The organism is Syntrophus buswellii, from assembly GCF_046097065.1.
Taxonomy (GTDB): Bacteria; Desulfobacterota; Syntrophia; order Syntrophales; family Syntrophaceae; genus Syntrophus; species Syntrophus buswellii.
Genome location: NZ_CP175563.1, coordinates 1,954,827 through 2,011,927, shown reverse-complemented (window position 1 = coordinate 2,011,927; position 57,101 = coordinate 1,954,827). Strand labels below are relative to the sequence as shown.

The following is a 57,101-nucleotide window of genomic DNA, read 5'->3' as shown; positions in this document are numbered from 1 at the left end:
GTTCCCGAGTCGGTTGAGCGGTTCGAATGGCCCCGGTTTCCGACTCCCGTCCGGCGCGACGACGGTCTTCCCTATGTCGCCTATGTCTGCATGCTTCTGAGCCAGGGACTGCTCCACGACACCTACCTGTACGGGCGCGATGTAAAGAGCCTTCTGCCCACGCTCCTGCTGCCCACCGAGTCCATGGACGGGGCCATCGTGAGCGGAAACTGCGTTTCCGCCTGTGATAAGAACACCACCTATCACCATCAGAACAACCCGGTCATCTCGGAACTGCTGCGGCGGGATGGAACCGATCTGCGCTTCCTGGGAACGGTTGTGACCGATGCCAACGTGACGCTTCGCGATAAGGTCCGATCGGCTGAATATGCCGTCAAGCTCGTGGAGATGCTGGGCGCCCGGGGGGCCGTCGTCTCCAAGGAGGGCTTCGGAAATCCCGATGCCGATGCCATGATGATCTGCGCCGGCCTGGAGGAGAGGGGAATCCGGACCGTTCTGATATCCGACGAATTTGCTGGCAGCGACGGAGCCTCTCAGTCCCTGGCGGATGTGACGCCCCACGCGGATGCCATTGTGAGTGTGGGCAATGCCAATGAGCGGATTACTCTTCCGCCCATGGAGCGGGTGCTCGGCGATATCCGGGTGGCGGAAAAACTGGCGGGAGGGCAGTCCGGCAGCCTTGCCCGGGCGGGGGGGCTCGGGGTCGAACTGCAGGCGCTCCTGGGCGCCACGAATGAACTGGGTTTCGAAGTTCTGTACGCACGTGGAGGATAGGGGCGCCATGGGACCATGGAAAGCGGTTGTCTATCTCAATCAATTTTTCGGCGGCATCGGCGGGGAAGAAAAGGCCGGCATGGAACCCGTCGTCAGAAGCGGCCCCGTGGGGCCCGGGAATCTCTTTGCCGAGCTTTTCGGGCCGGAGGTCGAGATGGTGGCGACGGTCATCTGCGGGGATAATTACTTCAGCGAGCACCTCGAGGAGGCGACGGAAAGGGTTCTGGCCCTGATGGAGGGCTTTCGGCCGGATCTGGTCCTGGCTGGCCCGGCATTCAATGCGGGACGCTATGGGATCGCCTGCGGCTCGGTCTGCAACGCCGTCGTCGACAGGCTGGGAATTCCCGCCGTGACCGGGATGTATCCCGAAAACCCCGGGGCGGAATTGTCCCGCAGGTCGGTTTTTATCGTGGAGACCCGGGGTACCACGGCCGGTATGAGAGAGGCGGCCGAGAAAATGAGCCGCCTGGCGGGAAAACTCCTCCGGGGCGAGCCCGTCGGGTTTCCGGAAGAGGAGGGGTACCTTCCCCGGGGCATCCGCCGGAACACCTTTTCAGCAGAAACCGGAGCCGTCCGGGCCGTGAAGATGCTCCTGCAGAAAATGAAAGGGGAGCCTTTCGCAACAGAATACCCCCTTCCCGCATTCGACCGGGTGCCGCTTCTGCCGCCGGTCGACAGGATGAGCCGGGTCACCCTGGCTTTGGTCACCAGCGGCGGGATCGTTCCCAGGGGGAATCCGGACTGCATTGAAGCCTCCAGTGCGACCCGGTACGGAAAATACGACATCGGCGCGCTTTCCGAAATGACGCCGGAATCCCATGAAACCGCCCACGGCGGATACGATCCCACCTATGCCAACGCTGATCCGAACCGGGTGCTGCCCCTCGATGCGGCAAGAGACCTTGAGAGGGAAGGGCGGATCGGGAAACTCCATCCCTTTTACTATGCCACCGTGGGGAACGGCACGTCCGTAGCCAGGTGCGGACAGTTTGCCCGGGAGATCGCCCGGGATCTGATCCGGAGTGGCGTTGGGGCCGTTCTGATTACCTCCACCTGAGGAACCTGCACGCGTTGCGGGGCAACGATGGCAAAGGAGATGGAGAGAGCGGGGATACCGGCCGTCCATATCTGCACCATCGTTCCCATTTCCCGGACGGTGGGGGCAAACCGGATCGTTCCCGCCGTCGCCATTCCCCACCCCCTCGGCGACCCCTGCAAATCGAAAACCGAGGAAAAGAGCCTCCGAAGGGCGCTTGTGGAGAAGGCCCTGCAGGCGCTGGAAACGAAAATCGAAGGCCAGACCGTGTTCTGAACAGGAGGGCCACGATGCCCGATCCCGTCATTGACGCCTTTTCCTGCATTCTGGCACACGCGCCGGGCTTCGTCCGCTACGGATCGAAACCCAGCCGCGAAATCGCCGACCGTCCGGCGCTTGTGTTGTCCGCCATCGAAGGGCATCTGCGCGGTTTTGAGGAGGTCGTGGCCTATCCCCCCAACCAGGTCTTCATCGGAAATCTCAAGCCCGATGACCTGCACGGCATCGGGCAGCCCTGGTACGACCATCCCGTGTTCCCAGCCCCGCGACGGGGCCCCTATGGCGAGATTTACCCGGAAGAGCTGCTTCTGGGAATGATAAAGCTCGCTGACGACTTCGGCCTGGTGGAGATCGAGAAGGATTCTGCACCTGTGCTGCAAGGGCTCCTCGAATCCCATCCTTTCTGGAGGGGCGCGGATCCGGGCAGAATCGGCCAGGGGGTTGATCCGGGGAGGGTGGATGGGCTGATCGAGCATTCCGGGTCGCTTCCCCTCTTCCATGGCGGACGGAGGGTCGGATGCGTCAACCGGCATCACGACCGGGACGACAACCTCAAGGCCCACGTTTTGATGGAAAACCTTCTGGCCAAGGCTTCCGGTGCTCTCGCTCTGAAGAATCTCCTGCGAAGTGCGGACATCGGGGGGGACGGGATCGATCTTCTCCTCAACTGTTCCGAAGAAGCCGTAGGGGACCGGTACAACCGGGGAGGCGGTGGGCTGGCCAAGGCCATCGGCGAGATGTGCGGCTGCGTGGCGTCTACCGGCTGCGATGTCAAGGCCTTCTGTACCGGTCCTCTCTATGCCCTGCTGTTCGCCTCCGGCCTGGTGAAGGCCGGCCTCTATGAGAGGGTGGCGGTTGTGGGAGGCGGTTCCTTAGCCAAGCTGGGCATGAAATTTCAGGGGCATGTCGCGAGGGGAATGCCCATCCTGGAGGATGTGCTCGGGGGGATAGCCTTTCTGGTGACCGGAGATGACGGGCAGAGTCCGGTGGTCCGCCTGGATGCCGTCGGCAAACATGATATCGGCTCCGGTTCGTCCCAGCAGAATATCCTGGAATCCCTGGTTCTGAAGCCCCTGGACCGGGTGGGATTGAAGGTCACCGATATCGACAAGTACGCCGTAGAGCTGCAGAACCCCGAAGTCACCGTTTCCGGGGGAAGCGGTAACGTCCCTCTGGCCAATTACCGGATGATCGGCGCCCTGGCGGTCCTGAGGAAGGAAATCGCCCGGCAGGAGATCGACCGGTTCGTTCGTGAGCATGGCATGCCGGGATTCGCCCCCACGCAGGGGCACATTCCGGCGGCGGTCCCCTTTCTGGGGCATGCCATGGACGGCATCCGGAGGGGGGAACTGAACAACGCCATGTTTATCGCCCGGGGGAGCCTCTTCCTGGGAAGGATGACCCAGCTTTCTGACGGACTTTCCTTTCTTCTGGAGAGGAACCCTGGGAGAAGGAAGTGATGTTGCCTCGGGCAGGAAAGGATCAAGGCATGTTTAAAGGAAAAAAGGCCATTATTTTCGGGGACAGGGACGGAGTGCCGGGCCCTGCCATCGCGGCATGCATGAAGGCGGCCGGGGCGGAGATCGTTCTGACCGCGACGGAGTGCTTCGTCTGAACATCGGCAGGCGCAGTGGACATGGAGAAGCAGTCTACGATCAAGAAACTCGTGGACGATCTGGGAGCGCAGGATCTGGTGGTGGTCATCGGGGCCGCCGATCCGGAAGTGGCTTCCGTTACGGCGGAAACCGTAACCTTCGGAGATCCGAGCTTCGCAGGTCCGCTGGCCGGAGTCTCGTTGAGGCTCCCCGTGTATCACATCCTCGAACCGGAAGTAAAATCGGCCATCCCTGCGGAAATCTACGAAGAGCAGGCGGGATTTCTGGAGCTGGTGGCCGATACGGAGGAAATCGGCAGAATCTTCCGGGAAATCAGGGGAAGGCTGGAAACGGCCTGAGAGGTGGCCCCGGAGAACGCGGATTTTTCTGGTCAGCATCTTAACAGGATCGCGTTGAAGAAAGGAGAAAAACGATGGGTACGTACATCATGATGACCAGGCTGTCGCCTGAGGCCGTCGCCAGGCCGCAGTCCTTGACGGAGCTCAATGACCGGGTGGCAGCCCGCATCAAAGCCGAATGCCCGGACGTGAAGTGGGTTGCCAATTACGCCGTTCTCGGCTCATGCGACTACCTGGACATCTTCGAAGCGCCCGATGCCGATGCGGCAACCAAGGTGGCCCTGATTGTCCGCTCCTTCGGCCATGCGACAACAGAGACGTGGATCGCCACGCAGTGGGACCGTTTTGAGTCCCTGGTCGCAAACCTGAAAACGTAAGGGCCGCTCCCTGGCAGGGAGCAGGTTTTTTGTTGCCCGGAAACGCTCCCCTGTGGTAAAGGGGGCCATGCTGAATGTCGGGTTGACGGGCGGAATCGCCTGCGGAAAATCCACGGTGGGCCGCATGCTCGAGGAAAAGGGGGCCTTCCTCATTGACTTCGACCGCCTTGCCCACGAGGTTGAAGAGCCGGATCAGCCGGCGTGGCGTAACATTGTCGACTGTTTCGGACCGGAGGTCCTGAGGGCCGATCGAACCCTGGACCGGGCTCGACTGGGAGCCATCGTTTTTGCGGACCGTCGTAAACTGGACAAACTCAACGAACTCGTGCATCCGGCCGTATTCGATGCGTGGCAGAGCAGGATGGCGGCCATCAGGGCGAACCGTCCCGATGCCATCGTCATTGCCGACATCCCCCTGCTCGTCGAATTGGGGATGCAGGGTCGGGTGGATCTGGTGATGCTGGTCTATATCCCGCGGGATGAGCAGATTCGCCGTCTCATCCTGAGAAACGGGTATTCCCGCGAGGAGGCGCTTCAGCGGGTCCGTTCACAGATGCCCATTGAGGATAAGATCCCCTTTGCCGACATCCTCGTGGACAATTCGGGAACGATGGAACAGACCAGGACATTCATTGATGACATCTGGCCCCGGCTTCTGGAGAAGGAGCGGCGGAAGAGGAAACCGGCTTGACATTCCTGGTGCGGGGGAAAGAATTTCATAAAAAATCTGGAGGTAGAGTAATGATAGGGAAAAACGTGGTTACGGACTTTTCCGCCAGGGCCGTCGAACCGGTGATCGGTTCCTCCGCCTTTGTTCATCCCCTTGCGGCTGTGATCGGGAATGTCATCATCGGAGACAATGTCATGGTATCCCCCGGGGCGTCCGTCCGCGGCGATGAAGGCCAGCCTCTTCACGTGGGCAACGATTCAAACGTCCAGGACGGGGTCATCATCCATGCCCTGGAAACAGAGCTGGACGGCAAGCCCGTCGAAAAGAATCTCGTTGAAGTGAACGGGAAAAAGTATGCCGTCTATGTAGGGCATCGCGTATCCCTGGCTCACCAGGTTCATGTTCACGGACCGGCGGTGATTATGGATGACACGTTCGTTGGAATGAAGTCGCTTGTCTTCAAATCTTACGTCGGCAGCCGTTGCGTCATTGAACCGGGAGTCCTGCTCATGGGGGTCCGCGTGGCTGATGGGCGATATGTGCCTGCGGGGTCCGTCGTCAAGACGCAGGAAGAGGCCGACGCCCTTCCCGTCATTACGGACGACTATCCCATGAAGGATATGAATGCGGGGGTTCTGCACGTGAACAAAGCGCTGGCCAAGGGGTACCTGAAGCAGGAGAGGTCATGACCGCGCCTTAACCCCCGCCTTTGAAACGTACTTCAGGGGGGAGTCTCAAGCCCCCCTGAAACCATCCCGCCGCACACATCGATAATCTGGCGTCAAGCATCCAAGAGGGCTTCACAAATTCTGATCTCCCTGTCAGTGGGGCGGGCAGGCGCTCACCGCATCCTGATAGCCGGGGCGAGGAGCCGCGAAAGCCATGGACACGGGCAGATCCACCCGGGCAAGAAGGGGAAAGTGATCGGAAGGATAGCAATTCTCCCAGCGCCGGGAGATGATTTCCGCGTCTATGACCCGCGCGGAAGCCGGGACGAAGATGTAATCCAGTTTGAGGCGGATGAAATACCGGTTATATCCGTGGTATGTTCCGGCATTGCGGATTTTCGGATGCCGCTGCCGGAAGGTATCCATCAAGGGGACCGGATTGGTCTTCTTGACGCTCAGGTTAATTCGTAACGGCTTGTTGCCCTTTAAATACTGGATGGGCATGCTCATCTCTCCGGCATTGAAATCCCCTGTCAGCACAATCGGGTCCGGCAAGCTCCGCATGGAGATGCGCTGGGTGAGCAGAAGAACGCTTTTCTTCCGCGAGCGCAGGGAAAGATGATCCAGGTGCGTGTTATAGAAATAGAAAGCCTGCTGAGAGGTGTTTTCAATCAGCCTGACCCAGGTGCAGATGCGGGGAATAATGTTTCCCCACCCCCGGGAGCCCGGAAGATCGGGGGTGCCGGATAACCAGAAGGTCCCCTCCTCGGAGAGGGAAAACCGTTCGGAATCATAGAAAACGGCATTATGGAGACCCCGGCTGCCTCCCAGGTTGCCGATGCCGATCGATTTGTATCCGGGAAGCATGGCATGGACTTCCGCCATCTGAAAATCCAATGCCTCCTGGAGGCCGAGAACATCGGGACGATAGCCCTGCAGGATTTCATGGACGAGCCTGCGGCGGTGAATCCAGGAGTTTCTTCCGTCTCTCCTGGTTCCGCGGCGGATGTTGAAGCTCATGACGTTGAGGCCCAGACCGGCGCCCGGCGCCGGGACTTCAACGGAAGACTCCTGCCGATCAGGGCCGGAAGCGGCGGGCTTCGGGGACAAGCCGAAAAACCGTGTCACGGGCTGTCGGGTCTGCTGGATGAAATCGGCGGCGAATTTAAATTTCTCCATGGTGTTTGTCTACCTTCCATGACCATTTCGATTGGATATATTATCTGCAGCAGATAATTTGCCTATAATAATCATTAAAAGAAAAAAAGCAAGGCCGTTCAGGGCATTCTGGGCTTTCGAGGCCTTCGTTCCAGATGACATTCATGGGAACTTTGTCCTGGAAAGCCGATGCACGCTCTGTGCCCGGAGATTCGGGTTGCCGGGGCCCTAAATGCTCACGGGATAGCCCTGGCGCCTGATTCCGGACAATGAGGGGATTCCCCTTCTGCCTCCCATTTCGAGGCTCACCTGCGCCGCCGCCCAGGCGGCGAAATCGAGGCACAGACCATAGTCCCACGACTGAACCAGCCCAAAGATGAATCCGGCGTGAAAGACGTCGCCGCAGCCTGTGGTGTCCAAGGCGTTGACGGGATAGGCGGGCTTGCGGATCACCTCCCCGTCGCAGAGGGCGGCATACCCGGCGGCCCCCAGGGTGACGGCGGCCAGGCGGGGTCCCTGGTCCAGAAGAAGGGCGCAGGCGTCCAGGGGGTCCCGATTTCCCACCAGCTGGCGGGCGAAGGTTTCCGAGGCGATGAAGTAATCGCTCGACCGGGCGAGTTCCAGCATCCCGTCCCGGAGGGTGCCGGCATCGACGACCACGGGAACTCCTGCCTGGCGTGCGGTGCGGCAGGCCAGGAGGGAGGCGTCGATGAAGAGGCCGTCGGTATGGAGCACGGCGGCCTGGCGGATCTTGTCCAGGGGGACCTCCTCCGGCTGAAGGGGCCGGCCCGTGGGGCGCTGCCAGAAGATGGTCCGCCGTCCGGCATCGGGTTCCACGGCGATGAAGGCGAATTGGGATGCGCCGTTCCGCCGAACCACCATTTCGGACGTATCGATGCCCTCTTCCCGGAGGGAGGCCTCGATGGTCTGCCCGAAGGCGTCGTCGCCGATCATCCCGGAAAAGACGCAACGCAGCCCCCAGCGGGAAAGGGCTGCCAGGGCCGTGGCCACCGGTCCGCCACCCTGGATGACCAGCCCGGAAAATTCGCATTTGGCATCGGGAACTGGATACTCATGGATGCGACCGAGATAGTCCAGGGAGCACTGCCCGAGTCCTAGGACCATGGGGCCTGAAGGGAATACTTCCCGTTCCGCGGTCATGAAAAAAAGCCTTAACCCTCCCTTGTTTTCCGTCTTGAATTCCCCTGAAATCGAAACAGGATAGAATTTCTGGATTGCCGGGAACTTTACATCAGATCCTGAGAAATCTCAATTCTGGGAAACAGGGGTTTCCCCCCGTGGAATCAGGCGCTCCACCAGTTAGGTCTTGACTCTGAAAAGGTGAACTGGTACAGGTTTCACTCCGGAGGACGCGTGAAATAATGAAATGTTTTTGAGCTTCTGGAGAATTTTGACCGAGGGATCCATCATCAGGGAATCCCGCCGACGTCACGGCGATATCCATTTGAAGGAGCTGAAATGGCGGCAAAAATCATTCGCGGCAGTGAGATCGCCCAGCAGATCCGGGTGGATTTGAAGAGGGAGACCGCCCTCTTAAAGGAAAGGGGGGTCGTGCCCGGGCTGGTCACTATCCTTGTGGGCCAGAACCCCGCCTCCATGAGTTATGTGGCGGGAAAACAGAGAACGGCCCATGAACTCGGCTTTCATTCCGTCCAGGACAATCAGCCTGAAACCATATCGGAAGCCCTGCTGCTTGAGAGGATCCTTCAGTACAACAGGGATCCCCGGATTCATGGGATCCTGGTGCAGCTGCCGCTGCCTCCCCACATCAGCGAACAGAACATCCTTTACGCCATCGATCCGGGCAAGGATGTTGACGGGTTCCATCCCTTCAACGTCGGCAAGCTCATGATCGGACAGGCGGATTTTCTCCCCTGCACGCCGGCGGGGATTCAGCAGCTCCTTCTTCGTTCGGGCGTCCCGATCGACGGAGCGGAGGTCGTTGTTGTGGGTCGGTCGAATATTGTCGGCAAACCCATTGCCAATATGCTTCTTCAGAAGGGGGACGGGGCAAATGCCACGGTGACGGTCTGCCACACCGGAACACGCGACATCGGTTTCCACACCCGCCGGGCGGATATTCTCATCGCGGCCGTGGGAAGGCCGATGGCCATTACCGTCGACATGGTCAAGCAGGGTGCCGTCGTCATCGACGTGGGTGTGAACCGGCAGGGCTTTACGCCGGAAGGTAAGGCGAAGCTTTGCGGTGATGTGGATTATGAAGCGGTGCGGCAGAAGGCGGGAGCGATCACTCCTGTTCCCGGCGGGGTCGGCCCGATGACGATCACGATGCTGATGGCCAATACGGTCAAAGCGGCCAGGATGGCGGCCGGTCTTTAAAAAAAGGGCGGCGGGAGGCGTGATTTGGAGACTCTTTTTGAGGCATCCCTGAAGGATCCGGCGGTCATGACGGTCACCTGGGAACTCGTGCCGGGCCGGGGAGCCAGGGAAAAGGCCCAGGACTCCGTCCTTCTGGAAGCAGAGAAGGCGGCTCGGGGAGGAAAGATCCACGCCGTTTCCTTAACGGACAACCCGGGCGGGCAGCCGGCCCTGATGGCGGATGCCCTTGCCGTTGAAATCAAGGCGCTGGGTATCGAACCCCTTGTTCATTTTACATGCAAGGACAAAAACCGCAGCCAGATCGAAAGCCAGCTGTACGCGCTGGAACGGTGGGGGATCCGCAATCTCATCGTGATGTCCGGCGATTACCCTGTATCCGGATTTCAGGGACGCCCTCAACCGGTCTTCGATCTTGACCCCACCCATGTCCTGGAGCTGATCCGGGAACTCAACGGCGGGCTGAAATTTCCCCTGCCGAAGGGAACGGGAGAGCTTCAACCCGGCCATTTCTTTGCCGGGGCTGCCGTGTCCCCCTTCAAGCACACCGAAGCGGAGCTTCTCTGCCAGTATTACAAGCTGAAAAAAAAGATCGACAGCGGCGCCTCCTTTATCGTGACTCAACTGGGCTATGATGTCCGCAAGTATCATGAGCTTCTGCTCTATATGAAAAGGCGGGAGATTGATGTTCCCGTTCTGGGAAACATCTTCCTGCTGTCCTATCCCGTTGCCCGGCTGATGATGGAAAACCGGCTGCCCGGGTGCGTCGTTCCGGACGATCTGCTGGCACAGCTGGATCGGGAACGGTCCCTGCCTGACAAGGGTCTGGAGGCGCGGCTGTCCAGGGGCGCAAAAATGTATGCCCTGCTCAAGGGGCTGGGGTTCAGCGGAGTCCATGTCGGGGGCCATCTGGTCACCTGTGAGCAGGTGGAGGCGGTCATTGAAAAAGGGGAAGAGCTCAGCGCCTCGTGGGAAAGTCTGATTCCTGAATTTCAGTACTCAACACCCGGCGCCTTTTACTATTTCAGGAAAGACCCCTACGGCCGGCTCAATGAGCTCATCCCGGAGAGCCGGCAGGGCAGCCGCTCCAGCCTTTCGGAAAGAAGGTTGTACGGCATCTCACGATTCTTTCACAACCTGATCTTCGAACCGGGAACAAAAGGCTTTGCCCTGATGCGCAGCCTGGCCGCGAAGCTGAAAGGCTCCCGGCTGGAAGGCCTTCTGCACAAGCTGGAGCATCTGCTGAAAACCCTTCTGTACGATTGCCGTGACTGCGGAGACTGCGCCCTGGTGGATGTGGCTTTTCTCTGCCCCATGTCCCAGTGCCCGAAACAGCAGCGCAACGGCCCCTGCGGGGGAAGCTTCCAGGGCTGGTGCGAAGTCTATCCAGGCCGGCGTCGCTGTGTTTATGTGCGGGCCTATGACCGGTTGAGAGGCAGCCAGCAGGAAAGCCGGCTTGAGGAAATTCCGGTGCCGCCCTGCAACTGGGACCTCAATTCCTCTTCTGGCTGGCTGAATTTCTTTCTGGGGAAGGACCACACGGCGAAGCGCCTGGGCATTGAAGAGCCTTCCGACCAATCCCGCTGACGCCGGTGTTCTGGCCGGAGGATGAGGATTCGCCGGGGGCGGAACATCTCAGGGCAGCGCCCCCCGGCGGAGGTCATCCTAGGGGGCGGGGGCGGTTTTGTCTGAAATCGGCCATTCCCCGCGTTCCTTCAGAACTTCCCGGAAGACGTTGAGGGCTTCGTTGACAGCGGGCATTCCCGCGTAGGGGGCCATCTGAAAGAAGATCTCCGTCAGCTTTCGCGGGTCGCAGCCTACATTCAGGGCGGCGTTGACATGAAGCTTCAGCTCGTCCGTCGCCCGGATGGCTCCCAGAATGGCGCAGGCCGCCATCTGGCGCTCCGGGAGGGTCAGTACGGTCCGTGAATAGAGATTTCCCGTGATAAACATGGAAAAATCGTTGGCCAGGTCGCGGTCAAAAGCCTTCCAGGTGAGGTAGGGCGGATCCATCTTGGCCCCCTTGCCAAAGAGCTTTTTTGCCGTTTCCTGTGTTCTGTTCCTGATTGCGTCCTCGTCCAATGTCGTTCTTATCTCCTTTCCTGCGGTTTCTTTTCTGATTCGGTTCGGCCCCTTCTCCTATTTGACAAGGAAGAGATCTTTGTCCTTGTCCTGGAGATAAATATACTGGAACCCGTCCTTCCTGGCGGCTTTGTCGTAAGCGTCCTCGCCCTCCCGGCGGCATTGCGGGCAGGCTTTCCAGGGAATCAGGACGGCAAAGATGCGATGGCCCAGGTCGGAACGGGAATCGATCATGACAAGACCGCCGCAATCGTGGCATACCCGGACGACCACTTCCTGCTGCTCTCGAATCCCGTCGGTGTCATAGTAGATGCTTTTGTTGTTTCTTATATATTTCTTGTCACCGACCACCTTCTCCCGGATTTCTTCGCGACGCGACCAGAGTTCATAGATCGCATCCGCCTCCTGGGCGATGTAGCGGGAGATGTCTTCCGACTGCCGAAGGCTGGACGAGCGGTATTCCGGCTCCCGCACGTAGCTGTAATCGAGGCCGGCCATGGCCAGGATGATGCCCACATTGACGTAGGGGAGCGCTTTTTCGATGGAATAACCGCCCTCCAGAACGGCGATGTCGGGAGACAGCATCTCGTTCAAAGTGGCGTAGCCATGCGCGCTGAAGCGCATGTCCGTGATGGGGTCGGAAAAATGGTTGTCCTGACCGGCGGAATTGATCACCAGATCCGGTTTGAATTCGGATAGGATGGGCAGAATGGCCTCTTTCATGATGTAAAGAAACCCTTCATCGGAGGTTCGCGGCGGCAGGGGAATGTTCAGCGTGGTTCCCAGGGCGTTGGGGCCGCCGAATTCTTCGTGAAAGCCCGACCCGGGATAAAGGGTCCGGCCATCCTGGTGGATGGAGATGCACAGCGTGTCCGGATCATTCCAGTAGATGTTCTGGGTGCCGTCGCCATGATGGCAGTCGGTATCTACCACCGCGATCCTTCGATGGCCGTAATGGTGACGGATGTATTCAATCATGATGGCTTCGATGTTGACGTTGCAGAAACCTCTCGCCCCGTGAACGACCAGCATGGCGTGATGTCCCGGTGGACGGACCAGGGCGAAGGCGTTGTCCACCTCCTTCTGCATGACCTTCTGGGCCGCGGTAATCGCCCCGCCCGCGGAAATCAGGTGGGATTCCGTGGTCACGGCGCTGGCATCGGGAACGCAGAAGTGAACCCGGTTGATATCCTCGTAGGAGGCGATGGACGGCTTGTACTCGACAATGTTCTCCAGATCGAGGAGGCCTTCTTCAAAAACCTGATCCTGGGTGTAAAGCAGGCGTTCCTCCCTTTCGGGGTGGGTTGGCGAGATGGCCCAGTCAAAGGCCGGGAAAAAGATCAGCCCCGTTTTACGTGCTGGTTTCATGAGAGTTCTCCTGTGCTGAATCCCGCAATGAGGCCCGGTTTAACCTGCAGCTTGACGCGGATGTTTTTCCCGGCCAGATAAAAATCCCTGACCATGTTGAACTCCTGATCTTCTATGACCTCAATCTCCAGGTCCTCCTCCCGGGCACCCATTCTCAGGGCCCGCTCCTTCAAAAGCTCCCTGCCCGCTTCGATGGCATCTCCTTTGGAAAAGCGAGGTGGAAGCTTTTTCGAGATCCCTTCCTCGCCGATCGTCATGGTTCCCCGCTCGGTGTCGGCCAGAATCGTAAGCTCCGCGGTTGTCCGGGCAAGGGCGGCACCGACGGCATTGGCAATTTCCGGATGCGGCGGGATATGGACGGGACATTCGAGCAGCTGCCCAAGGCGGGTGGACATGGGCTTGGCCGGTCCGCCGATGATGTAAAGGATTTTTGGCGAAATCCGCTTTCCCTCCAGGAGTTCATGAATGGTATAAACCGGTTTGTTGTTGATCTCCTCGATGACGGCGCGGACATGGCGCGCGATGATCTGGCAGGATCCCTCGAAAATGGCTTCGGCGGCCTTCTGTACGGTGCATCCCATGGCATCGGCGACGCCCTGCAGCGCCTTTTCGGCTTTGGACGGGTCACCGATGTCGGTAAGTCCGAGATGGATCATCGCGTCCGTCGGGGTGGGGCAGGGACCGCCAAAGGCAGCAGCGGGACCTTCGCGCTGCGGCCCGATGAGGAGCTGACCGCCTTCGTAACGCACCCTGCTGTCGCCGCCGATTCCCAGGGGCTTCGAACGCAGGCCCCGGATCAGGGTCTTGTGGCCTTCCATGGTGACCCCGAAGGGCTCCAGGAGCGGAACGCCATCGGCAAAAAGGGCGATGTCCGTCGTTGTGCCGCCGATGTCCAGGGCGATGGCGTCCTCTCCGCTGTTCTCGGTCATGCTCAGAATCCCCATGATGCTTGCCGCCGGTCCGGAAAGGATGGTGTAAACTGGAAATTCAACGGACTGCTCGATGTTGAAGGTGCCGCCGTCGGCCTTCAGAATATAGATGGGGACGGAAACCCCCATGGTTCTGAAAAAGTCAACGACCTGCTTGACAAAGGACGAATAAAGCTCCCAGATGGCCTCGTTCAGGTACGTTGTGGCAACCCGCCTTGGAAAATTGAGGTGACCGGACATGCGATGGCCAAGAGAGACGTGTTTCATGCCGCTGGAGACGATCTTTTCGATTTGAAGTTCCTGGATCGGGTTGCGGGTTGAAAATTTGCCGATGATCCCCGCATGATTCAGCCCCCTCTTCCGGAAATCGTCTGAGATGCGGGTGACGGCAACGGGATCGATGGGCGCCGTTTCAATGCCCCGGTGATTGACATAGCCTGAGAGGAAGTGGGTGTTCTCCGCGGTTGAAATGTAGGAGGGCGGAAGGCCGGGGCCGCTGATGACCATGAGTCCCACGGGATCCACTTTGTTCTGCACGATGGCATTGGTGGAAAGGGTCGTGCTGAGCACGATGCGCTGAAGGTTCTCCAGGGGTTCACCCTTGAGCACCTCTGAGGCGATTCCGGAAAGGGACTCCACAACATGTCCGGGATTAGTTGCCACTTTTGCCGTTTTTCTGATTCGGCCGGAATCAATCAGAGCGGCGTCCGTGTGCGTGCCACCCACGTCAATGCCAAGAATCATAAGGGTACCTCGCTCATGTATTCTGAAAAACTGCAGAATTTATATACTGATAATTTTTTGTCTTGACAAGGTAAAAAAAAGGCGTATGTTTCGCTCTCACATGCATTTGAAGGATTTAAAAAAAAGTGAGTGTAAATGATTGAAAGGAGGTGACATTCGATGAAGAAGGTCTTAGCATTCGTTATTTCGGCGGTTTTCTTTGCGACGTTGTCCTTTGCAGTCGTAGGTTGCAAGAAGGCAGAGGAGCAGAAGCCTGCGGAAGAGGTGAAGAAGGAAGAACCTGCACCGGCCCCGGCAGCGCCTGCAGCGCCAGCACCGGCCCCTGAAGCAGCCAAAGCTCCTGAAGCAGCTCCTGCCCCGGCACCCGCCCCTGAAGCGGCTCCGGCACCTGCCCCGGCGAAGTAGCATCATTGAAAGATATATGGCGTGACCAATTTTAGTGAAAAGGAGGTGATATCGAAGATGAAGAGGATTTTATCCGTTCTGTTTTCAGTACTTTTCTTTGCGACGTTGTCCTTTGCAGTCGTAGGTTGCAAGAAGGCAGAGGAGCAGAAGCCTGCGGAAGAGGTGAAGAAGGAAGAACCTGCACCGGCCCCGGCAGCGCCTGCAGCGCCAGCACCGGCCCCTGAAGCAGCCAAGGCCCCTGAAGCAGCGCCTGCACCCGCACCGGCCCCTGAAGCGGCTCCCGCACCGGCCCCGGCAAAGTAATTTTATAAGAAGTCATGAAGTAAAAAACCAACCGGTTATTTGTCTTGATTCAAATATCCGGTTGGTTTTTTTGTTTTTTTTCAAAACGAAACGCCCCGCTTTTCCGCCGGCCCTGGTTGACCGCATTTACCGATCCGTCGGGAGATTCGGTCCCTCTCATGGATGAAGGCCGTTCTCTGTATTGAAATCATTTGTAAATTTATTTGATATGGACAACTGTTTCATGTTAGAAATATAAACAAGACCATCTAGGTGGTGGAGCCGGTTCCTGAAAAACACCTATGGCGGGAACCGTTGACAAAACAGAGCGGATTACGAAATGAGGGAAAGGAGGAAATGTCATGGTCGAGAGAAATAGTGATTTCATAACAGGACTGCTCATCGGGGGGCTGGCGGGTGTGCTCATTGGTATTCTCTATGCGCCGAAAAGCGGCCGTGAGACGAGGGATGATATCGGAAGGAAGACGGATGAGCTCATGGTGAAGGCTAAGGATGAGTACGATCAGGCCCTGGAAAAAAGCAGAAAAACCTATGAAACGGCCGTTAAGGCTATTGGAGAGATTCGGAAGAAGGCGGAGGAAAGGGTAGGGGAGGTTGAAAAAACCGCTGCCGAGCTGAAAGAGCGTGGAAAGGAATCCCTGGAGGAGGGTGCAGGCCGTTTTAAAAGGGCTGTTGATGCGGGGCTCGAGGCCTACCGCAGCGAGAAGGAAACACCGGCGGAATAACACAGGCTGTTGGGCTAGAAATGGAGCGGTTGCATGAATCAGGAGACCTTACTGTATGTGTTAGTCGGATTTCTGGTGCTGGCAGGGATATTGGTTCTGCCTTTGCTTTATCAGCTCTGGAGGACGGCTGAACAGCTGACTATCGCCCTTCGAACCTTGAATTCAAGGTTGCCGTTCATTTTAAAGAATGTCGAAGACATCACGGGGAATCTGAACGAGACAACGACGAATGTCAATGCCCGCGTTGCCGAAGTTTCTTCCGCACTTCAGAGGGTTCATGGTTTTTTAAGCTCCTTCCAGAGTGTAAATCACGTTGTGGGTTCGAAGCAGGGGAAGCCCCTCCGGTTCCTGAAAAATGCCCTTCCCGCCCTGAAAGGCGTCAAGACGTTCTTTCGCGTGTTAAACACCAGCACCAGGAATCCTGTGCAGTGAACAGCGGGCTCTGTTCCGCGGGAGCATATACAACGCCGGGACGGGGGGCCGCCGGGGGGCGGATCTTTTGAGGCGCCGGCACCGGGTCGACCAGGCCGGCTAAACGATGCGAAAGGGCAGGAGACGGGCGGGTATGCGTTTTTTTTCAGAAATGCCCGTCCGTCCCTGAACAGACGCTTCCTGTCAGGAAAGCTTCCATTCAGAAACATCATACCGTTAAAGAAGCTCAGGATCAGTCGGGTAGGGAGTACATTGCATGGCCAAGGTCACCTTCGGCAGTAAATGGGGGCGCGTACGTAGCAAAAGCAGCAGCGGCAAAGGAAGTCCCTCCAGACCGCCGGAAGATGTCGTTCGTGAATTGAAAAGAGAGGCGGACAGGCCGCCCGGTGAAGACTACCGCGAACGATCGCTGGCCCTCCATGGGCTCATCTGCGCGCGATGCGGAAGGGAATTCGATCAGGCGAACCGTCATCTGCTGACCGTCCATCACAAGGACGGAAATCATCACAACAACCCGCCCGATGGGAGCAACTGGGAGAATCTCTGCGCTTATTGCCATGAAGATGTTCACAGCAGAGAGCTCTTGGGAGAGTACCTCCAGGGAGGATCCGGGGAAAAGGAAACAAGCCTGGTTTATTCAAACGACAAAAACGCCAGGAAGGGGGATGCCGACCTCGGCACCTTTGGGCAGCAGCTCCTCAGTGCGATGGGAAAAAAACGAAAATCGTCACCCTGAAAAAAAAACGGGCGGCATCCCACAGGGGCATCGAAAAAGGAGATGGCGCTATCCCGTCCGGCGGGTGGTGGTCTTTTCCCCTACCGAAGTCCCGCAATAGATGCAGGTATAATCGTATATTTCCCCGCTGCTCAGGATAAGGAGAAGCCTTTTTCTGACCGGGACCGCCTGCCTGCAGCGGGGGCAATAGAGTTCCGTGGCCTCAAAATCCTGATAGGCATCTTCCTGCCTGCCGGTCCTGTTCGGGATCCTGTTGTGCATGGCGCTCACCGTGACGACGTTCTTCTGGCCCGTTGACGATTCTTCATTCGTGCAGCATGGCCGTGGGTGCATTCCGCCATCCTTTTCCCCAATCCGGAGCCGAGATCAATCGTCATGCTCTGGAATCCGCTCCGCGTTTTTCAGCCACACCGTTGCCTCGCTATCGCTCGGCGCCCTGTAATCCCCGCGGGGGGAAAGGGATCCTCCGGAGCCCACCTTCGGGCCGTTGGGAATGCAGGAGCGCTTGTACTGGCTCAGCTTGAAAAATCGAAGGAGGTAAATCTGAAGCCAGTGCTTGATCTCTGCGATTGAGTATTCATGCCTTTTTTCTTCCGGAAGATCGGGCCACAGCCCGGTTCTTTTATCCCTCCAGATGCAGTATGCCAGAAAGGCGATTTTGGTCGGCAGATAGCCAAAACGCGTCGTATAAAAAATGTTGAAATCCTGAAGTTCGTAGGGGCCGATGATCTCCTCCGTCTTCTGGGCCGGCTGCTGGTCTTCTTCGCCGGGAACGAGTTCCGGGCTGATTTCCGTCGCCAGGATGTCGAGAAGAACCTCGGAAGTTTCTGCCGAAAATTGATCCGACTGGGCCACCCACCGAATAAGATGCTGAATCAAGGTTTTTGGTAAACTCGCATTGACATTGTAGTGAGACATGTGGTCGCCGACGCCGTAGGTGCACCAGCCGAGGGCCAGTTCACTGAGGTCCCCCGTGCCGACCACTAGGGCATTCCTCATGTTGGCAATTCGAAAGAGATGGGAGGTCCGCTCACCCGCCTGAATATTTTCAAAGGTGATGTCGTAAAGCCGTTCTCCCTCGGCAAAAGGATGGCCGATGTCCTTAAGCATCTGTATGCAGCTGGGGCGGATGTCCAGTTCGTTGGCCTCCACGCCGAGCGCCTTCATCAGCCGGATTGAATTGGTGTAGGTTTTATCCGTCGTGGCAAATCCGGGCATGGTATAGGCCTTGATGGAAGAGCGCGGATAGGCGAGAAGATCCATCGTCTTGGCGGCCACGATGAGGGCTTGAGTCGAATCCAGCCCGCCGGAGATGCCGATCACGACGTTTTCTATTCCCGCGGATTCAAGGCGCTTGGCCAATCCCTGCACCTGGATGTTGTAGGCCTCGTAGCAGCGCTGATCCCGCTTTTCAGGGTCGGCCGGGATGTAGGGGAAGCGGGGATACTGCCTCTCCAGGAGGAGTTTTCCCTTGAGTGGGGCAACTTCAAAAGAGATCCGGCGGAATCTGCCGAGCATTTCCTTGTGCGCCCTGGCGTTCTGCCCAAAGCTGGTCAGGCGCATCCGGTCCTGCGCCAGCCGGCCGAGATCGATGTCTGCAAAAAGAATCTGAGGCTGGCGGGAGAAGCGATGCGATTCCGACAGAAGGTTGCCGTTTTCGTAGATCATGGCATGGCCGTCCCAGGCGAGGTCCGTTGTGGATTCACCGGGTCCGGCGGCGGCATAGAGATAAGCTGCAACACACCGGGCGGATTGATTGGACGCAAGGCTCTGGCGATACTCGGCTTTTCCGATCGTAATGTTGGACGCCGACAGGTTGGCGATCACCGTTGCACCCGCCATAGCCGCAAAACTGGACGGCGGAATGGGAACCCACACGTCTTCGCACAGTTCGATGAAAAATTTGAAATCCGGGATGTTCCTGACCTCAAAGACCAGGTCGGCGCCGAAAGGGATGTCCTTCTGATCGCCTAAATCAATGGCCGTGGAGATGGCCTGTTCCGCCGGGCTGAACTGTCGAACCTCGTAGAATTCACGATAATTGGGGAGGTAGGATTTTACGGCGATCCCGAGGATCCGCCCCTGGTAAAGAACAACCCCGCAGTTGTAAAGGCGGCAGTCCACCCGGATGGGAGCGCCGACCACGAGAATAAGGTTCAGAGAGGCCGTTTCGCGGGCGACCTTGAAGAGGGCTTCGTAAACGCTTTCCTGGAGGGTGTCCTGGTGGAAGAGGTCTTCATTGGAGTAAGCCGACAGGTTCAGTTCCGGAAACAGCGCGAAGATGGCCTTGCCGGCCGCCGCCTTCCCGGCCATTGAAATCGTCTCTTCCGCATTGAAACAGGTGTCGGCCACACGGACTTCGGGGATGCAGATCGCCGCCTTGATGAAGCCGTGGGAATAGAGGTTGAAGAAATCGATCGCTTGAGGCGGCATGGGGTTATTCTTTTTCCACATAGGCATAGGCGTTGTGATTGTGAATGCTTTCGAAATTTTCCGCTTCCACGCTGTACCAGGTCAGGTTTGTGTTGCCGTTTAGCCGTTCAGCGACGTTTCTGACGACATCTTCGACAAACATGGGGTTTTCATAGCCGTGCTCCGTAACATACTTTTCATCCACGCGTTTGAGCAGGGAATACACCTCTCCGCTGGCGGATGTCTCGACGAGCCTGATGAGATCCTCCAGCCAGAAAAACCTGCGAAACCGGACTTTCACCGTCACGAAGCTCCTTTGATTGTGAGCCCCCATGCTGCTGATTTCTTTGGAGCATGGACAGACGGTCGTCACGGGGACGACGATTCCCACGAGAAAGTCCTTCTGGCTCTCGGCGTTGCATCCGCTGAAGAGACATCGGTATTCCATCAGGCTTTTCGCTCCGGACACGGGGGCCGTCTTCTCGATGAAATAGGGGAACTCGATCTCCATGTGCGCCGATTCCGCGTGGAGCTTTTCCCTGACTTTTTCCAGGATCGTATGAAAAGTCCGGATGTTGATCTCTCCGCGAAATTCATTCAGAACTTCAATGAAGCGGCTCATGTGCGTCCCCTTGAAGGAATGGGGGAGGTTGACGTACATGTTGATGGACGCGTTGACGGGTTGGGTGCCCGCCTCCTTGTCCAGGACGATGATGGGGTACTTGATGCCCTTGACCCCGACCTTCTGGATATTGATTTTTCTGTGGTCCTTCTGACTTTGAATATCGATCATGACACATTCTTGCCGGGGATGTCGGGGCATTGCCCCGGAAATGGCATTTATCCCCATATGGCTGCATTTCGTTATGGGTTCATCTGTCGTGGATATACGGGAGAAGCCAGCACCTTAGAACAAATGATCGGATATTACAACGGGAAATCGAGCTCTTTTGCCCCGCCCTCTGTTGAAAAAAAAAAGCTTTGAACCCCGGGAATGACCCTGTTCGACCCATGTGTCCCTGACGTTATCGGCGGCGTGAACCTCCCAGTATGCCGCCCAGCACCCCGCGCAGGATCTGGCGGCCGATCTGGCTGCCGACGGTCCGGGCTGCCTGTTTGGCCAGTGTTTCCACCATGCCCTGGCGGCGCTTGGTGCCGAACAGAAAATCTCTGATCACCCCACCGCTTTCAGAAGACTCGTCGGCCTGAGCCTGGGCCGGCTCCGACACGGCTTCTTCCTTTTCCGCTGTTCGCTGTTTGAGGATTTCATAGGCAGACTCGCGGTTCACCGGTGAATCGTACTTGCCGCCAATCGGGCTGCGCGCCAACACGGCTGCCCGCTCCTCCGGGGTGGCAGCGCCTATCCGGCACCGCGGGGGGCAGATCATCGTCCTTTCAACCGGCATCGGCACGCCCTTCTCCTGGAGCGTCGAAACCAGGGCCTCGCCAACGCCCAATTGTGAGATCACCGCGACGATGTCCAGTTTCGGGTTCGCAACGAAGGTTTCCGCGGCGGTTTTCACGGCCTTCTGGTCACGGGGCGTATAAGCCCGCAGGGCATGCTGAATGCGGTTCCCGAGCTGGCCCAGAATTTCGTTGGGCACGTCATCGGGGAATTGCGAACAGAAGTAAACGCCCACGCCCCTGGAGCGGATGAGCCGAACGACCTGCTCCACCCGCTGGCGCAGCATCGGCGGCGCGTCGTCAAACAGGAGATGAGCCTCATCGAAGAAAAACACCAGCTTCGGCTTCTCAAGGTCGCCCACCTCGGGCAGGTTTTCGAAAAGCTCCGACAGCAGCCAGAGGAGGAAGCTTGCGTACAACCGAGGCTTGAGAATGAGCTTGTCTGCAGCCAGGATGTTGATGATGCCGCGGCCGCTGAGGTCGGTACGGAGCAGGTCGTTGAGATCCAGTGCGGGCTCGCCGAAGAAAAGTTCGCCCCCTTCCCGCTCCAGGGACAGAAGCGAGCGCTGAATGGCCGAGACGGACTGGGTGCTTACGAGGCCATATTGCGTCGATATCTCCTTTCGATTGTCTGCGACAAAGCCGAGCAGGGCACGCAGGTCGTCGAGGTCAAGCAGCAGGAGCCCACGGTCGTCCGCCAGCTTGAAGGCGATCTCAAGCATTCCGGCCTGGGTATCATTGAGTTCGAGGATCCGGCTTAACAGGTTCGGGCCGATTTCGCTGATCGTGGTGCGGACGGGATGGCCGGCCTTGCCGAATACGTCCCAGAACAGGACCGGGCTTCCTTCATGGGTGTAGCCCTCCATGCCGATCTGGGCCACGCGCTGACGGACCTTGTCATTGGCGGCACCCGCCAGCGCCAAGCCGGAGACATCGCCTTTGACGTCAGCCATAAACACGGGAACGCCCAGACGCGAGAAGCCTTCTGCCAGTACCTGGAGAGAAATGGTCTTTCCGGTGCCGGTGGCTCCCGCGACGAGGCCATGGCGGTTGCCGTACTCGGCGAGCAGGTAGACTGGCTTTTCGCCCTTGCCGATAAGTATCTGGTTCATGCATTACCTCCTCTTTAAAGGTGAGAATGAGATGATCCTGCCAGTGTGATGCCACGTTGTGCACTCGATGCAGAGCGGAGAACTTCGGCAATGTGCGCACCGGCAGGCGGAAAGATCGCCCGGGTTCTGCGAAGGCCTGCCCTCTGTTCTTCATCAGGTCATTGCTTGCGGACTTGACCGGCCACTCGCTTCCCGATATAAGCCCCCCCGCGCACGTCCTTTCCCGTGTAGACCTCCACGACGTTCAATCCGGCGTCGATCATGGCCGCTGCATATTCTTCCCGCGAAAAAAGGCCGATTTCCATGGATTGTTTATGGTAGGTTACGTCATTGTTGTTTCCAAGAAGATGGTGGAACGTAACCTCCACCATGTTTGGCTCCTTGAGGCGCACATGCTCCATGCGGGCGATTTTCAAATCCGGCCGGTCGGCGGCATCGACCACGATGAGGTCCCGGAAATCCTCCGCCGTGCTCCAGGGGGTGATCAGGGCAAGGCCTCCGGGCCGCAGGTGGGAGGCAATACGGTTCATGGCGGCGCGCAAATTCTCCACGGTTTTGACGAACCCAATGGATCCGTACAGGCAGACCACGGCGTCAAAATCCGTCTCCAATTCAAAATTGATCATGTCACCGAGATGGAATCCGACCTCGGGAAACTTTTTCCTGGCCAGATCAAGCATATCCTCGCTGAGATCCAGCCCGGAAACCGTATACTCGTCCCTGAAGTAGGGGATGTGACCTCCCGTGCCGCAGGCCAGCACGAGAAGATCTGCCCGCGGCGGAGCGCCATGCCTGGTCAGCAGATCTTTCACCCTGCCCGCTTCCGCCCCGTATTCCCGGTCGTTTACATACAAGGTGTCATAATAGGTGGAAATGATTTTAAAATCAGAATACATGGCGTTCCTTCCCGCCGGGTGGAACCCTCAACGCCTCCGGATTGAAGACCATACGCGTCCTGTTCCGTTTCCCTATTTTTCCGGCCGTTCGGATTTCCTCACAAAAACGTCCCTCGTGCGGGTCTGAGTATAGGAAAAGGGGGCCGTGTGTGTCAAGGGACTTCCCGGCGCAGGATGGGGTAAGCAAATGACAGTCGGTATGGAAATGAATTGTGGCAGCCGGGGGAGATATGGCCTGGCCGTCTTTTAGGGGATACCGTCACACAACATGTTACCCGGGAAAGGAACTGGTCATGTCTCTGATGAGGCAGGAAAAGAGATGTATTATTTTAAAATCCATCGTATCCGTGATATGAAAACAGGAGTGTTTTTCCATTCCATGCCAGTGGGTTTCACGAGGTGCCGTATGATTCTTTTCCCTGGAACAATCTGCCTGGTCCTGGTTGCGGCGGCCATGATGCTTCCTGTTTTATCATCTCCACACGCTGAAGGTGCAGGACACGTGGCCATTGGCAGCGGTGTGGACGCTTCGGCTCTTGAAGCCGGTCCAGCCCGGGTGACAGCGGATCAATTCCTTGAAGCTGTTCAGAATGGTTTTCTGGACAACGTGAAAGAATGCCTGGACCGGGGGATCGACATGAACGTGCGCAACGAAAAGGGCGAATCCGCCCTTCATCTGGTGAAAGATGCCGCTACGGCTGAATACCTGATTTCACGGGGCGCAGACGTCAACCTGCCCGACAGGCAGTCCGGCATGACGCCGCTGTTTTTCCAGGAGGTGCCGATTGCCCGTCTCCTGGTCGCAGCAGGCGCGAACGTGAATGCGCGAAGCCTGAAGGGAAACACGCCCCTTATCTGGTTCGCTTACAGTAGCTATCTGGAAGGCATTGAATACCTGCTGTCCGTCAACGCCGATCTTCATGCGGTCAATGATGACGGCAAGACGGTTCTGGATGTCGCCGAGGACTTTGGCAGCCCGGAATTGGTCGAATATTTACGTGAGGCAGGCGCGAAGAAGGGGAGCCAGAACAAGCCTTCCGAAATCCCGGAAGATGCCGGCCGGTCTCATGAGGGCAGGCCATAAACCAGGGGAGTGAATGCCGGCGTTGCCCGCGTTATTCTCAGTATTTGATTCCCTGCTGTGTTTGTTCCTCGGATTCAACTCCGAGCAATCCCCTTTGGCCACCCGTGTCGGGTGTCCTCTCCGGCGTTTTCGGGGGCTCTTCCGTCGTCCAGCGGTATCCGCAACACTGCGCCAGGAAAAGCCAGTTTCGCTGACGATCTTTCTGAAGCTGTGCCATTTTATTCTTGATCATCGGTTTCAAGGTCTGGGTGTTCTTCCTGACATGTTCCATCTGCTGTGCCACCTCTTGCCGGCTTTGAAAGGCGCGGCTCAAGACGCCTTCCGCCTCCTGATAGGTCAGCGGAATAAAGGCTGTCCCGTTTCTTGTGAATCTTCCACGGACCGGATAATTCAACCCACGGTAATAAAATGCTTTCATTGAACTTACCCGGCTGGCATACTGATTTGGGCTTTCCCCCTTCATCCTGGTGATCATGTACATCATCATAGTGCTGTTGTTGACCATGGGCTCCCAGCGATTGATGGTTTCATCAATCGCTTTATTCTCCTCTTTGGCCTGCTGGCACTTTTTTTCGCGCTCCTTGGCGTCCGTTGGGCAATAGATGGTGTCATCAGCCAGACAGGGGACAGCAAAACACACTAACAGAAGGAGGAGAAACATTTTTTTCATGTGCAATTCCCTTTCTTGAAACAAGAGATCGACCGAGTCGAGCACAGCTTGCGTGCGGCGAGCATCCGGTCGGCCAATGTAATATAGAAAGCGTGGATTTCTGTGTCAAGAAGTTTTGGCGCCACGACTTTATCCAGTCAACAAGTGAGCCGTGGGATAAGGGGCTTGCGGTTTTCGGATTCCTTCCTGTTGGAGTCAGGAGCCATCCCTTTGGCGAATAATTCCAGTTTTTAACTGGGATACAATCCGTAGTTGTCCAGTAGTGAAAAAGTTGCATCCTTCCTATATAGTCCCTGGAGAAAGATCCTTAAGGCCCTGCCGGACATGTGCACCTGTTCAACAAGGCCTGGGCCGGATTCAAATCCACTTTTGATTGGATTTTTTTACCAGAAACGGATCGGGGCAGAAAGGAAGGCCGTATGAAGGCAATTCAACCGCTGATGACTGAGTACGAAGATATCAAGGGCATATGTGATGTCCTGGGAACGGTGTATCAACAGTCGGAGGCCAGCGGAGACATGAAGAGAGATCACCTGGATGCAATTACGGAATACCTGAAGGTGTTTCTGGATAAATACCAGCAGCCGGGAATGTCGATGAATGACCGCACCGCAGCAGACAGGCTGCCTCACTGAGAAACCGCTTCCCGGTTCCGCCTCGCCGGCTTTGGCGGCGCTGCCGCTGCTCACCGTGTTGCCCTGCGGGAAGTGCTTATGCCTCCGTCATCAATCCTGCTCAGGCCATTTCGCTCTGGCCTCGCCTCGTTTCCCCGGCCGATCAGCCTGCCGCAAACCATGTTAAAATCCTTCATGAAAGGAGCCGAAAGGGTTGGCCGATACCCCCCCACTGCCACGTCGGGAAAAAGCCTCGTTTCTGCGGCTTTTTTCCTGCTCTTTCCGCAATGCCGTTGACTTCCCGTGGAAACGATCCCAGTTCAACATGGCCGGGTTTCCGGGGGCAGGGTCCATCGTGAAGCCCTTCAAGTTTCTGGAGGGATCTTAGCCGGCGGCGCATACCATTGCTCCCGCGGGACGACTTTGGGTTCCAGCGTGTCAGACCGGTAAGCAGGAGTCATGATCTGGACGCCGAACTCATTGAAGACGTCCAGGACCTGCCGATGCAGTTCCGTGTAGAGCCTGGTCATCTCCAGGGGATTATCGGTATAGACATTGAGTTCATAGAACACGGCAAAGTCTCCCAGCTCCTTCTGCAGAATAAACGGAGGAGGGGCTTTCAGCAATCCCGGGGTGCGATCTGCCACCATGAGCAGCATGGCCTCCACCTGTCTCCAGGGGGTTTCGTAACCGATCCCGACCGTGGTATGCAGGATCAGCCCCTGTGTGTGGGCAAGAGAACTGTAGTTCACCACATTGCCGTTGAGAATCTGCGAATTGGGAATGCTCACTTCTTCGTTCTTCAGGGTGCGCAGATGGGTGACCTGCAGACGTGTCAGCGTCACGTCCCCCGTCACGTCCCCGATCTTCACCCGGTCTCCGATTTTGAACGCCCGGCGGTAGGTCAACATGTAACCGGCAATGATGTTCGAAACCAGAGAGGTGGAGCCCAGCGAGAACACGACACCGAGGAAGATCGAAATTCCCTTGAAGGCGGCAGACCCGGAACCGGGGATGTAAGGATAGGCTACAATCAGGGCGAAGGTAACTAGAGCGAAGCGGATGATCTTGTAGGTTGAGGGCGCCCAGTCCGGATCGAACCCGGCAAGCGTGACTCGCTCCTTGGATAGGGCATCAAAGAAGAGGCGTAGAAGCCTCAGGACAAAACGAAAGAAATAATAAAGAATTACAAGGATAAGGAGATTGGGGATCGCATCCAAAAACGCTTTTCCCATCTGGGTCAGCGGGCCGGTGATGAGATCGAGAAGGCGGTTGGCAAGGCCGCGCGTCCAGGGGAAGAGGGCGAGAACAAAATCCAGGTAGGCAAAGAACGCTGCCAGAATAACGACGAGGCGGATGGCATAAAGCATCCCCTGAATGGCCAGCCAGATCTGCTCCGCTCGGACGACCTTGAAGGACTGAATCTCGAGAGAACGAATCCGGCTCTTGACACGCCGGTCGAGAAATTCGGTGAGTTGCCGGCCAACCCGAAGCAGAAGAAAAATTCCAAGCAGCAGAAGGACCGTGGCTGCCAGGGCATAGAGGCATCCCTGCAGCAGCACGTCACGGCTGCGCATGTAACGGTAGTCGTTGATTGCCTGGCGGATCCTCGTTAAATGAACCTTGGCGAGATAGCTGCGATTCAAATGCTCCAGGAGGGCGTCCGAATCGGTGATGTTCATCAGCAGCCGGTTGCCGGCGAAGAGAGTGGTGATGTTGTCGGATTCGACGGAGCGCAACATGTCACTGCGGATGGATGTGTCGGCGGCAGTGGCCTCGATGCGGTTTTTGATTGCCTGAGCGCGCTGTCCGGCAGGAAACGACGACGCCCCGCGCACACGAAACAGCACCTCGCCGTCAATCTCGACCGGAGCCGTGACGGGTTCAGCTTCCGAAGCAGCGACATCGGCCATGCCTCTTCCATCAACGGCGGCGTCTGCAAAAAAAGCCGAAATCGCAAACAGGAGCAATAGGACCGGCAGAACGACGATCGTGCGGATCATTGCCATTCCCTCCCTATCGGGCGATATGATGCTTCATGCTTTCAGATAGCGATATTATAGCAAATGACGGCTCATTGATGAAATTGTTAAAAGGATCGTTCCGGCGTTTTTTAATGAACCGACCACAGGGGCCTGTCGCCTCGGGGAGGGGGTTGCATCCGTACCGTCTGACGTTTACCGTAACTCACAGCCCTTGAGCGGACCCTGCGGATGGTGCAGCCGACGGACCGCTTACCCGAAAACAGGCTTCAGACGGAAATGAAAGGATCAGGAGGCTGGTAATGTTCCTGCCGTCTCACAGCTCCCCGGCTCCAGAGAGACTCGGCCGTTGCTGAGCAGAAAGCGACGAGGAAGGACAATGGAGAGAAGATGGACCGGTTCATGGGCGAGGTGCTGTTGGCCATGACAATCTGTTGATCCTTGTGATGACGTCCATGGGCAGCGGTCCGTGCTGACCGGAAAGAAGGGCCTTTCAAGTGAGGCGCGTTGGCGCCTCAATCCCCTCACTCAAAAAGATCCATGAGATGGCGCACCTGCTGCGGCATTTCCGCTCTCTGGAGATGGTCCGCCAGGTTGATCATGCAGCCGGGGCAGGCCGTTACGACGATATCGGCAGAGGTGGCTTTCACGCTTTCCACTTTCCTGTCGGCGATTTTCTTGGTCAGATCATAGTGGTAAATGCTGAAGGATCCTCCCATGCCGCAGCAGCGGTCGGCGTTGGGCATTTCAACGTAGGTCGATCCCTGAAGAGCCTGAAGAATCCGGCGAGGCTGGTTGCGGATGTTCTGGTAGCGAACGAGGTGGCAGGGGTCATGCCAGGTGATGGTTTTACCCTGAAACTCCTTCCTCAGATGAAATTCTTGAGGCGGAATGTCCAGAACATCCACGAGAAATTCCGTCACGTCCTTGATCTTCTTCGAAAAATCCTCAAATTCCTTCCTCTGCTTGTCGTTTTCAGGAAGGTAGACTTTATAGTCCTTGAGGCTGGAACTGCAGGTGGCGCAGGTCGTGACGACATAGTCAAGGTCCTTGAAGGCTTCCATGTTCCTGTAAGCGAGCATTCTGCCCGTCTCTAAATCGCCGCTGAAATAAATGGCGGCGCCGCAGCAGCTCTGTGCTTTGGGAACAACGACTTCAATCCCGTGTCTGGTTAAAAATTCAATGGTTTTAAGGCCTGTTTCGGTGAAAATAAAATCGGTGGCGCACCCCATGAAATATCCCACCCGCATTCTGGGCGCCTTCGAATCCCAGGGCGGATTCACTTCCTGAACCTGATCCCGGAGGAGAACGCTGGAGATGGCCGGGATGTTCCTTCCTTGCCCCAATGCTTTAAGAAAATCAGGCAAGTGCTTCATTTTGCCCTGCTTTCCCGGTATCATCCACTGGAGTTTCGAGGCGAGTTTCACGGTCCATCCGAAAAGCCGGCGATTGGCCATCACGTGGCGGAAGATCAGCCTCTTGACAAGAGGAAGCCCCTGCTGCCGGACCTGCTCGGCTCTGGCCCCGACAATGACACGATCAACCTGGGTTTTTGCCGGGCAATTGACTGCGCAGGCCTTGCAGAGAAGGCATTTTCCGATGATGTCCATTGCCTGATCGCTGAGCTGCTGCCCGCCCTTTAGGACCTGCTTCGTCAGGAATATCTTGCCTCGAGCCGCGGAAGATTCCACGAGCTCTTCCTGGTAAATCGGGCAGAAGAAGGTGCAGAACCCGCATTTCATGCACTGGTCGACGTATTGTTCAATTTTTTTAAGCTCGTTCAAATCTTCCAACGCCTGTCTCGTTATCGGTTCAGTCCCATATCTTGCCGGGGTTCATGATGTTGTTCGGGTCAACCAGGGATTTGATGTTCTTCATCAGATCGGTAACGGTCGGTCCCAGGGCCCGTCGGAAAAACCGCTGCTTCTCCAACCCGATGCCATGCTCTCCGGAAAGAACCCCGCCCAGCTCGAGGGCCGCCTCGATAATTCCCTCGACGGCTTTTTCAGCACGTGCAAAATGTTCCCTGTCCTTGATATCCGTCAGAACCGAGGGATGAAGGTTGCCGTCCCCGGCATGGCCCATGACCACAATTTCAAGATCGTATTTTCTGGATAACTCCCGGCACTTCCGGATCAGAGCGGGAATCTGGCCGCGGGGGACGGTGACGTCTTCCGCCAGGACCGTGGGGGCCCTGCCGAAGATCATGGCAAATCCGGCGCGGCGGGCCATCCAGAAGCGATTCGCCTCGTCCTGGTCCCTGGCGGGCCGCACCTCCCTGGCTCCGTTCATCCTGGCGATTTCAATAATCTTATCCGCTTCTTTTTCAACAGCTTCCGCCATTCCATCCACTTCAAAGATCAGGACCGCATCGGCCTCCCCGGGCAGTCCCAGGGGAGAGGCTTCTTCGATGCGGTGAATAAGCCAGTTGTCCAGAAGCTCGATCTTGGCCGGGGTAACGCCGCTTTTCAGCACCAGGGAGACGTTCTCGCCGGCGACGGCGACGTCGTCGTAAATGGCCAGGATCGTCTTTTTCGCGGGGGGGATTGCATTGACCTTGAATTCCGCCTTGGTGATGATGCCGAGCGTCCCTTCAGAACTGCAGAAGAGCATCGTCAGGTCGTATCCCACAACGTTCTTTACGGTGCGCCCTCCCAGCTGAATGATCTCGCCTGTGGGCAGAACAACTTCCAGGCCCAGGAGATACTGCTTCGTGACACCGTATTTGACGCCGGCGGGTCCTCCGGCGTTTTCCGCCACAATGCCCCCGATGGTCGCAGCCAGAAAACTCTGGGGATCCGGGGGAAAGAAGAGCCCTTCCGCGGCGAGGCGGGTGTTGAAATTCATCAGGACTACTCCGCATTCGACCGTTGCCGTAAAATTTTCCCTGTCGATGTTGAGGATTTTGTCCATCTTGGTGGTGCACAGCACAATGCCGCCCAGGACGGGAATGGACCCGCCGCTGACATTCGTTCCACCGCCTCGCGGCGTCACGGGGATCCTGTGGGCGTTGGCCAGTTTCATGATGGCGGATACCTGTTCGGCGGTCCGAGGGAAAACGACCGCATCGGGTTCATGGGTCCACTGTGATGTTCCATCATAGGAATAGGTCTTCAAAATTTCCCTGGCGGTGAGGACATCTTCCCTGCCCAAGATATTCTGCAGTTCAACGAGAACGGATTCGCTGATCATGGCTGCTTCCTTATGAAATCCCTACGTTAAAAAAGCGGGATCGTAGGTTGAAGTAAATGGGCCGTGAGGCTGGTCGGGACAAAAAGAGGCTGAGTGAAGAATGAACAGTCCGGAAGGATGAGCGTTTTTTTCGGCGCGTGCACGCTCACCCTTCCAAACAAGGAATTCAGGAACAGGGTCGTGGGTTACTTGTCTTTGAAGTTCGCTTTCCGCTTTTCCAGCAGGGCCGTCATCCCCTCGAGCTTGTCTTCGGATGCGCTCGCTAAGGCAAAGCTGAGAATTTCAAAATCAAGCCCGCTTCCGAGATCGACGTTCTGTCCGGCATTGATGGCAGCCTTGGCCATCTTGAGGGCCACTTTGGGCTTCGATGCCAGCTTTTCCGCCAGCTCCATCGCCGCCTTGTCAACGTCCTCAAGGGGAACCACCTTGTTGACCAGGCCATAGCGCTCGGCTGTCGCTGCGTCAATCATATCCCCTGTCAGGATCATCTCCTTGGAGCGGGCCGGACCGATCAGCCGGGTCAATCGCTGCGTTCCGCCGGCGCCGGGAAGGATGCCCAGGTTGATTTCCGGCTGACCGAACTTGGCATTTTCCGCTGCAATTCTCAAATCGCAGGCCATGGCCAGTTCACATCCGCCTCCCAGAGTCAGCCCCTTGATGACGGCGATTACGGGGAGAGCATACCTGTTGAGGCTTTCGCAGGCCTTGCGGAAGCCCTGGCAGAAATCGTAGAGTTCCACGGGGGTCAGGTTCACCATTTCCTTGACATCGGCGCCTGCCGCAAAAGCTCTCTCGCCAACGCTGTTGACAATAACGACCTTGACGTTTTCGTCCGCTTCGATTTCACTTATGGCTTCCGTGATTTCCCGGAGGATGACGCTGTTCAGTGGGTTCATCGGAGGCCGGTTGAGCGATATGGTGGCGATTCTGCCTTCAATGTTCAAAAGGATCATTTCATATGCCATCTCTAAAACCCCCTTGCCTATTCGTATTTGTACCAGCCCGCGCCGGTCTTTCGGCCCAGCTGGCCCGCCTTCGTCTTCAGCTTGAGGGAGAGGGGAGAATTCCAGCGGACTTCACCGGTTTCGGCGAATAAATAATCCAGGATGTGCTTGTTGATGTCCGCACCCACCAGATCCATCAGCTCAAAGGGGCCCATGGGGTAGTTCAGGCCGAGCTTGACCGCCTTGTCGATGTCTTCCATGGTGGCTACGCCTTCCTCGTAAAGCTTCAGGGCCTCCACGGCCGAGGCCATCATGATGCGGTTGACGACGAAGCCGGGGGCATCCTTCTTGATGTCGACGGAGATCTTGTTGAGCTGTTTGGTGAAGTCTTCCGTAGCCTTGACGGTCTCGTCGGAGGTGAAATATCCCCGGATGATTTCGACCAGCTTCATGACCTGAGGAGGATTGAAGAAATGCATGCCGACGACCCGGTCCGGCCGTTTGGTGGCGGCGGCAATTTCAGTCAGGGACATGGACGAGGTATTCGATGCCAGAATGGTGTCCGGACGGACCACCGAATCGAGTTTTGCAAAGGCATCCTGCTTGATCTTCAGGTTTTCGATAATGGCTTCGATGACAAAGTCGCAGTCGGCAAAATCTTCCATCTGGACGGTTTTCTTGATTCTTCCAATGGCGGCCTTCGCCTCCGCTTCCGTCATTTTTCCCTTTTTGATGGAGCCGGCCATCAGCTTTTCCATCCGGGCAATCCCGCCGTCGACAAACTTCATATCAATATCGCCAAGAACGATTTCAACGCCAAGTTGAGCCGCATGCTGGGCAATCCCGCCGCCCATGGCGCCGGCGCCAAGAACACCAAGTTTTTTTACCGTCATTTGCATAAACCTCCTCTGAGCTGATATTTTACGGGGTTATACATTCATAGAAACAGAGCTGTCAAGGCTTTTATCCTGAGAGAGGCGGGTGCGGAGCTTATGCCTGTCCGGCAGAAACTCCACGGCACCAGGCGGCGGCGATCCAGTAAACAATGTAAAACGGGAAGGTATTGTGGTAAAATGAAAGGCAAAGAGGTGGAAAACAGGATGCCGGGCCTGATCTGCAGCCGCTGCGGACGGGTGGAAAATCGCATTGCAGGCCGGACGGAGAAGAAAGCCATGTCCAGGGAAAGGGTCAGCCGGAGACAGAAGGACATATCCCGCTTACAGAGGGAGAATAAGCGGTTTGTCAAGGACAGGATCCGCAGAAGAAACAGCGGCAGGAAAAGCGGATCGTAACGCCTGGCGGAATGATTCCCCATGATCCGTGCTTGAAGAATGCCATCCGCAAAGGCGACGCAAAGACAGGAAAACCATGCAGCGGGCTGAAGATCGATGCCCCGATACCAGGGAACGCAACCAGAGGGATATGACCATGACGTTACAACGTATATTTTCCGATCAGGATAAGGCTCAGATTGAGGAGCGGGGATTGTCTGTTGAGCAGGCGATGGAGCAGATCAGGATTTTTCGGGAAGGGGCGGCTCCTTTGAAATTGAATCGTCCCTGTACCCTCCAGGATGGGATCTTCGTCGTCGGCGAGGAGGAGGGCGGGGAGCTGGTCCGTCTCCACGAGGAAGAAGCCGGGGCCGGGCGGATGCTGAAGTTTGTTCCCGCTTCAGGGGCGGCCAGTCGCATGTTCAAGGACTGGTACCGGATTCTGGATGCCGGTGGACTGCAGGATGAGGATTCGAGAACGAAATTTTTGAGGGATCTGAAAAAGTACGCTTTTTTTGAAGATTTGAAATCCGTCTTGGCCAAAGCGGGGAGGAATCTCGATGACCTTTTGGAAAAAGGAGATGTCTGCCCGATCCTGTCAACGGTTCTGGCCGCGGACGGCCTCAGCTACGGTCAACTGCCCAAGGCGCTTCTGAAGTTTCACTTATCTCCGGAAGGCTCGCGGACGGCTATTGAAGAACATCTTGTGGAAGCGGCGCTTTATGTCAAGGATGCTCAGGGAAGGTGCCGTGTCCACTTTACGGTTTCTGCCGAGCACGAAGGGGCGATTCAGGAATTTCTCAGGCGGATTGACGAGATCTATGAGAAACGGTGGAATGCGTCATTCGATCTGTCCCTTTCCATCCAGCATGCCCATACCGACACCATTGCCGTCGATCTGGAGAAGGCCCCTTTCCGCGATCTGGATGGTTTCCTCGTGTTCCGTCCCGGAGGCCACGGTGCACTGCTGGAAAATCTGAATGCCCTGGATGGAGACATCGTCTTCATCAAGAACATCGACAATGTCGTCCCCGATTCCCTGAAGCCGTCAACGGTGTTGTACAAACAGATTCTTGGGGGATACCTCATACGGCTGCAGAGGAGAATCTTCTCCTATGCCGCAAGGTTGACCGAAGGCGGACTAACCGAAGACGAGCTCTCCGAGATCATCGCATTCTGTCGGAGGGATCTGTGCCTCTCCTTCCCACCGGCTTTCAACGGGGCTTCACTCTCCGAACGATGCAGACAGGTTTTCCAGCGCTTGAACCGTCCCTTGCGGGTTTGCGGTGTTGTCAGAAACGTCGGCGAACCGGGTGGCGGCCCTTTCTGGGTTGAGGACGAAACCGGCGCGTTGTCCCTCCAGATCGTTGAGGAGATTCAAGTGGACTCGAACTCCGAGTCACAGCGCTCCCTCTGGCGGGCTGCAACCCATTTCAACCCCGTGGATCTGGTCTGCGGCGTCCGGGATTACTTGTCTAGGAAGTTCGACCTGCGGCAATTTGTGAATCCCAGGGCGATTTCCATTGCCCGGAAAACGGAAAAGGGCAGAGAATTGTATGCGCTGGAACTCCCGGGGTTGTGGAATGGCGCCATGGCCGACTGGAACACCGTGCTGATCGAAGTGCCCCTGGAGACGTTCAATCCCGTCAAAACAGTTGAAGATCTCCTTCGACCGCAGCACCAGGAGAAATGAAGGGGGGCTCGTCGATCGGTTCTGGGCTCCGCGGCAAAGAAATGCACCCCTCTGCCCTTCGATGATCGGGGAAGCAAGGATGGATCAGGACGGATCGGACAGCGAAGCCGCGTCCGGGGAGCAAAACATAAAAACCCCGGCCGGAGGCCGCCTGCAGAAGGCGCGTCCGGTCGGGGTGGCTGTCGGTTCCGTAATTCAACGGGATGAATTGTGCGAACGTTCAGTGCCCCGCCTGCTTCTGCGGGGATCCCCGTTATTTGAAATCTTCACAGCTTTCACAGATGTTCCTGCATCCCCCGAACACACCGCCTTTCCAGTGCTTCAAGAGTTCCGAATTCAGGATGTAGCCGGAACCGAAGGTGGAGTGAACGTAGTCGATGCTGATGGGCTTTGCCTTTTCAAAAAGAGATTTTTCCACGAGAAACCTCACGCCTCTATCGGTAAAAACCTCATCATCCTCCTTCTTATCATCCATAGCCATCACAAGAAATGGACCTCGCCATCCGCCTTCAGAGACCAGGATCCTGATAGGCCTGACATTTTTTTGTTCTTCAAGGAACTGTTTGATCTTTTTCGATGCGTCTTCGCTGACTTCAAACATATAGGGCTCCTTTCCGTAAAATGTTGTTATTCTTCTTTGTAATGACTATTTGTTACCTCTAATGACATATTATGTGTTAATCCGACACTTGTCAAGCTCCGTCTATTTCAAGCGGAGCACATCCATGTCCTCCGGGGGCAAACGACAACATCGGTATTGCATGATAAGAATGGGAATTTTTGAGCCTGTCGGAAAAGGCGAAGGGCTGTTCCTCGAGGAGTGTTCAACGAAAGGCCCTTCGCAGGGTACAGGTTATATGAAGAGGAAAAACAGGGGGCGCTAAATTCTCCAGGTGGCGATGATTTCCGGTGAGGCTGCCGTAACGTCGACAAAAGAGGTCCGGCTTTCACATAGGCAGGTCACGGTGACGTCGGCATCCCTTGGGGCATCGCTGTAACGGGCGCAAATTGCCGCAGCCAGATGCAGCACTTCAGCGCTGCCGCCCCCGGGAATCAGAACGGTGGGCCCCCGGAAAGAGGTCATGTAAACCGTGACATCCCCTTTCTCCGTCAACTTCTGGATTGTTTCATTATCATTGCGGTTTCTGCCCACCACGATTTTGGTTGATTCGTTCAAACGGAAGTGGCGGCCGACTTTCAAAAGTTCAATATCCCGGCGGGAAAAATCTTGTTTGTGGCTGAAAAGATCCTTAAGCCGTATGGTGAACATCGGATCGGTGAGGAGGCAGCCGCCGGCAGGGGGGTCGTAATCGGATATTCCGTAGTAATCGGCCAGTTCGATCTGTATTTTCCGGCCCCGTCCCGAAATGTCCAATAACCTGTCACGCTGAACGATCCCCTCTCGTTCCGGCCTGGTTTCAGGCAGCAGCCTGGCGGACAACGGCCTCAGGAGATCATCGCGATATCCGGAATTTTTGGCAATCACTTCGAGCATCTGCTTTCCCTGGGACATGGGCCGCTGTCCAAGAACTTCACCCGTGAAGATAAAATCCGCTCCCAGTTCAGCCATTCTATCCCCCGCCGTTTTGATCATCAGGATGTGGCAGTCGATGCAGGGGTTCAGGTTCTTTCCGTATCCGTACCTGGGGGAAAGAAGCATCCGTAGATGTTCGTCGGTAATGTCCAGAACGGTCAGGGGAAGGCGGATTTGCGCGGCGGCGCGGCGGGCTTTCCCTGCGCTGAAGAAGGGGGTTTCAAAGGTGATCCCCAGGACATCGATTCCCTGATCCTGGATGACCTTGACGGCAAGGATGCTGTCAAGACCTCCGGAAAATACGGCAAGCCCCCGGGTCATCAATATTGAACCAGTTCCACATTCCAATCCTTATGAAGCAGGGAATAAAGATTGGGGTCCAGGCTGCAGTCGACAAGAAACAGGGGACTGCGGTTCGGCCGTTCAATTTTCAAGGCGGAGAGGGTGACGGTGATCGTCGCTTTTCTGCCCCGTTCGGCGATATAGAATGCGTAACGTTTATCGAAGGCGTCGGGAAGGGAAAGCGCCGAAAGAACCTGGCTGAGATTGGCCTTTTTGGAAAGCCGGGTATTGACCAGGAGGACCTCCTTTTTCTGCTTCGACAGGACCTCCAGAAACTGCCGAGGGGGCTTTTTCGTAAACATGAGGATTTCGCGTGACTCTGTTTTAAGGAGAATATCGGGTTTCAGCGACAGATGAAATCCGGCGCTGCTGTTGTCCAGGAGCCTGATCTCCTGGTTTCTTGCAGGGCTGTAGCCCAGTTCAGTCAACAGGTTAAAGATCAAATCCATCCGGTCGACGGCGTCAATCGATTTCGGCTGCAGGGTTGGAGGAGATTTGTCGGCAGGTGGTGGGAAGGAAATCTCTCCATTGACCACTTCCGTGAATTGAAACCCTTTTTGGGAGGCATATTGTCTGATCTGCCCGGGAAGGAGGCGCGTTTTGTCGGAAACCAGGAGAATGCCATGAAAACTAGGTCTGTCCGCCGTGGGGTTTTTTGTTGTGATGATCCAGTCGAGATTAATCAGCACCTGCGGATTCCTCTCCAACAGGATTGGTTTGAGCCCCCTTCGCATGGAATAGGAGCCCGAGGCGTTCATGATTTCCTGGAGAATCAGGAAGATATCCTGGGACGGTTTGACCTTGAGGACGGAATAGTTTTTCCAGTTCGCTTTAATCAGCCTCTGCAGAGAGTCCGGGATCCTGTTTCCAAAATCCAGCAGAATGGTGCTGCCGTCGTCAAACTCCACCACCGGGATGGCGCTGCAGTCAATCGTAACCCGCCCCATCTGCGGCAGGGGAAGAAAATAACTGCCTTTCTGATTCAGATTTCCGTGGCTTCTGCCGAGAAGCTGTTTCAGGAGAGCCATGTCCTTGTCGGGCGGGAGGATGGGCTTGATCTCCACCCTTCTCTTTTCGGCGTTCTGTTCGGGCTGAACGGCCGGTGAAGACGTCAGAAGGCTGATGGCCGGCAGCATGATCGTCTGGCCGATCGAAATGCGGCTGAGGTCCTTGAGCCCTGGATTCACCTGGCTGACAATCCGCAAAGCCTTGTGGGCTTCGGCTTCTTGAAGCTTTAACTGATGCTTCAGGATCCGAATGATGGAATCCCCCTTTTTGACCTGGTATGGGACGACCTGACCGTTCTGAGCCGGTGCAGGGGCAACGGACTCCTTTCCTTCTTCTGCCAGGACGGGAAGAAGAATCGTCTGGCCGGGGTAAATCCTGTGAAGGTCCTTCAAGTCCGGGTTCAGTTCTCTGATGAGCGTGTAGCGGTGCGCGGAGTTCTTGAGAAATTGCTTGACGATCCGATCGATGCTGTCCCCCTTGCGGACTACATACTCCTGAGTTGTCTTTCCGGTTCCCGCGGTTTTGCGGAGCACCATATGGGCCGTATCTTCCTTGGCTTCCGAAGTGGGGATAGGCTGTGTCAGAAGAGACCAGGACCCTAGAATCAAGAACAGCAGAAGGCATTTGTTCATGTAAGTATCCTCAAGTCGTGGTCAATGACAGGTCATTCCAATGGTTGCTGAATATCGCCGGGCAGCGGTTTAGAGGCGATGCGGAAAGAACGCCGCATCCGTGAAGAAGCCGACAGGACCGCCAGCCGAGAAGGTGTTTCCATATGGAGTTGACACGATCGACATGGCCATGACCGCAAAAGTTAAAGTGCCTGAAGTACATATCGAACTTGTAGAGGAATGTCAATTTTTTGAAGTCAAGGCAACGACAACTTCATGTTTGCAAGATTTAGTTAAATGTTATAGGAAATTCAAGGATTATTTAGGGAATTCCTTGCAGGCAGGCCGCATTACCCGGATATTCAGGCGCTGGAATTCCCGCAGAAACAGGGCATCATTTCAGCCGCATTTCATTCCACAGCGGACGAACGGGCTGCGTGGCCGAGACTCCGCCTGCAGCGCCGTGAAGAGGTGGTGAAGCCGCCGGACCGGACCGGGACAGGAATGAAGAGGTTCGAAACACAAAGAAAAGAAGGGGGTTCGCCGTGGCTAAAGAGGATCAAGCAGCCTTTTTGAAGGAAGTGCAGACGCGGTTTGAAAAAAGGGTACGGGAAAATGAAGTGGCCGTCATTGAGCATTGGAAGGATCAACTGGACAGGATTGTGGCCATGAAGCCCGAGGGGATTGCCGCTCTGCAGCTCCAGGTTAAAAAAGTGTCGGAAATGATGGCCAATCGGATCAAGACGTTGAAGAAGGATGCGAAGTGAAAGAGATCGTGAATTTTCTGTTTGAAGTCGGCATGCTGCAGAAGACTCCGCGAACGGGTTTTCAATTTCTCGGTTCGGGTTGTGAATCTGTTGCGGAGCACATCCTCCGGACGATTTTCATCGGTTATACCCTCTGCAAGCTGGAGCAGGACATTGACGAGCGCCGGGTGTTAAAAATGTGCCTTTTCCATGACCTTCCCGAAGCCAGGACAGGCGATATGAACTACGTGAACAAAAAATACGTGACGGTGGACGAAGGCAAAGCGGTCCGTGAGCTGACGGACACCCTCTTCTTCGGGGAAGAGATCAAGGCATGCATTGATGAATTCAACGAGGGAAAGACCCGGGAGTCTCTCATTGTCCGTGATGCGGATCAGCTCGCCTTGATTCTTCAGTTGAAGGAATACGGGGATCTTGGTAATAAATACAGTAGAGAGTGGATTACCTTCGCCATTCAACGCCTCTGCACGGACAGCGCGCGTGAAACGGCGAATCAGATCCTGGAGACGGATTCCTCCGACTGGTGGTTTCAGGATAAGAGTGATTGGTGGATTAACGGAAACAAGGGAAAATATTCCAAGGGGGCAGACAGCGCAAGATGAAGGACGATCGTAATCGAGAGCTTTTCCCTGCCGGCAGCGGCAGAACCGGCCAGAGGCGAACCAGGGTCTTTTCTTTCACCGTCGGGGTATGGTTTTCATGGCTTTTTCTTGTGGCGGGATGTGTCACAGTCAATCAGGAGCAGGCGGAATCCCATATGAACATAGGGGTCGCCTATATGCAATCGGGGGAATATAACTCCGCACTGAAGGAGTTGCTCAAGGCGGAGAAGCTGGGGGAAGCGAATCCAAAGATCCACTACCTGCTGGGGATCGCCTACAGCGGCAAAGGGCTTCAGGAGCTCGCCATCGCAGAGATGAAAAAAGCCATCAGCCTGGATAACAACTACTCGGAGGCGCACAACTTCCTAGGGACGATCTATCTGAACATGGAAAAGTGGGATCTGGCCATAGAATCCTTTGAAAAGGCCCTGGCCAACATCCTTTACGACACACCGGCAAAAGCTCATTACAATATGGGGCTGGCCTATTACCACAAGGGGAGTTATGCGGCCGCACTGCAGCAGTACGGCCTGGCGAGCACACAGAACCCTGAACCCGCCGATTTGCCATTTCTCGAAAAGAACTGGGGAATCGCCCTTCTCGCCTCCGGGCGTCCCCATGAAGCCCTCAAGCATTTGCAGAAGTCGGTAGAATTGGTTCCCGCCCTGGCAGAGTCCTATTACTGGATCGGGCAATGTTTTGTCGAGCAGGGAAACAGGGAGAAGGCGAAAGAGGCGTTCCAGGAGGTGATCCGGCTGGCGCCCGATACGGAGTGGGGTGAAAAATCCAGAAAGAAGATCCGGGAACTGTCCTTCCGTCGCTGACCTGCGGAAGATGCCTGCTCTCATCCGTGGTCGCGGCAGGTATGCCGGAAAAAGAATCGCCGTTTGCATCAAGGAGAACATGTGTCATGATGAAGAAAGAAAATGTCTGGTGTTGTATCATTCCTGTACTTGTCGCCATCTTCGTTCTTTCTGCCTGTACAAGGTATGAAAGGCAGGTGGTTCCCTTCAAAGTCCCTGCCGCCTACCCCAATGTCCAGTCGGCGGCCGGTGCTCAGATTGCCTCACGGTCCTATGATGACAACCGGGAGGCCCAGAATGCATTCGGCTTTGACATCCGCGGCGCCGGAATCCTTCCTGTTCAGGTTGTTTTTGACAACAAGGGGCCCTCGCCCCTGGAAATCATTCCGGAACAGACCTGGCTGATCGATGAAGAAAGCAACATGTGGCCGATTCTTGACGCGCGGATGGCGTATGACCGGATCGAGAAGGCGACCAAATTCGGAAAGGTGGCCCCTGAAGCGGCGACCACGGGCTTGCTGGGTGGTGCGGCAGGGGCCCTTCTTGGAGCAGCCGTCGGCATCGTCACAGGGACCAATGTCGGGGAGGCATTGGGGAAGGGTGCGGCCATCGGAGCCGCTGCCGGAGCAACCCTTGGAGGAATCAAGGGGATGACCGATGCTGACGTCCAGCGGGAAATCAACGAAGATCTCGCTACCCGTTCTCTGGAAAAAAGGGCCATCCAGGCGGGAGAAATCGCTCATGGATTCCTTTTCTTTCCCGGGGAGGCGAAAAAAGCCCGGGAGCTTCGGCTGATGGTGCGGGACATCGAAACGGGCAAGACGTTCCGGCTCTTCATGCCCCTGTGACAAAAAAAAGATAAAAAACGAACACGCTGCGCAAACAGTCCAGGGCGATCCGGGCCTGGAACCCCTCCATCGACGTTGGGAAGGATGAGTCCCCGCCTTTTGTTCTGAAGAATGCTTTTCCATATTATATCAGACACATCGGGTTATTTTATGCTCCTGAAATTCAAGAGGATCATGGCGGAAATCCTCAGCCGAATTTTTAAGTTTGGCTTAAGGAATTAGCTGATAAAAAATAAGGTTGACATAATGAGTTTTCTTATGTTAACCAAGCGCCCATGAGAAAATACAGAAAGCAGTGTTTCAGTGTTTTATCATGCCTCATCATTATCTTTCTGGGCTTCCCTGATCTTTCCGGTTCAGAGGCAATAGCCGGGGAAAGTAAAGCGTCCGAAGCAGTCGTCTGCAAAGTTGAGCAGCACTTGAAGGATAAGAAGGCAAAACTGGGCGGTAGAAATCTGCGGGCTGTTGCCCAAACCGTCTGCAGAGAATCGCAGATTCGCAATGTGGATTACCGCCTTGTTCTTGCCGTGATGGAAGTGGAGAGCAACTACAGGCATGATGCCGTTTCACCCGACGGCTCAAAAGGAATTATGCAGCTGAAGCCGTCAACAGCCCGGGGAATTGTTCGAAAGGCCGACCCCGCAAGCAATGGCTCTTTAGATCTCTTTGATCCGAGAACAAACATCAAAATCGGCGTGTATTTTTTATCGCAGCTGCTTGATGAATTCAAAACGCTCCGGAAGGCTTTATATGCCTATAACGTGGGGCCGTACCGGGCAAAGCGACATCTGGCCAGGATGCCGGATCACAAAGATCCGAACAGCACGTTTACCCAGCGGGTCATCAGTGCCTTTCAGAGCAATCGTTTAACCCTGCCTGCCATCTAGTCCTTTTTTTCCAGCTTCTTCAGCAGGTTCGCCATCTTGTCCAGCTCCTCCCCGTAAGAGCCCCAATTCCCGCGCTTCAGAAAATCCTGGGCCCGTCGATAATGCTCCAGAGCCTTAAGGCCGATTCCCCGGTCCGTTTCTTCTGAAACGGACCCGCTGCCTTGAACGGCTGCCGTCCGAGGCTCAGCAGTCGGCGTCTCGCCGTCCCGGGAAAGTTTTCCCCCGAAAATCCGCTGAAGGGACAATTCCAGGTTTTCCTCCATGGCGATGGCATTGCCGTAAGCGGCAATAACTCTCTTCAATTCGGGAAGCTGGCCTTTTTCCGCCGCCAGGTAGAGGGAACTGACGTAAAGAAGCGATTTTTCAATCGGGATCACGAGAAGACTGCCCCGGATCACCTGTGAACCGCTTTGGTTCCAGAGAGAAATCTGCTTGGAGATTTCCGTATCCTGATCAATGCGGGCTTCGATCTGGCGTGTTCCGTAGACGAGTTTCTGCTTCGGAAAATGGTAAACGATCATTTTCCCGTAGTTTGGTGCATCGCAGCGGGCGGCCATCCACGCCGAGAGGTTATCCTTGTTGCTGGGTGTGAACGGAAGCAGGAGGATGTATTCCTCCCTGCTTTCCTCTGGAAGCTTCATGATGGTGTAATAAGGCTCCATCTCTTCATTGTTCTCCGCACCGAATTTACGGGGGATGGTCCAGAGGTCTTCCTTGTTGTAAAAAACCTGAGGGTCTTCCATGTGGTAGGTTCGGAGCATTCTGGCCTGGATGGACATCATGCCGGCGGGATAACGGATATGACTCAGGAGATCTGCCGGCATTGCGGAAAGGGGACGAAAAACGCCTGGAAACATGCGGGCATAGGTCTTGATGATCGGATCGTTGAAATCGCTGATATAAAGCTGAACCGTTCCATCGTAGGCGTCAACGGTCGCCTTCAGGGAATTGCGGATGTAGTTGCCGATGCCGGCAACGGGTTCGGAATAGGGAAACCTGGTCGTGGTGGTGTAACCATCGACGAACCAGACAAGCCTGCCCTCCTTGGTAATGACGAGATAGGGGTCTTTATCGAGGCGGATGAAGGGCACAATCCGGGCAATCCGTTCCTCGATGTCCCGATAAAACATGATTTTGCTCTTCGGGGTAATGTCATCGGACAGCAGGATCGTCAACGAACCGAAGCGAGCCGCGAAAAGCAGCTTCTTCAAGAAGGAGAGAGGCACCCCTCCCTTGCCGTCGTAGCGGGAATAGACGTTCTTGTCCCCCACGGGATAATCGAATTCAGGCCTCTTCGTGTTGACAAAGACATAGTCATTGGATTTTTCCCCGTAGTAGATCTTTGGCTGTTTGACGACGACGGAGGTGGTAGAAACCGGCGGAATATCACGAATAAAAAATTCGGGAAGCCCCTCCTGGGAAATTCGGTTGACCGGACCCATGACAACGCCGTAACCATGCGTATAGGTGAGGTGCTCATTGACCCAGCTTCGCGAGGGCAGCGACGCGTAGGAAATCTCCCGGGGTGAAAGCATGATCTGGCGATACTCCCCGTTGATGATGTAGCGGTCATTATCGACATCAAGGAACTTGTAATACGTCCGGATCTCCTGCATCTGGCTGTAGGTCTGTAAAAGGGGGCCATGGTTCCACAGCCGGATGTTCTTGATGGTCAGAGAATTCTTCACCAGGTCCTGCTGGGTCAGCGTATTGTCCGCCGGAAATTCGCTGTCCTCTATATGATTGAGTCCGTAGGCGATCCTTGTATACCGGATATTGTGTTCGAGATAGGGCCGCTCAAGAACAATCTCGTTGGGGACAACCTTGAATTTCTGGATGAAGGAAGGATACAGGCCCCGGCCGATCACCATGACCAGCAACAGGAGCAGCACGGAGACTGCCGGTATCCGCCAGGACTTCCCGAAGGCAAAGGCGAAAAGAGAGGCTCCACAGAGGATGCTGAGAACCATGAGCAACCGGAGGACCGACAGCTGGGTTGTTGTATCGGTATAGCCGGGACCGAAGACCACCCCCCGCTTTGTAAACAGCACCTCCATCAGTTGAAGCCAGAAGCCGAAAGACCCCAGGAAAAAAAGCAGGGCGATCAGGATGAGAAGGTGCGTCTTTGCCGCGGGGAGAACATGGAATGTTTTCGGCGGGAAAAACAGAAACGAGCGGCGGAGAAAGTAGAGAATGCCCGTAGCGACGGCAGTAAGGATCAGGGTTGAAAAAAGCCAGGAAGAAAGTTCCTGAAGAAGAGGCAGCCGAAAAGCAAAAAAACCGATGTCATAGTGAAACAGGGGATCCTTCAGATCAAAGGGGACCGCATAAAAGAAACTCAGGATGCTTTTCCAGAGATAGGCCGCTTTCATGGCGGCAGCGTAACTGAAGAGAAGAGAGAGCAGAAAAATGATCGTACGAAGCGGACCCAGGGTGGGCAGTCGATGGGGATGGGGGAAGGAGCCCTGCTGGTCGGTCACGCCGGACGGCGGCGAAAGGCGGTCGGCCAGGTAAAGATTGAAGAAGAAGATCACAAAAAACAGCGCACCGAAAAAAGCGGCTGAGGCAATGGAACTCCAGAGCGTCACGGTGAAAATCGGCTCGTAGCCGACTTCCTGAAACCAGAACCAGTCGGTGAGCAGACGGATGATCTGCCAGAAGAAGCTGATGCCGATAAAGGCGGCCAGAAAGAAAATCAACCCTTTGTAACTGCGGGTCCCTGTAGACGGCACCTTTAGACCAGGCATTGTGATGTGTTCTCCTCAAGGGCTTTACCGCTCAATTGGCCGCAGGCGGCCAGAATGTCGCGCCCCCTGCTCGCCCTGATGATGGCGGTGAAATGATGTTTTACCAGAATCTGCTGAAAGGCCAGGACGGTATCCTCCGAAGGGGACTTGAAGGGGCACCCGGGGAATTCATTGAATCGGATGAGATTGAGTTTGCAGCGGATTCCCCTCAACAGGCGGGAGAGCATTTCTGCATGGGCCGGTGACGCGTTGACGCCGTCGATCAGGATGTATTCGAAGGTCAGCATGCGGCGGCCCGGCATGGGATAATCACGGCATGCTGCAAGAAGGCTTTCCAGGGGATACTTCCAGTTGACCGGCATGAGCTGGTTCCGGACCGCATCGTCCGGGGCGTTGAGGGAAACCGCCAGGTTGATGCAGATGTCCCGCCCCAGTTGCCGGATCATGGGAACCACACCGCAGGTGGAGAGGGTGATCTTCCTGTTCGAGAAGCCGAAGCCGTAATCCGAGGTAAGGATGCCAAGGGCCTTCAACGTGTTTCTGTAATTGGCCAGGGGTTCTCCCATCCCCATCAGCACGATGCTGCGGACGTTGGGCCCTTCCGGCAGAGAAGAGAGGATGATCTCCAGCTGACCGGTGATTTCCGAAGGTCTGAGGTTGCGCCTGAACCCCTGCCGGGCGGTCAGGCAGAAACGGCATCCCATGCGGCACCCGACCTGCGTGGAGATGCAGGCCGTCCAATGGTTTTTGCCGGGAATCAGGACGCTCTCGATAAAGAGGTCGTCTTCCAGGCGAAAGAGGATCTTCTTGGTTCCGTCCTTTGAAGCCTGGATTTTTTCAATTTCGGGGAGTCCAATGAAGGCGAGTTCCTCCATCTGGCTGCGGAATGGTTTGGAGAGGGTGGTCATTTCCTCGAAGGATTGCACACCGCCCCCGGAGTACAGCCATTTCATGATCTGCCGGGCCCGGTATCGCTCCTTTCCCAGACTTGAAATCAAGGCTTCGATTTCTTCAAGAGACAGATCTCGGATATTGATTCGTTTCATAGCCAATACGATGATTGCAGTCTTTCCGGCAGGATGCCGTCTTTTGCGGCACCCGGGGCCTTTCCTGTTGATGTTACCGCTGCGCCAGCCTTTTTTCCAGGTTGGCTGCGATGGCGTTTATAAAACCCGGGGTGTCGACTTTGCGGTTGTGGGGGCTCGGTTCGGCGACAAGGAGCAGATCTCCCGTCAGGCTCCCCCCTTCGATCGTTTCCAGTGTGGCGGACTCCAGCATGTCCGCAAAAAGGGCGACTTCCGGTGTGGAATCGAATTCGGCGCGTTTTCGCAGCCCACCAGACCACGCAAAAATCAATGCCGTAGAGTTCGAGGACGTTTCCTCGCCTCTGAGATGCCTGTAGTAGTGCTTCTGTACCGTGCCGTGCGCCGCCTCGTATTCGTAACAGCCCATCGGTGAAACGAGGACGGAGGTCATCATCGCCAGGCTCCCGTTTGCCGAGGCGATCATGTCCGACAGAACATCCCCGTCATAATTCTTAAGCGCCCAGAGAATGCCCCCCTCCGATTTCATGATCCGTGCGACGGCATCGTCAATCAGGGTGAAAAAATAGTCGAGGCCCTCCCTTTGAAAGGCCTCTTTCCAGGACGTTTCATATTCCCGGGCAAAGATCTCCCGGAATCGGGCGTCATAGATTTTCGAGATCGTGTCCTTGGTGCTGAACCAGAGATCCATCTTCTGATCCAGGGCGAAGGCGAAGCAGGAGCGGGCAAAACTGGCAATCGAGTCATCGGTGTTATGGATTCCCTGAATAACGCCCGGCGAAGAAAAATCATGAATCTTCCTTCGAACGGGAGTTCCCGCTGCGGGGGTGAACACAAGCTCCGCCGTTCCAGGGCCGTCCACGCGGATTTCGCTGTTGTCGTACACATCTCCATAGGCGTGCCTGCCGATGATAATGGGCTTCTTCCAGCTCGAAACCGCCGGTCGGATATTCCTGGCCAGGATGGGCTTTCGAAAGACCGTACCGTCCAAAGCCGACCGGATGGTTGCATTGGGACTTTTCCATGCCTCCTTCAGGTGATACTCCCGGACGCGATCCTCGTTGGCCGTTATGGTGGCGCATTTTACCCCGACGCCGTATTTTTTGATGGCCTCTGCCGCGTCGACCGTCACCCGGTCATTCGTTTCATCCCGGTGCTCCAGAGACAGATCGTAATACTCCACGGACAGTTCCAGGTAAGGCCGGAGAAGCTTCTCCTTGACCATCTGCCACATGACCCGGGTCATCTCGTCGCCGTCCAGTTCGACAAGGGGCGTAAGGACTTTGATTTTAGCTTTCATGAACGATCTTTCCTACCGATGTTTGGATGTTTTCCTGCCGCTCTTCCCCGGCCGAGTGTCTTCCGGATAGGATGCAGCCGTCATTGGACAGAAACCTCAAAAGCGATTTAGAACACCACCGGCCAGGAGAATTTTTTTCTGTCGGTTGGTAAGCTCGAAGGCCACTTCCATCGAGATCCCCCCTGTATCGTTTAAAAGGCGCACTCGGTCCCCATCGACAAGGGAGCTCCGGATATCCGGGAACAGCAGTCTGTCCCCATCGGCCAGGCGGTCATAGTCCTCCTCGTCGAGGAAGGTAAGAGGCAGGATACCGAAGTTGATCAGGTTGGCCGCATGGATGCGCTCAAAAGACTTGGCGAGGATCGCCTTGACACCCACATACATGGGGCAGATTGCGGCGTGCTCCCTCGAGGAGCCCTGACCATAGGATGTTCCGGCCACAATGATGTTTGAATGGCCGGATTCCTTGATCTGCATGGCCCGCCGGAAAAAGGTATGATCAACGATCTCGAACAGGTATTCCGCGTATTTCGGTATATTGGAGCGGTATTTCATCCGTTCGCCCGCGGGAATGATGTGATCCGTCGTAATGTGATCTCCCACCTTCAGCGTGACGATGCCGTCCAGGGAATCCGGGAGGGGTTCGTTGGCCGGCGGAGGGCCGATGTTTGGGCCCCGGTAAATGGGGGCTCCGGCGGCGCTCTCGGGATCCATCGGCTCGATGATCAACCGGTCGTCCACATGAAACCGCTCAGGCAGAGAGATGTCGGGGTAGGGGAGATTCAGATCGCGGGGATCCGTGAGATGGCCGGTGAGAACGGCTGCCGCTGCCGACTCGGGGCTGGCCAGATAGACCTGGGCGTCCCTCGTTCCAGAGCGTCCGAAAAAGTTGCGGTTGGAGGTGCGCAGGGATGCAGAGCCTGACGGCGGGCTCTGGCTGTTGCCGATGCAGAAGCCACAGGCATTCTCCATGAGTCTGGCCCCCGCGGCAAGCAGATCGGCAAGGTAACCGTCCCGGGCCAGATTTTCCAGAACCTGCTTTGATCCGGGTGCAATGATGAAGCTGACATCGGGATGGGCCACTGTGCCCTTCAGGATTTTCGCGGCGGTTGCCAGATCCTTGTAGGAGGAATTGGTGCAGCTTCCCAGGCAGACCTGCCGGATCGGGACGGGTTCGCAGTCCCTGATCCGCGCGATATTGCCCGGGCTGTGGGGCATCGCCGTCAGCGGTTCCAGCTTCGAAAGGTCGATTTCCACAACACGGTCGTATTGTGCGCCGTGATCCGCCGCAAATTCAAGCCAGTCCTCCTCCCGCTGCTGGGCTTTCAGAAAACGCAGGGTCATTGCGTCACTTGGGAAAATAGATGTTGTGACGCCGCATTCCGCCCCCATGTTGGTGATGGTTGCCCGTTCCGGAACGGACAGGGTTTCCACACCGGGGCCTCCATACTCGAAGACAGACCCCACATTTCCCTTGGTCCCGAAAAGATCGAGCACTTTCAGGATGATGTCCTTTGCCGAGACCCAGGGCTGAAGATGCCCTTCCAGGTGGATGTTGATGACTCTTGGGCAGGTCAGATAAAAAGGCTCGCCCGCCATGGCCAGGGCCACATCCAGGCCTCCGGCGCCGATGGCGATCATTCCCAGGGCTCCGCCTGTGGGAGTGTGGCTGTCGGAACCGATGAGGGTTTTGCCCGGCCTGCCGAAACGCTCCAGATGAACCTGGTGGCAGATGCCGTTTCCAGCCCTGGAAAAATAAAGGCCGAATTTTTCGGCAACGCTCTGAAGATATCGATGGTCGTCGGCGTTCTCGAATCCGATCTGCACCGTATTGTGATCCACATAACTGACGGACAATTCGGTCTTGACCCTGGGGACATGCATGGATTCAAACTGGAGATAGGCCATGGTCCCCGTTGCATCCTGGGTCAGGGTTTGATCGATCCGAATGCTTATTTCCCTTCCCGGGATGCAGGTTCCTGAAACAAGGTGATGTTCGAGAATTTTCTGCGTCAGGGTTTTTTTCATAGGAGAACGTTTCCCCAGATTTTTCAGGTATTTTTTTCCAAATGAACCATCCCGCGAGTTCCTTGTTCTCAGGGGGACAGGAGGATCACAGAACGGCGGTTGCCCGCAGGACCTTCCGGGCCGCAGAGGGGTGACCCGTTCTGTCCGCTCTTTTTCGGGAACGAAGGGATGAACAAGGATAACACTACGAAACTTCTAGTAAATTTAATGGTATTATCCCGAAAAATCAATAAAATAATTTCCGGACGCGTACGCCTCTGGAGAAGACCTTATTCCTGCCAACCCGCATGAAAAAAAAGCACCGGAACCAGGATAGGATTCCGATGCCCGATATTTCCGCTATGACACCGCTTTTTTTCGACCTGTTTGTTCAGAAGGAGGAAGTCTTCTCTCCGTCAGGATACGTCGCGTTCATCCGACTGGACGTTTTTCATTCCCTTAACCCGAACCGCTTTGATGAAGCGCTGGTTGTAGTATGGTTTATCCAGGCTGTCGATCCGTACATGTTTCCCGGAACGGCCTGAAGAGGCATGGATGAACTCGTTGTTTCCAATATAGATGCCCACATGGCCGAAAGCCCTCCGGGTGTTGAAAAAAACGAGATCGCCCTCTTCGAGGTCACTTTTTGCCACGCGCACCCCCATGCGGGACTGTTCCCTTGCCGTCCTCGGTAACTTGACATCAAAGAACTGGTAAACCTTGGCAACGAAAGCCGAGCAGTCTATGCCCCGAACGGACGATCCGCCGAACCTGTAGGGCGTCCCGAGAAATCCCTTGACGACCCGCACAAAGATCTGCCTTTCTTTCGGGCTGTTCCATTTTCCCATCAGCTGGGTGCTGGCTTCCTTGTCCCTCTCGACGGACGTCCAATCCTCGTCAGGGATTTCCCCTTCCTCGGCATCCTCCTCGGGATAAAGCTCGTTATCCTCAACATCAAGGGCCATCACCACTCGAGGGCCCTTGTTCTCTTTTACAGCTGACGGGACGGATTGACGTTTGGCAAGAATCAGCTTCTGTCCGGTTTTTATGGTGCTGTTCCGCATCCCGTTCAAGCCCTTGAGCTCTGCGATGGAGATACCGGACTTTTTGGCAATGCTCTGGAGTGTGTCGCCTCGTTTGACGGTATAGGAATCGGCTTTGGATTTAGTGCTTGTATTGGATCTGGCGACGGTATGTTTTGAAGATTTCTTTGATGGGGATTGTGAGACTGTGAGATGCTGACCGGGTTTCAGGGCTGGCTTCTTTAGCCCATTCATCCGCATCAGATCTTTAATGGGCACCCCGAACTGGCTCGAAATCTTTGAAAGCGTATCGCCGTTTTTTACTTTGTAGGTTTCTTTTGAAAGCCCTTCCTGAGAAAGGCCCAGTACGAACAGGAACGTAAGTCCCATCCAAAAGAAAATCCGTCGTTTTGTCATGAAGTACCTCCTTAGTCTATTCGGGGGCTGCCCCACTATCTAACGATGCACAGATTTTAGCCTTGGACGACAAACTGTACACTGTGAAATTCATCACCATTTATAGAAATACGTGGAAATAGTCAAATTTTTTTTTAGAATTTTATCTGTTCATAAAAAAATAATGAATAATCACCATCATTTAGTTCTTTAAAAATAAAAGGGAATACGATAAGAGGTGTCCATTGACATCCCAAAATAATTGTGACGTGTATAAAGCAAATAGTGAGCCAATATATGAATATGATCTTCTGAAAAGGGAGCGGCCATGATGAAAAAGATGTTCCTTCTGATCCCGGCATTCCTTGTTGTCGGACTTCTGATCCATACCGTCAGTTATTTTTTTTACCCGGATGTCACCACCTTGAAAAAAGAAAATCCGGCAAAAACAGCGTTCATGAAATTTCGCGAAGAGGAATGGAGAAACCAGGGGAAGGATAAGGCAATTGAGCAAAAATGGGTCAGGCTTTCCCGCATTTCCCCGCTTGTCATCAAGGCGGTCATCATCTCGGAGGACGATAAGTTCTGGCATCACGAAGGCTTTGATTACGAGGCTCTTCAGAAAGCCTTCGAAGAGGATCTCAAGAAGAGAACATTCAAGGTGGGGGGGAGCACCATCAGCCAGCAGCTGGCCAAAAATCTCTATCTTTCCCCGTCCAAGAATCCCATCCGGAAAATCAAGGAGGCCATTTTAACCTGGCGGATTGAGAACACCCTGTCCAAGAAGAGGATCATTGAACTCTACCTCAATGTGGCCGAGTGGGGGGAGGGAATCTTCGGGATTGAAGCTGCAGCCCGCAAATATTATGGGAAATCGGCCTCGGCATTGTCGGCGCGCGAAGCGGCGGCTCTGGCCGCTGTTCTTCCCAATCCCAGGAGATACCACCCTCTGGGGTCTTCAAAATATGTTCGGAATCGTTCTGAAAGAATTTACCGGATCATGGTCAGGCGCGGGATCATTATTCCAGAGTACGAGGCCGTTATGAAGGAACCCGAGGAAGCACCCGCGGAAGATCCAGCCGTTCCGGAAAGCCCGGCGGAACTGCCGACCGGGACGGAAAATCCGGTCGAGGAGCTCAAGGAGCCGTCTTTCGAAGAGGCGAAACAAGCCGGTGAGGGAAAAACGGAGCCTTTCGGGACGGCCGAGGGCCTGGAAAAGCCTGAAGCGTCGGCAGCGGAAGAGGATCGCTAGGGGAGGGCCATGGCTCATTCCGTCGATGTACACGTTGCCTGATCGTGTTGAAGGAGGCCGTCAACCCTTTCCATCTTCGTGATCGCTCGTATTCCTGGCCTTTCCGGATCCGGAGTCCTGATTGGAGGGAGATGAAATTCCGTGCCGAAGAGCCAAGGGAAGGAAGTGTAACCTCCAAACGTTTCATCCCCGCGTTCCCTTTGCCGGCAGAAAACAAGGAGGCGATCCTGCAGGGCAATGACCGGGCCACGTTCCGTGCCGGCGGTCTCAGCCGGATCAACCAGAATTGTCTTGACTTGGGGAACGGATTTATGAGTATGAAGGTTACGTTACCGCTGTGCGATCCAGCCGATGCCTGAAATGCTCAAAGATCCGTGCTTTACGCCTTTGAGGGCCTTCAGCGCGTTGGAAAGATTGCTGATGATTGTGGAGCTTCCCTTGACGGCGATGATCTCCAGGCAGTTGTCGTGGTCCAGATGAATATGCTGCGTCGACGTGATCACATCCTGGAAATCGTGCTGAACATCAATGATTCTGTTCAGCAGATCCCGCTGGTGATGGTCGTAGGTGTAGGTAATAGAACCGGCAACTTCGTGATCTTCCGCCCATTCCTTCTTCAGCAGTTCCTGGCGGATCAAATCGCGGATGGCTTCTGAACGGTTCGTATACCCCTGTTCTTCAATCCGTTGATCGAACTGTTTGAGCAGGGTTTTTTCCAGTGAAACCCCGAATCTGACGATCTCAGCCATGTTCTTTTCCCCTGAATTTGGATTGTTTTTGCTTTATAGCGCTTAATAGGATCGTCCGTCAAATTGATTGTAGTTGAGCAGTCCCCTGTCTGCCTCCGTATCCCGATGACCGGCAGAAATTCAGCAACCGTGCCGCAGAAAACGGACGGGCAGGGGAAAGGGCATTTCTTCAATGGAACGATCGGGAAAACGATCCAGAACATCCATGGCGGAAGGTGATCATGAAAGTCTTGTATTATGACTGCTTCTCCGGGATCAGCGGCGACATGAATCTGGGTGCCATGCTCGATCTCGGTGTGGACCCGTCCTATCTTCTCGATGAGCTCAAAAAGATCCGGATCGGCTCCTATGAAATTCAAATTCAGCAGGATCAGCGGCGCGGCATTGCCGGGACACGATTCGAGGTGCTCACTTCCAGGGAGGATTCTTCCCGGCACGAAAGAAATTACAGGGATATCAGCAGGCTGATCCAGGAAAGTGATCTGTCTGAAGAGGTGAAGGATCTTTCACTTCGTCTTTTTCTGAAAATCGGCGAGGCGGAAGCCAGGGTGCATGGATGCACCCTGGAAGAAATTCACTTCCATGAAGTCGGAGCGGTCGATTCCATCATCGATGTGGTCGGTGCCGCCCTGTGCCTGGATTACTTGAAAGCGGACCGGGTGCTTTCATCGGCCGTGGAGCTGGGTGGCGGGGTCGTCCGGTGCGCCCACGGGATTCTTCCGGTTCCGGCTCCGGCAACCATTGAGATGCTCAAGGGTATTCCCGTAACGTCCGGAGCTGTTCCCTTTGAGATGACCACGCCAACCGGCGCGGCCATCCTTGCCGTCACGGTCCATTCCTTTACGGACAGGATGAATTTTACACCGCAGAAAATCGGTTACGGGATCGGGACGCGAGATACGGAGATCCCCAATGTCCTGCGCCTGTACCTTGGCGAACTTGAAGAAGATGAACCGGGAGATGATGCGGCACAGGAGGACGCCTGGCTGGTGGAATGCAACATCGATGATATGAATCCCGAACTCTACGAGGAGGTTATGGACGCCCTGCTGGAAAAGGGGGCCCGGGATGTCTATCTGACGCCGATCCTCATGAAGAAGTCACGTCCCGCGGTGACACTCAGCATCATCTGCGACAGCCGCCGGAAAAAGGACATGGAAGAGGTCCTGTGGTATCAGACGACCACGTTCGGGCTGCGGTCCTGCCCGATTGCCAAGACCATGCTGAAGCGGGAGCTTTCCGAAGTGGAAACCCCATATGGCCCTGTGACCATGAAGCACGGCTTTTTCCGGGGCCGAAAAATCAAATCAAAACCGGAGTACGCGGATTGTAAAAGGATCGCCAGGGAAAAGGGCGTGAGCATCAGAGAAGTTCTGGAGATGCTGGCTTCTGGAGTCCCTGGAAAGGGAACCGGTTGACGCAAGGGACGGAGATCAGAAACGATGGAAGCAATCCGGGACATTCTCGAAAAAGTGAAGGCCGGAACTGTCGGGGTTGATGAAGGCCTCGGCCTGTTGAAAGGCCAGTTCTACCATGATGTCGGTTGTGCGAAGGTTGACCTCCACCGGGAAAGACGCGTCGGCTATCCGGAGGTCATTTACTGTGCAGGCAAGACATCCGGGCAGGTCACAGCGATTCTGAAGGCGATGCTGGAACGGGAGGTCAATATCCTTGCAACGCGGGCCAGCCGGGAGCTGTATCAGGAGATTCGGGAAATCTGCCCCGACGCCCGTTACTCCCCCCTGGCCGGAGCCGTTACCATCAGGCGGAAAGAGGTCAAAGCCCCTCCCGGTTATATCGCCCTTGTTACTGCCGGGACCTCCGACCTGCCTGTTGCCGAAGAGGCCGCTGTGACGGCTGAACTCTTCGGCAATCGTGTTGAACGGATCGTCGATGTGGGTGTTGCCGGCGTTCATCGACTCTTCTTCAATCTGGAAACGATCCGGGGTGCCCGCGTGGTCATCGTCGTAGCCGGAATGGAAGGGGCCCTTCCCAGCCTCGTAGGGGGCCTGGTGGACAAACCTGTCATTGCCGTTCCCACAAGCGTCGGCTACGGGGCAAGCTTTCATGGCCTTTCCGCTCTTCTTGCCATGCTCAACAGCTGTGCCAGCGGTGTGAGTGTCGTCAATATCGACAATGGTTATGGCGCCGGCTACATTGCCAGCATGATCAACAACCTGTAAGGGGGGGAGACGAATGAAATCCATTTCTGTCCGGACGGTCCGACGCACCGAGATGATCGACATCACCGGCCGAATTCAGGCGGCGGTCCAGGAAAGTCGACTTCAGGACGGCATGTGTCTCGTGTTCGTTCCTCATACGACCGCTGCCGTCACCATCAATGAAAATGCCGATCCCGCCGTAGCCGGGGATATCCTGATGGGGCTGCAGAAGCTCATTCCCTGCGACGACCCTCAATACCGGCACGCGGAAGGCAACTCCGACGCCCATCTCAAGACATCGCTGGTGGGTTCTTCGGAAATGGTGCCGGTCGAAAACGGCCGCCTGGTTCTTGGAACCTGGCAGTCCCTTTTCTTCTGCGAGTTTGATGGACCGAGAACACGAAAAGTTCTCGTGAAAACATTCGGTTGCCTGCCCTGATCCGGGCGGCGGAGGGGATCATTCCACCACGATGGAACTGACGGTTCTATCCCACCCGCTTCCCTGAAGACTCCAGACCCCTCCGGGGTTCGGGCCTGTCCGGGTATACGTCCGGCTCCGCCCTTTAAAACCGGGGTGCTGGTAGACAATGACCCGGTTGACGTTGGCTCCCATTTTCAGGCAGTTGATCCGGTCGTTCCACGTATCAGGCAGCCCCTCGGTCAGGGGGACCCTGGACAGGTCCTCAATCTGCTCACCCTTGTTCACGATCAGGCAGCTCGATAAGGAGAGGTTAAGGCACCGGGGGTTGTCGTAAAGGAACACCTGGTCGGGAAGGGGCGTCACAATAGGCAGTGGGGTTTCCGTATTCAGAATCTCAACCCGGACTCCCTCAAAGCGCACCTTGTTCTCCTTTGAATAGAAGTCGACCTCGGCAGGAAAATCCTGGGTTCCGGTGCCTGCCGAAACGACGAGTTCCAATGCCACAACAAATGTGTCACCGGCGGCAACCTGGATCTCGACGGAGCCTTCCGTTCGGTCCTTCTGGTAAATCTTCGGAGATGCACCGTTTCCCGATGCCGTTAAAAGGATCAACTCTGTTCCGGTTCGGTCGGCAGCGCTGGAAACCGTCATCTTCAACTGGGATTTTCCGGCCGCGGCCCGGGGGGTGATCACGACGCCGTCATAGGAGAGGCCGTAAAGCGTGATCCGGGCTTTGCCGCGGGAGGACCCGTTATGCCCTTTCTGGATGGTGAATCGAGTCGCCATCCTGGCCTGGTAGGATGCCTTCGACCCCGGTGATGCCTTGGCCATGGCCCGCAACGTTTTCAGGGAGGGGTCACTCTTGGCGGCACCGCTGTATTTCCGGCTGAAAAGGGAAGGATCGGGGCCAGCCGTACTGGAATCGTCAAAATCCGTGATCTGGAGAACAGCCCCTTTGTTGAGGGGAATCTCCCCGGAAGAGAGGCCCGCTTCAGGCAGGAGAAGGAAAACCGAAGCGGCGAGCAGGAGCGCCAGGGGCAGGAGGTTCTTTCTGAAAAGAGGGCTGTTCATGATCTCGTTCCACCGGATGACTCGTCACGGCCATTGAGCTGTTGATGTTTACAGGGCGGGAGCATCCGGCTATGCCGGGATGGAGATGCGGATGGTTCCCCCCCGACCGAGGATGTCGTGCAGATGGATGTACCCCTGGAGGATGTTGTCGCCGTTCACGATGGCAAGGGCGGTGATTTCGTCCCTCTGCATGAACTCGACCGTCCGGGCGATCGTCCAGTCGTCCCGTATTGTTTTGGGCGAGCGGGTCATGATCTCGTCGATCGGCAGATCGGAGATGGAGATGCCTTTGCGAACCAGCCGGCGGACGTCACCATCCGTCATGATTCCCAGGAGGCGATTCTGCCGGTCGGTGACCAGGACAAAACCCTTGTTTCTTTCGTCGAGAACGGAGAGGGCTTCAAGGGAGGGGGTTCCGGTGACCACCATGGGAATATCAGGGCCGCTGATCATGACATCCCGGACTTTTGCCCGCAGGCGCTGTCCCAGACTTCCGCCGGGATGAAATTTATAGAAATCTTTTTCGCTGAACTTGTGCTTGTCGATCAGGGCGACGGCCAGGGCGTCTCCCATGGCGAGCGAGGCCGTGGAGCTGGACGTGGGGGCCAGTCCAAAGGGGCAGGCTTCGCGTTCCACACCCACATCGATCACGGCGTTGCTGGCGCGGGCCATCGTTGAGGAGGGATTGCCGGTAAAGGAGATCACCGGCGCACCGATCTTCCGGATGCTGCTGAGAAGGCGGTTCACCTCATCCGTTTCCCCGCTGTTCGAGATAGCCAGTACGACGTCGTCTTTCGTGACGATTCCAAGATCTCCGTGAAGGCCTTCAACAGGATGAAGGAACAGGGCCTGTGTGCCGGTGCTGGTCATTGTGGCGACAATCTTTTTCCCGATCAGCCCCGATTTCCCGATGCCGGTGACAATCACACGCCCGGTGGAGCGGTAGATGATGTCCACCGCCCTGGAAAAATTTTCGTCCAGTCTCCCGATGAGCTGCAGGATGCTCTCCGCTTCAACCCGGAGCACTTCCTCCGCCCGGACAATCGCCTGATCCTTCCGCATTGTTCTATCGCCCTGCCTTAAAAATTTGGACTATAACCGTTAAGCAGCCGCTTTGGTATCAGAAAAAAAATGGCATGACAAGAATGAATATGATCCCAGCGGAAATCTCATCGGCCTTCTTTGGGTGGGCTTCCATCAGGAAGCGGGCAGATTCCTTCGGTCACACAAAAGGGCGGGACCCGAAGATCCCGCCCT

52 protein-coding genes and 1 pseudogene (1 of these 53 only partly in view) are annotated in these 57,101 nt (G+C 55.9%); 25 read left to right on the top strand and 28 right to left on the bottom strand.

Annotated features, from left to right (window positions below):
* The 7 genes from ACJ77P_RS09160 to ACJ77P_RS09130 all read left to right on the top strand — a co-directional run.
* Window positions 1–774, top strand: partial view of a glycine/sarcosine/betaine reductase component B subunit gene (locus tag ACJ77P_RS09160; protein ID WP_408998054.1) — the 3' portion only. It extends 516 nt beyond the left edge of the window; 774 of the gene's 1,290 nt are visible here — the last part of the coding sequence; its start codon lies off the left edge, out of view; its stop codon occupies window positions 772–774.
* 7 nt (window positions 775–781) lie between these two features.
* Window positions 782–2,086, top strand: a complete 1,305-nt coding sequence (grdB, locus tag ACJ77P_RS09155; protein WP_367358922.1) for a glycine reductase complex selenoprotein B — start codon at window positions 782–784, stop codon at window positions 2,084–2,086.
* A 14-nt stretch (window positions 2,087–2,100) separates the two neighbouring features.
* Complete coding sequence (grdC, locus tag ACJ77P_RS09150) at window positions 2,101–3,549, top strand: glycine/sarcosine/betaine reductase complex component C subunit beta (protein ID WP_367358923.1); 1,449 nt, start codon at window positions 2,101–2,103, stop codon at window positions 3,547–3,549.
* Between the two features lie 29 nt (window positions 3,550–3,578).
* Window positions 3,579–4,043, top strand: a complete 465-nt coding sequence (grdA, locus tag ACJ77P_RS09145; protein WP_367358924.1) for a glycine/sarcosine/betaine reductase complex selenoprotein A — start codon at window positions 3,579–3,581, stop codon at window positions 4,041–4,043.
* A 74-nt stretch (window positions 4,044–4,117) separates the two neighbouring features.
* Window positions 4,118–4,420, top strand: a complete 303-nt coding sequence (locus tag ACJ77P_RS09140; RefSeq protein WP_367358925.1) for a GYD domain-containing protein — start codon at window positions 4,118–4,120, stop codon at window positions 4,418–4,420.
* 67 nt (window positions 4,421–4,487) lie between these two features.
* Window positions 4,488–5,111: a dephospho-CoA kinase gene (coaE, locus tag ACJ77P_RS09135; RefSeq protein ID WP_367358926.1), complete on the top strand. Its 624-nt coding sequence runs from the start codon at window positions 4,488–4,490 to the stop codon at window positions 5,109–5,111.
* Between the two features lie 50 nt (window positions 5,112–5,161).
* Window positions 5,162–5,779 (top strand): carbonic anhydrase, encoded by a 618-nt coding sequence (locus ACJ77P_RS09130; RefSeq protein ID WP_367358927.1) that lies wholly within the window; start codon window positions 5,162–5,164, stop codon window positions 5,777–5,779.
* A gap of 132 nt (window positions 5,780–5,911) precedes the next feature.
* Here ACJ77P_RS09130 and ACJ77P_RS09125 read toward each other — a convergent pair whose 3' ends face one another.
* Window positions 5,912–6,937 carry an endonuclease/exonuclease/phosphatase family protein gene (locus ACJ77P_RS09125; RefSeq protein ID WP_408998053.1) on the bottom strand — a complete coding sequence of 342 codons (1,026 nt, stop codon included), beginning with the start codon at window positions 6,935–6,937 and terminating at the stop codon, window positions 5,912–5,914.
* A gap of 207 nt (window positions 6,938–7,144) precedes the next feature.
* Entirely contained in the window at window positions 7,145–8,041 is an 897-nt protein-coding gene (locus ACJ77P_RS09120) for a carbohydrate kinase family protein (protein ID WP_408998052.1), read from the bottom strand.
* Between the two features lie 354 nt (window positions 8,042–8,395).
* Between ACJ77P_RS09120 and ACJ77P_RS09115 the strand changes: the two genes are divergently transcribed.
* Together ACJ77P_RS09115 and ACJ77P_RS09110 are read left to right on the top strand one after the other, a co-directional pair.
* Complete coding sequence (locus tag ACJ77P_RS09115; protein WP_408998051.1) at window positions 8,396–9,277, top strand: bifunctional 5,10-methylenetetrahydrofolate dehydrogenase/5,10-methenyltetrahydrofolate cyclohydrolase; 882 nt, start codon at window positions 8,396–8,398, stop codon at window positions 9,275–9,277.
* Between the two features lie 24 nt (window positions 9,278–9,301).
* Window positions 9,302–10,861: a methylenetetrahydrofolate reductase C-terminal domain-containing protein gene (locus tag ACJ77P_RS09110; RefSeq protein ID WP_367358931.1), complete on the top strand. Its 1,560-nt coding sequence runs from the start codon at window positions 9,302–9,304 to the stop codon at window positions 10,859–10,861.
* A gap of 78 nt (window positions 10,862–10,939) precedes the next feature.
* On the opposite strand, the gene ACJ77P_RS09105 is transcribed toward ACJ77P_RS09110, so the two are convergent.
* The 4 genes from ACJ77P_RS09105 to ACJ77P_RS09090 are packed head-to-tail and all read right to left on the bottom strand — an operon-like array spanning window position 10,940 to window position 14,732.
* Window positions 10,940–11,356, bottom strand: a complete 417-nt coding sequence (locus tag ACJ77P_RS09105; protein ID WP_408998050.1) for a carboxymuconolactone decarboxylase family protein — start codon at window positions 11,354–11,356, stop codon at window positions 10,940–10,942.
* Between the two features lie 57 nt (window positions 11,357–11,413).
* Window positions 11,414–12,724, bottom strand: a complete 1,311-nt coding sequence (locus tag ACJ77P_RS09100) for a histone deacetylase (protein ID WP_408998049.1) — start codon at window positions 12,722–12,724, stop codon at window positions 11,414–11,416.
* On the bottom strand, window positions 12,721–14,397 hold the full coding sequence (locus ACJ77P_RS09095; RefSeq protein ID WP_367358934.1) for a hydantoinase/oxoprolinase family protein: 1,677 nt from the start codon (window positions 14,395–14,397) through the stop codon (window positions 12,721–12,723). Before ACJ77P_RS09095 ends, ACJ77P_RS09100 begins: the two co-directional genes overlap by 4 nt.
* Entirely contained in the window at window positions 14,394–14,732 is a 339-nt protein-coding gene (locus tag ACJ77P_RS09090; RefSeq protein WP_408998048.1) for a hypothetical protein, read from the bottom strand. The genes ACJ77P_RS09095 and ACJ77P_RS09090 overlap by 4 nt, the downstream gene beginning before the upstream one ends.
* 714 nt (window positions 14,733–15,446) lie before the next feature.
* Between ACJ77P_RS09090 and ACJ77P_RS09085 the strand changes: the two genes are divergently transcribed.
* The 3 genes and pseudogenes from ACJ77P_RS09085 to ACJ77P_RS09075 form a co-directional block, all read left to right on the top strand.
* Entirely contained in the window at window positions 15,447–15,830 is a 384-nt protein-coding gene (locus ACJ77P_RS09085) for a YtxH domain-containing protein (protein ID WP_367358935.1), read from the top strand.
* 57 nt (window positions 15,831–15,887) lie between these two features.
* Window positions 15,888–16,262 carry a hypothetical protein gene (locus ACJ77P_RS09080; protein ID WP_367358936.1) on the top strand — a complete coding sequence of 125 codons (375 nt, stop codon included), beginning with the start codon at window positions 15,888–15,890 and terminating at the stop codon, window positions 16,260–16,262.
* 256 nt (window positions 16,263–16,518) lie between these two features.
* A pseudogene (locus tag ACJ77P_RS09075) lies at window positions 16,519–16,866 on the top strand (YajD family HNH nuclease); the annotation flags it as partial.
* A 180-nt stretch (window positions 16,867–17,046) separates the two neighbouring features.
* Here ACJ77P_RS09075 and ACJ77P_RS09070 read toward each other — a convergent pair.
* The 5 genes from ACJ77P_RS09070 to ACJ77P_RS09050 all read right to left on the bottom strand — a co-directional run bounded on the left by ACJ77P_RS09070 (window position 17,047) and on the right by ACJ77P_RS09050 (window position 22,822).
* A complete protein-coding gene (locus ACJ77P_RS09070) occupies window positions 17,047–17,331 on the bottom strand; it encodes a hypothetical protein (protein ID WP_367358937.1) in 285 nt (94 codons plus the stop codon).
* Between the two features lie 33 nt (window positions 17,332–17,364).
* Window positions 17,365–19,431, bottom strand: a complete 2,067-nt coding sequence (locus ACJ77P_RS09065) for an NAD(+) synthase (RefSeq protein ID WP_367358938.1) — start codon at window positions 19,429–19,431, stop codon at window positions 17,365–17,367.
* 4 nt (window positions 19,432–19,435) lie between these two features.
* A complete protein-coding gene (folE2, locus tag ACJ77P_RS09060) occupies window positions 19,436–20,203 on the bottom strand; it encodes a GTP cyclohydrolase FolE2 (RefSeq protein ID WP_367358939.1) in 768 nt (255 codons plus the stop codon).
* Between the two features lie 232 nt (window positions 20,204–20,435).
* Window positions 20,436–21,926: a helicase HerA-like domain-containing protein gene (locus tag ACJ77P_RS09055; protein ID WP_408998047.1), complete on the bottom strand. Its 1,491-nt coding sequence runs from the start codon at window positions 21,924–21,926 to the stop codon at window positions 20,436–20,438.
* Window positions 21,927–22,084: 158 nt separating this feature from the next.
* Complete coding sequence (locus ACJ77P_RS09050; RefSeq protein WP_408998046.1) at window positions 22,085–22,822, bottom strand: class I SAM-dependent DNA methyltransferase; 738 nt, start codon at window positions 22,820–22,822, stop codon at window positions 22,085–22,087.
* Between the two features lie 406 nt (window positions 22,823–23,228).
* Between ACJ77P_RS09050 and ACJ77P_RS09045 the strand changes: the two genes are divergently transcribed.
* Window positions 23,229–23,906 (top strand): ankyrin repeat domain-containing protein, encoded by a 678-nt coding sequence (locus tag ACJ77P_RS09045; protein ID WP_408998045.1) that lies wholly within the window; start codon window positions 23,229–23,231, stop codon window positions 23,904–23,906.
* Window positions 23,907–23,943: 37 nt separating this feature from the next.
* On the opposite strand, the gene ACJ77P_RS09040 is transcribed toward ACJ77P_RS09045, so the two are convergent.
* Entirely contained in the window at window positions 23,944–24,576 is a 633-nt protein-coding gene (locus tag ACJ77P_RS09040; RefSeq protein ID WP_408998044.1) for a hypothetical protein, read from the bottom strand.
* 419 nt (window positions 24,577–24,995) lie between these two features.
* Here ACJ77P_RS09040 and ACJ77P_RS09035 point away from each other — a divergent pair, with 419 nt between their 5' ends.
* Window positions 24,996–25,211, top strand: coding sequence for a hypothetical protein (locus tag ACJ77P_RS09035; RefSeq protein WP_367358944.1), 216 nt, complete (start codon window positions 24,996–24,998; stop codon window positions 25,209–25,211).
* 344 nt (window positions 25,212–25,555) lie between these two features.
* Here ACJ77P_RS09035 and ACJ77P_RS09030 read toward each other — a convergent pair whose 3' ends face one another.
* From ACJ77P_RS09030 to ACJ77P_RS09010, 5 genes are all read right to left on the bottom strand, one after another.
* A complete protein-coding gene (locus ACJ77P_RS09030; RefSeq protein WP_408998043.1) occupies window positions 25,556–27,199 on the bottom strand; it encodes a mechanosensitive ion channel domain-containing protein in 1,644 nt (547 codons plus the stop codon).
* Window positions 27,200–27,696: 497 nt separating this feature from the next.
* A complete protein-coding gene (locus ACJ77P_RS09025) occupies window positions 27,697–28,965 on the bottom strand; it encodes a (Fe-S)-binding protein (protein WP_408998042.1) in 1,269 nt (422 codons plus the stop codon).
* Between the two features lie 19 nt (window positions 28,966–28,984).
* Window positions 28,985–30,364 (bottom strand): FAD-binding oxidoreductase, encoded by a 1,380-nt coding sequence (locus tag ACJ77P_RS09020; RefSeq protein ID WP_408998041.1) that lies wholly within the window; start codon window positions 30,362–30,364, stop codon window positions 28,985–28,987.
* Window positions 30,365–30,549: 185 nt separating this feature from the next.
* Window positions 30,550–31,329 (bottom strand): enoyl-CoA hydratase/isomerase family protein, encoded by a 780-nt coding sequence (locus ACJ77P_RS09015; protein ID WP_367358948.1) that lies wholly within the window; start codon window positions 31,327–31,329, stop codon window positions 30,550–30,552.
* A gap of 17 nt (window positions 31,330–31,346) precedes the next feature.
* Window positions 31,347–32,201 carry a 3-hydroxyacyl-CoA dehydrogenase family protein gene (locus tag ACJ77P_RS09010; protein ID WP_367358949.1) on the bottom strand — a complete coding sequence of 285 codons (855 nt, stop codon included), beginning with the start codon at window positions 32,199–32,201 and terminating at the stop codon, window positions 31,347–31,349.
* A 180-nt stretch (window positions 32,202–32,381) separates the two neighbouring features.
* Between ACJ77P_RS09010 and ACJ77P_RS09005 the strand changes: the two genes are divergently transcribed.
* Window positions 32,382–32,600 carry a hypothetical protein gene (locus tag ACJ77P_RS09005; RefSeq protein ID WP_367358950.1) on the top strand — a complete coding sequence of 73 codons (219 nt, stop codon included), beginning with the start codon at window positions 32,382–32,384 and terminating at the stop codon, window positions 32,598–32,600.
* Window positions 32,601–32,676: 76 nt separating this feature from the next.
* Complete coding sequence (locus ACJ77P_RS09000) at window positions 32,677–34,272, top strand: DUF4301 family protein (protein WP_408998040.1); 1,596 nt, start codon at window positions 32,677–32,679, stop codon at window positions 34,270–34,272.
* Between the two features lie 253 nt (window positions 34,273–34,525).
* Here ACJ77P_RS09000 and ACJ77P_RS08995 read toward each other — a convergent pair whose 3' ends face one another.
* From ACJ77P_RS08995 to ACJ77P_RS08985, 3 genes are all read right to left on the bottom strand, one after another.
* Window positions 34,526–34,873, bottom strand: a complete 348-nt coding sequence (locus tag ACJ77P_RS08995) for an IscA/HesB family protein (RefSeq protein WP_367358952.1) — start codon at window positions 34,871–34,873, stop codon at window positions 34,526–34,528.
* Window positions 34,874–35,152: 279 nt separating this feature from the next.
* The gene (locus tag ACJ77P_RS08990) at window positions 35,153–36,127 is read right to left on the bottom strand and encodes a tRNA 4-thiouridine(8) synthase ThiI (protein ID WP_367358953.1); all 975 of its coding nucleotides are present in this window, start codon (window positions 36,125–36,127) and stop codon (window positions 35,153–35,155) included.
* A complete protein-coding gene (locus ACJ77P_RS08985; RefSeq protein ID WP_408998039.1) occupies window positions 36,127–37,788 on the bottom strand; it encodes a LysM peptidoglycan-binding domain-containing protein in 1,662 nt (553 codons plus the stop codon). The genes ACJ77P_RS08990 and ACJ77P_RS08985 overlap by 1 nt, the downstream gene beginning before the upstream one ends.
* A gap of 524 nt (window positions 37,789–38,312) precedes the next feature.
* Between ACJ77P_RS08985 and ACJ77P_RS08980 the strand changes: the two genes are divergently transcribed.
* The 5 genes from ACJ77P_RS08980 to ACJ77P_RS08960 all read left to right on the top strand — a co-directional run bounded on the left by ACJ77P_RS08980 (window position 38,313) and on the right by ACJ77P_RS08960 (window position 41,674).
* Entirely contained in the window at window positions 38,313–38,534 is a 222-nt protein-coding gene (locus ACJ77P_RS08980; RefSeq protein ID WP_367358955.1) for a hypothetical protein, read from the top strand.
* The gene (locus ACJ77P_RS08975) at window positions 38,531–39,136 is read left to right on the top strand and encodes an HD domain-containing protein (RefSeq protein ID WP_367358956.1); all 606 of its coding nucleotides are present in this window, start codon (window positions 38,531–38,533) and stop codon (window positions 39,134–39,136) included. Before ACJ77P_RS08980 ends, ACJ77P_RS08975 begins: the two co-directional genes overlap by 4 nt.
* Window positions 39,133–39,960 (top strand): lipopolysaccharide assembly protein LapB, encoded by an 828-nt coding sequence (locus ACJ77P_RS08970; RefSeq protein WP_367358957.1) that lies wholly within the window; start codon window positions 39,133–39,135, stop codon window positions 39,958–39,960. Before ACJ77P_RS08975 ends, ACJ77P_RS08970 begins: the two co-directional genes overlap by 4 nt.
* A gap of 86 nt (window positions 39,961–40,046) precedes the next feature.
* Complete coding sequence (locus ACJ77P_RS08965; protein WP_367358958.1) at window positions 40,047–40,787, top strand: hypothetical protein; 741 nt, start codon at window positions 40,047–40,049, stop codon at window positions 40,785–40,787.
* A gap of 419 nt (window positions 40,788–41,206) precedes the next feature.
* Window positions 41,207–41,674: a lytic transglycosylase domain-containing protein gene (locus ACJ77P_RS08960; RefSeq protein ID WP_367358959.1), complete on the top strand. Its 468-nt coding sequence runs from the start codon at window positions 41,207–41,209 to the stop codon at window positions 41,672–41,674.
* Here ACJ77P_RS08960 and ACJ77P_RS08955 read toward each other — a convergent pair.
* The 5 genes from ACJ77P_RS08955 to ACJ77P_RS08935 form a co-directional block, all read right to left on the bottom strand.
* Complete coding sequence (locus tag ACJ77P_RS08955; protein ID WP_408998038.1) at window positions 41,671–44,421, bottom strand: UPF0182 family protein; 2,751 nt, start codon at window positions 44,419–44,421, stop codon at window positions 41,671–41,673. The genes ACJ77P_RS08960 and ACJ77P_RS08955 overlap by 4 nt on opposite strands.
* A complete protein-coding gene (rlmN, locus tag ACJ77P_RS08950; protein ID WP_408998037.1) occupies window positions 44,409–45,467 on the bottom strand; it encodes a 23S rRNA (adenine(2503)-C(2))-methyltransferase RlmN in 1,059 nt (352 codons plus the stop codon). The genes ACJ77P_RS08955 and rlmN overlap by 13 nt, the downstream gene beginning before the upstream one ends.
* 73 nt (window positions 45,468–45,540) lie before the next feature.
* Complete coding sequence (locus ACJ77P_RS08945; protein ID WP_408998036.1) at window positions 45,541–46,764, bottom strand: NADP-dependent isocitrate dehydrogenase; 1,224 nt, start codon at window positions 46,762–46,764, stop codon at window positions 45,541–45,543.
* A gap of 96 nt (window positions 46,765–46,860) precedes the next feature.
* Window positions 46,861–48,792 (bottom strand): aconitate hydratase, encoded by a 1,932-nt coding sequence (locus ACJ77P_RS08940; RefSeq protein ID WP_408998035.1) that lies wholly within the window; start codon window positions 48,790–48,792, stop codon window positions 46,861–46,863.
* A gap of 395 nt (window positions 48,793–49,187) precedes the next feature.
* Window positions 49,188–50,210 carry a peptidoglycan endopeptidase gene (locus tag ACJ77P_RS08935; RefSeq protein WP_367358964.1) on the bottom strand — a complete coding sequence of 341 codons (1,023 nt, stop codon included), beginning with the start codon at window positions 50,208–50,210 and terminating at the stop codon, window positions 49,188–49,190.
* A gap of 310 nt (window positions 50,211–50,520) precedes the next feature.
* Between ACJ77P_RS08935 and mtgA the strand changes: the two genes are divergently transcribed.
* Window positions 50,521–51,441, top strand: a complete 921-nt coding sequence (gene mtgA, locus ACJ77P_RS08930; protein ID WP_408999416.1) for a monofunctional biosynthetic peptidoglycan transglycosylase — start codon at window positions 50,521–50,523, stop codon at window positions 51,439–51,441.
* A gap of 329 nt (window positions 51,442–51,770) precedes the next feature.
* Here the strand turns inward: mtgA and nikR are convergent, their stop codons facing one another.
* The gene (nikR, locus tag ACJ77P_RS08925) at window positions 51,771–52,190 is read right to left on the bottom strand and encodes a nickel-responsive transcriptional regulator NikR (RefSeq protein WP_367358965.1); all 420 of its coding nucleotides are present in this window, start codon (window positions 52,188–52,190) and stop codon (window positions 51,771–51,773) included.
* 221 nt (window positions 52,191–52,411) lie between these two features.
* Between nikR and larC the strand changes: the two genes are divergently transcribed.
* The 3 genes from larC to ACJ77P_RS08910 are packed head-to-tail and all read left to right on the top strand — an operon-like array spanning window position 52,412 to window position 54,791.
* Window positions 52,412–53,608, top strand: coding sequence for a nickel pincer cofactor biosynthesis protein LarC (gene larC / locus ACJ77P_RS08920; RefSeq protein ID WP_408998034.1), 1,197 nt, complete (start codon window positions 52,412–52,414; stop codon window positions 53,606–53,608).
* 24 nt (window positions 53,609–53,632) lie between these two features.
* Window positions 53,633–54,373 carry a nickel pincer cofactor biosynthesis protein LarB gene (gene larB / locus ACJ77P_RS08915; RefSeq protein ID WP_367358967.1) on the top strand — a complete coding sequence of 247 codons (741 nt, stop codon included), beginning with the start codon at window positions 53,633–53,635 and terminating at the stop codon, window positions 54,371–54,373.
* 13 nt (window positions 54,374–54,386) lie between these two features.
* Window positions 54,387–54,791 (top strand): secondary thiamine-phosphate synthase enzyme YjbQ, encoded by a 405-nt coding sequence (locus tag ACJ77P_RS08910; protein ID WP_408998033.1) that lies wholly within the window; start codon window positions 54,387–54,389, stop codon window positions 54,789–54,791.
* A gap of 18 nt (window positions 54,792–54,809) precedes the next feature.
* Here the strand turns inward: ACJ77P_RS08910 and ACJ77P_RS08905 are convergent, their stop codons facing one another.
* Both ACJ77P_RS08905 and ACJ77P_RS08900 read right to left on the bottom strand, forming a co-directional pair.
* The gene (locus ACJ77P_RS08905) at window positions 54,810–55,844 is read right to left on the bottom strand and encodes a hypothetical protein (RefSeq protein ID WP_408998032.1); all 1,035 of its coding nucleotides are present in this window, start codon (window positions 55,842–55,844) and stop codon (window positions 54,810–54,812) included.
* Between the two features lie 69 nt (window positions 55,845–55,913).
* Window positions 55,914–56,906, bottom strand: a complete 993-nt coding sequence (locus ACJ77P_RS08900; protein WP_367358970.1) for an SIS domain-containing protein — start codon at window positions 56,904–56,906, stop codon at window positions 55,914–55,916.
* Between the last annotated feature and the right edge of the window lie 195 nt (window positions 56,907–57,101).

Coding starts and splice junctions, on each gene's coding strand:
- grdC (WP_367358923.1), top strand. CDS start 2,101: ATGCCCGATCCCGTCATTGACGCCTTTTCCTGCATTCTGGCACACGCG.
- ACJ77P_RS09140 (WP_367358925.1), top strand. CDS start 4,118: ATGGGTACGTACATCATGATGACCAGGCTGTCGCCTGAGGCCGTCGCC.
- coaE (WP_367358926.1), top strand. CDS start 4,488: ATGCTGAATGTCGGGTTGACGGGCGGAATCGCCTGCGGAAAATCCACG.
- ACJ77P_RS09130 (WP_367358927.1), top strand. CDS start 5,162: ATGATAGGGAAAAACGTGGTTACGGACTTTTCCGCCAGGGCCGTCGAA.
- ACJ77P_RS09125 (WP_408998053.1), bottom strand. CDS start 6,937: ATGGAGAAATTTAAATTCGCCGCCGATTTCATCCAGCAGACCCGACAG.
- ACJ77P_RS09120 (WP_408998052.1), bottom strand. CDS start 8,041: ATGGTCCTAGGACTCGGGCAGTGCTCCCTGGACTATCTCGGTCGCATC.
- ACJ77P_RS09115 (WP_408998051.1), top strand. CDS start 8,396: ATGGCGGCAAAAATCATTCGCGGCAGTGAGATCGCCCAGCAGATCCGG.
- ACJ77P_RS09100 (WP_408998049.1), bottom strand. CDS start 12,724: ATGAAACCAGCACGTAAAACGGGGCTGATCTTTTTCCCGGCCTTTGAC.
- ACJ77P_RS09095 (WP_367358934.1), bottom strand. CDS start 14,397: ATGATTCTTGGCATTGACGTGGGTGGCACGCACACGGACGCCGCTCTG.
- ACJ77P_RS09085 (WP_367358935.1), top strand. CDS start 15,447: ATGGTCGAGAGAAATAGTGATTTCATAACAGGACTGCTCATCGGGGGG.
- ACJ77P_RS09070 (WP_367358937.1), bottom strand. CDS start 17,331: ATGCACCCACGGCCATGCTGCACGAATGAAGAATCGTCAACGGGCCAG.
- ACJ77P_RS09065 (WP_367358938.1), bottom strand. CDS start 19,431: ATGCCGCCTCAAGCGATCGATTTCTTCAACCTCTATTCCCACGGCTTC.
- folE2 (WP_367358939.1), bottom strand. CDS start 20,203: ATGATCGATATTCAAAGTCAGAAGGACCACAGAAAAATCAATATCCAG.
- ACJ77P_RS09055 (WP_408998047.1), bottom strand. CDS start 21,926: ATGAACCAGATACTTATCGGCAAGGGCGAAAAGCCAGTCTACCTGCTC.
- ACJ77P_RS09050 (WP_408998046.1), bottom strand. CDS start 22,822: ATGTATTCTGATTTTAAAATCATTTCCACCTATTATGACACCTTGTAT.
- ACJ77P_RS09045 (WP_408998045.1), top strand. CDS start 23,229: ATGATTCTTTTCCCTGGAACAATCTGCCTGGTCCTGGTTGCGGCGGCC.
- ACJ77P_RS09040 (WP_408998044.1), bottom strand. CDS start 24,576: ATGAAAAAAATGTTTCTCCTCCTTCTGTTAGTGTGTTTTGCTGTCCCC.
- ACJ77P_RS09035 (WP_367358944.1), top strand. CDS start 24,996: ATGAAGGCAATTCAACCGCTGATGACTGAGTACGAAGATATCAAGGGC.
- ACJ77P_RS09030 (WP_408998043.1), bottom strand. CDS start 27,199: ATGGCAATGATCCGCACGATCGTCGTTCTGCCGGTCCTATTGCTCCTG.
- ACJ77P_RS09020 (WP_408998041.1), bottom strand. CDS start 30,364: ATGATCAGCGAATCCGTTCTCGTTGAACTGCAGAATATCTTGGGCAGG.
- ACJ77P_RS09015 (WP_367358948.1), bottom strand. CDS start 31,329: ATGGCATATGAAATGATCCTTTTGAACATTGAAGGCAGAATCGCCACC.
- ACJ77P_RS09010 (WP_367358949.1), bottom strand. CDS start 32,201: ATGACGGTAAAAAAACTTGGTGTTCTTGGCGCCGGCGCCATGGGCGGC.
- ACJ77P_RS09005 (WP_367358950.1), top strand. CDS start 32,382: ATGAAAGGCAAAGAGGTGGAAAACAGGATGCCGGGCCTGATCTGCAGC.
- ACJ77P_RS09000 (WP_408998040.1), top strand. CDS start 32,677: ATGCAGCGGGCTGAAGATCGATGCCCCGATACCAGGGAACGCAACCAG.
- ACJ77P_RS08995 (WP_367358952.1), bottom strand. CDS start 34,873: ATGTTTGAAGTCAGCGAAGACGCATCGAAAAAGATCAAACAGTTCCTT.
- ACJ77P_RS08990 (WP_367358953.1), bottom strand. CDS start 36,127: ATGACCCGGGGGCTTGCCGTATTTTCCGGAGGTCTTGACAGCATCCTT.
- ACJ77P_RS08985 (WP_408998039.1), bottom strand. CDS start 37,788: ATGAACAAATGCCTTCTGCTGTTCTTGATTCTAGGGTCCTGGTCTCTT.
- ACJ77P_RS08970 (WP_367358957.1), top strand. CDS start 39,133: ATGAAGGACGATCGTAATCGAGAGCTTTTCCCTGCCGGCAGCGGCAGA.
- ACJ77P_RS08965 (WP_367358958.1), top strand. CDS start 40,047: ATGATGAAGAAAGAAAATGTCTGGTGTTGTATCATTCCTGTACTTGTC.
- ACJ77P_RS08955 (WP_408998038.1), bottom strand. CDS start 44,421: ATGCCTGGTCTAAAGGTGCCGTCTACAGGGACCCGCAGTTACAAAGGG.
- rlmN (WP_408998037.1), bottom strand. CDS start 45,467: ATGAAACGAATCAATATCCGAGATCTGTCTCTTGAAGAAATCGAAGCC.
- ACJ77P_RS08945 (WP_408998036.1), bottom strand. CDS start 46,764: ATGAAAGCTAAAATCAAAGTCCTTACGCCCCTTGTCGAACTGGACGGC.
- ACJ77P_RS08940 (WP_408998035.1), bottom strand. CDS start 48,792: ATGAAAAAAACCCTGACGCAGAAAATTCTCGAACATCACCTTGTTTCA.
- ACJ77P_RS08935 (WP_367358964.1), bottom strand. CDS start 50,210: ATGACAAAACGACGGATTTTCTTTTGGATGGGACTTACGTTCCTGTTC.
- mtgA (WP_408999416.1), top strand. CDS start 50,521: ATGAAAAAGATGTTCCTTCTGATCCCGGCATTCCTTGTTGTCGGACTT.
- nikR (WP_367358965.1), bottom strand. CDS start 52,190: ATGGCTGAGATCGTCAGATTCGGGGTTTCACTGGAAAAAACCCTGCTC.
- larC (WP_408998034.1), top strand. CDS start 52,412: ATGAAAGTCTTGTATTATGACTGCTTCTCCGGGATCAGCGGCGACATG.
- larB (WP_367358967.1), top strand. CDS start 53,633: ATGGAAGCAATCCGGGACATTCTCGAAAAAGTGAAGGCCGGAACTGTC.
- ACJ77P_RS08910 (WP_408998033.1), top strand. CDS start 54,387: ATGAAATCCATTTCTGTCCGGACGGTCCGACGCACCGAGATGATCGAC.
- ACJ77P_RS08905 (WP_408998032.1), bottom strand. CDS start 55,844: ATGAACAGCCCTCTTTTCAGAAAGAACCTCCTGCCCCTGGCGCTCCTG.
- ACJ77P_RS08900 (WP_367358970.1), bottom strand. CDS start 56,906: ATGCGGAAGGATCAGGCGATTGTCCGGGCGGAGGAAGTGCTCCGGGTT.